40 protein-coding genes and 2 pseudogenes (1 of these 42 only partly in view) are annotated in these 45,524 nt (G+C 62.8%); 20 read left to right on the forward strand and 22 right to left on the reverse strand.

Features of this window, described 5'->3' with window-relative positions; all coding sequences use genetic code 11:
* The 3 genes from AC5ZG5_RS21550 to AC5ZG5_RS21560 all read left to right on the forward strand — a co-directional run.
* Positions 1 to 122: the 3' portion of a S24 family peptidase gene (locus AC5ZG5_RS21550; RefSeq protein WP_456643156.1), read on the forward strand. 511 nt of this gene lie to the left of the window's left edge; the window shows 122 of its 633 coding nt (coding positions 512–633); the start codon falls outside the window, past its left edge; its stop codon occupies positions 120 to 122.
* Positions 123 to 227: 105 nt separating this feature from the next.
* Positions 228 to 503, forward strand: coding sequence for a hypothetical protein (locus AC5ZG5_RS21555; protein ID WP_208824887.1), 276 nt, complete (start codon positions 228 to 230; stop codon positions 501 to 503).
* Positions 504 to 679: 176 nt separating this feature from the next.
* Positions 680 to 1,834, forward strand: a complete 1,155-nt coding sequence (locus AC5ZG5_RS21560) for an OpgC domain-containing protein (RefSeq protein ID WP_456643157.1) — start codon at positions 680 to 682, stop codon at positions 1,832 to 1,834.
* A gap of 25 nt (positions 1,835 to 1,859) precedes the next feature.
* Here the strand turns inward: AC5ZG5_RS21560 and cyoD are convergent, their stop codons facing one another.
* The 5 genes from cyoD to AC5ZG5_RS21585 form a co-directional block, all read right to left on the reverse strand.
* Positions 1,860 to 2,249 carry a cytochrome o ubiquinol oxidase subunit IV gene (gene cyoD, locus AC5ZG5_RS21565; protein ID WP_456643158.1) on the reverse strand — a complete coding sequence of 130 codons (390 nt, stop codon included), beginning with the start codon at positions 2,247 to 2,249 and terminating at the stop codon, positions 1,860 to 1,862.
* Positions 2,246 to 2,896 carry a cytochrome (ubi)quinol oxidase subunit III gene (locus AC5ZG5_RS21570; protein WP_208824491.1) on the reverse strand — a complete coding sequence of 217 codons (651 nt, stop codon included), beginning with the start codon at positions 2,894 to 2,896 and terminating at the stop codon, positions 2,246 to 2,248. The genes cyoD and AC5ZG5_RS21570 overlap by 4 nt, the downstream gene beginning before the upstream one ends.
* Before the next feature lie 3 nt (positions 2,897 to 2,899).
* Positions 2,900 to 4,897 carry a cytochrome o ubiquinol oxidase subunit I gene (cyoB, locus tag AC5ZG5_RS21575; protein ID WP_456643159.1) on the reverse strand — a complete coding sequence of 666 codons (1,998 nt, stop codon included), beginning with the start codon at positions 4,895 to 4,897 and terminating at the stop codon, positions 2,900 to 2,902.
* Positions 4,887 to 5,720: a cytochrome ubiquinol oxidase subunit II gene (locus tag AC5ZG5_RS21580; protein ID WP_456643160.1), complete on the reverse strand. Its 834-nt coding sequence runs from the start codon at positions 5,718 to 5,720 to the stop codon at positions 4,887 to 4,889. The genes cyoB and AC5ZG5_RS21580 overlap by 11 nt, the downstream gene beginning before the upstream one ends.
* Before the next feature lie 306 nt (positions 5,721 to 6,026).
* Positions 6,027 to 7,295 (reverse strand): glycoside hydrolase family 3 N-terminal domain-containing protein, encoded by a 1,269-nt coding sequence (locus tag AC5ZG5_RS21585; protein ID WP_456643161.1) that lies wholly within the window; start codon positions 7,293 to 7,295, stop codon positions 6,027 to 6,029.
* Between the two features lie 186 nt (positions 7,296 to 7,481).
* Between AC5ZG5_RS21585 and AC5ZG5_RS21590 the strand changes: the two genes are divergently transcribed.
* Genes AC5ZG5_RS21590 through AC5ZG5_RS21600 form a run of 3 tightly spaced genes read left to right on the forward strand, consistent with a single transcriptional unit; the run spans position 7,482 to position 11,285 of the window.
* Entirely contained in the window at positions 7,482 to 9,134 is a 1,653-nt protein-coding gene (locus tag AC5ZG5_RS21590) for a DUF4153 domain-containing protein (protein ID WP_456643162.1), read from the forward strand.
* The gene (locus tag AC5ZG5_RS21595; RefSeq protein WP_456643190.1) at positions 9,025 to 9,696 is read left to right on the forward strand and encodes a response regulator; all 672 of its coding nucleotides are present in this window, start codon (positions 9,025 to 9,027) and stop codon (positions 9,694 to 9,696) included. Before AC5ZG5_RS21590 ends, AC5ZG5_RS21595 begins: the two co-directional genes overlap by 110 nt.
* On the forward strand, positions 9,693 to 11,285 hold the full coding sequence (locus AC5ZG5_RS21600; protein ID WP_456643163.1) for a sensor histidine kinase: 1,593 nt from the start codon (positions 9,693 to 9,695) through the stop codon (positions 11,283 to 11,285). Before AC5ZG5_RS21595 ends, AC5ZG5_RS21600 begins: the two co-directional genes overlap by 4 nt.
* Before the next feature lie 3 nt (positions 11,286 to 11,288).
* On the opposite strand, the gene AC5ZG5_RS21605 is transcribed toward AC5ZG5_RS21600, so the two are convergent.
* From AC5ZG5_RS21605 to AC5ZG5_RS21650, 10 genes and pseudogenes are all read right to left on the reverse strand, one after another.
* The gene (locus tag AC5ZG5_RS21605; protein WP_456643164.1) at positions 11,289 to 12,521 is read right to left on the reverse strand and encodes an acetyl-CoA C-acetyltransferase; all 1,233 of its coding nucleotides are present in this window, start codon (positions 12,519 to 12,521) and stop codon (positions 11,289 to 11,291) included.
* A gap of 152 nt (positions 12,522 to 12,673) precedes the next feature.
* Positions 12,674 to 13,526, reverse strand: a pseudogene (locus AC5ZG5_RS21610) (HpcH/HpaI aldolase/citrate lyase family protein).
* Positions 13,527 to 13,530: 4 nt separating this feature from the next.
* Positions 13,531 to 13,986, reverse strand: coding sequence for a MaoC family dehydratase (locus AC5ZG5_RS21615; protein WP_028164873.1), 456 nt, complete (start codon positions 13,984 to 13,986; stop codon positions 13,531 to 13,533).
* Positions 13,986 to 14,762: an enoyl-CoA hydratase/isomerase family protein gene (locus AC5ZG5_RS21620; RefSeq protein ID WP_456643165.1), complete on the reverse strand. Its 777-nt coding sequence runs from the start codon at positions 14,760 to 14,762 to the stop codon at positions 13,986 to 13,988. Before AC5ZG5_RS21620 ends, AC5ZG5_RS21615 begins: the two co-directional genes overlap by 1 nt.
* The gene (locus AC5ZG5_RS21625; protein WP_456643166.1) at positions 14,759 to 15,982 is read right to left on the reverse strand and encodes a CaiB/BaiF CoA transferase family protein; all 1,224 of its coding nucleotides are present in this window, start codon (positions 15,980 to 15,982) and stop codon (positions 14,759 to 14,761) included. The genes AC5ZG5_RS21620 and AC5ZG5_RS21625 overlap by 4 nt, the downstream gene beginning before the upstream one ends.
* Before the next feature lie 24 nt (positions 15,983 to 16,006).
* Positions 16,007 to 16,723, reverse strand: coding sequence for an ABC transporter ATP-binding protein (locus AC5ZG5_RS21630; RefSeq protein WP_456643167.1), 717 nt, complete (start codon positions 16,721 to 16,723; stop codon positions 16,007 to 16,009).
* Positions 16,720 to 17,478: an ABC transporter ATP-binding protein gene (locus tag AC5ZG5_RS21635; RefSeq protein WP_456643168.1), complete on the reverse strand. Its 759-nt coding sequence runs from the start codon at positions 17,476 to 17,478 to the stop codon at positions 16,720 to 16,722. Before AC5ZG5_RS21635 ends, AC5ZG5_RS21630 begins: the two co-directional genes overlap by 4 nt.
* A gap of 2 nt (positions 17,479 to 17,480) precedes the next feature.
* Positions 17,481 to 18,512 carry a branched-chain amino acid ABC transporter permease gene (locus tag AC5ZG5_RS21640; RefSeq protein ID WP_456643169.1) on the reverse strand — a complete coding sequence of 344 codons (1,032 nt, stop codon included), beginning with the start codon at positions 18,510 to 18,512 and terminating at the stop codon, positions 17,481 to 17,483.
* On the reverse strand, positions 18,509 to 19,411 hold the full coding sequence (locus AC5ZG5_RS21645) for a branched-chain amino acid ABC transporter permease (RefSeq protein WP_456643170.1): 903 nt from the start codon (positions 19,409 to 19,411) through the stop codon (positions 18,509 to 18,511). Before AC5ZG5_RS21645 ends, AC5ZG5_RS21640 begins: the two co-directional genes overlap by 4 nt.
* Before the next feature lie 98 nt (positions 19,412 to 19,509).
* Positions 19,510 to 20,769, reverse strand: a complete 1,260-nt coding sequence (locus AC5ZG5_RS21650; protein ID WP_456643171.1) for an ABC transporter substrate-binding protein — start codon at positions 20,767 to 20,769, stop codon at positions 19,510 to 19,512.
* 169 nt (positions 20,770 to 20,938) lie between these two features.
* Here AC5ZG5_RS21650 and AC5ZG5_RS21655 point away from each other — a divergent pair, with 169 nt between their 5' ends.
* From AC5ZG5_RS21655 to AC5ZG5_RS21680, 6 genes are all read left to right on the forward strand, one after another.
* A complete protein-coding gene (locus AC5ZG5_RS21655) occupies positions 20,939 to 22,435 on the forward strand; it encodes an AMP-binding protein (RefSeq protein WP_456643172.1) in 1,497 nt (498 codons plus the stop codon).
* The gene (locus tag AC5ZG5_RS21660; protein ID WP_456643173.1) at positions 22,432 to 23,091 is read left to right on the forward strand and encodes a TetR/AcrR family transcriptional regulator; all 660 of its coding nucleotides are present in this window, start codon (positions 22,432 to 22,434) and stop codon (positions 23,089 to 23,091) included. The genes AC5ZG5_RS21655 and AC5ZG5_RS21660 overlap by 4 nt, the downstream gene beginning before the upstream one ends.
* The gene (locus AC5ZG5_RS21665; protein ID WP_456643174.1) at positions 23,081 to 23,854 is read left to right on the forward strand and encodes an SDR family NAD(P)-dependent oxidoreductase; all 774 of its coding nucleotides are present in this window, start codon (positions 23,081 to 23,083) and stop codon (positions 23,852 to 23,854) included. The genes AC5ZG5_RS21660 and AC5ZG5_RS21665 overlap by 11 nt, the downstream gene beginning before the upstream one ends.
* A 10-nt stretch (positions 23,855 to 23,864) precedes the next feature.
* A complete protein-coding gene (locus tag AC5ZG5_RS21670) occupies positions 23,865 to 25,784 on the forward strand; it encodes a flavin-containing monooxygenase (protein ID WP_456643175.1) in 1,920 nt (639 codons plus the stop codon).
* 28 nt (positions 25,785 to 25,812) lie between these two features.
* Positions 25,813 to 26,442, forward strand: coding sequence for a 2-hydroxychromene-2-carboxylate isomerase (locus tag AC5ZG5_RS21675; protein WP_456643176.1), 630 nt, complete (start codon positions 25,813 to 25,815; stop codon positions 26,440 to 26,442).
* Positions 26,443 to 26,971: 529 nt separating this feature from the next.
* Entirely contained in the window at positions 26,972 to 27,220 is a 249-nt protein-coding gene (locus AC5ZG5_RS21680) for a hypothetical protein (RefSeq protein WP_130223693.1), read from the forward strand.
* A 106-nt stretch (positions 27,221 to 27,326) separates the two neighbouring features.
* Here the strand turns inward: AC5ZG5_RS21680 and AC5ZG5_RS21685 are convergent, their stop codons facing one another.
* From AC5ZG5_RS21685 to AC5ZG5_RS21715, 7 genes are all read right to left on the reverse strand, one after another.
* Positions 27,327 to 28,487 carry an epoxide hydrolase family protein gene (locus AC5ZG5_RS21685; protein ID WP_130223695.1) on the reverse strand — a complete coding sequence of 387 codons (1,161 nt, stop codon included), beginning with the start codon at positions 28,485 to 28,487 and terminating at the stop codon, positions 27,327 to 27,329.
* 91 nt (positions 28,488 to 28,578) lie between these two features.
* The gene (locus tag AC5ZG5_RS21690) at positions 28,579 to 29,976 is read right to left on the reverse strand and encodes a sensor histidine kinase (protein WP_456643177.1); all 1,398 of its coding nucleotides are present in this window, start codon (positions 29,974 to 29,976) and stop codon (positions 28,579 to 28,581) included.
* Between the two features lie 20 nt (positions 29,977 to 29,996).
* Positions 29,997 to 30,674, reverse strand: a complete 678-nt coding sequence (locus tag AC5ZG5_RS21695; protein ID WP_028164860.1) for a response regulator transcription factor — start codon at positions 30,672 to 30,674, stop codon at positions 29,997 to 29,999.
* Positions 30,675 to 30,836: 162 nt separating this feature from the next.
* On the reverse strand, positions 30,837 to 31,985 hold the full coding sequence (locus AC5ZG5_RS21700; RefSeq protein ID WP_456643178.1) for an efflux RND transporter periplasmic adaptor subunit: 1,149 nt from the start codon (positions 31,983 to 31,985) through the stop codon (positions 30,837 to 30,839).
* A gap of 107 nt (positions 31,986 to 32,092) precedes the next feature.
* Positions 32,093 to 35,281, reverse strand: a complete 3,189-nt coding sequence (locus tag AC5ZG5_RS21705) for an efflux RND transporter permease subunit (RefSeq protein ID WP_456643179.1) — start codon at positions 35,279 to 35,281, stop codon at positions 32,093 to 32,095.
* A gap of 200 nt (positions 35,282 to 35,481) precedes the next feature.
* Positions 35,482 to 36,018: a DUF305 domain-containing protein gene (locus AC5ZG5_RS21710; protein WP_456643180.1), complete on the reverse strand. Its 537-nt coding sequence runs from the start codon at positions 36,016 to 36,018 to the stop codon at positions 35,482 to 35,484.
* Positions 36,019 to 36,539: 521 nt separating this feature from the next.
* Positions 36,540 to 37,928 carry an aminotransferase-like domain-containing protein gene (locus tag AC5ZG5_RS21715; protein ID WP_130223701.1) on the reverse strand — a complete coding sequence of 463 codons (1,389 nt, stop codon included), beginning with the start codon at positions 37,926 to 37,928 and terminating at the stop codon, positions 36,540 to 36,542.
* A gap of 329 nt (positions 37,929 to 38,257) precedes the next feature.
* Here AC5ZG5_RS21715 and AC5ZG5_RS21720 point away from each other — a divergent pair.
* The 8 genes and pseudogenes from AC5ZG5_RS21720 (at position 38,258) to AC5ZG5_RS21755 (ending at position 45,169) form a co-directional block, all read left to right on the forward strand.
* A pseudogene (locus AC5ZG5_RS21720) lies at positions 38,258 to 38,739 on the forward strand (MSMEG_0572/Sll0783 family nitrogen starvation response protein).
* A 29-nt stretch (positions 38,740 to 38,768) separates the two neighbouring features.
* Complete coding sequence (locus tag AC5ZG5_RS21725) at positions 38,769 to 39,830, forward strand: Nit6803 family nitrilase (protein ID WP_456643181.1); 1,062 nt, start codon at positions 38,769 to 38,771, stop codon at positions 39,828 to 39,830.
* On the forward strand, positions 39,739 to 40,875 hold the full coding sequence (locus tag AC5ZG5_RS21730; RefSeq protein ID WP_456643182.1) for an MSMEG_0568 family radical SAM protein: 1,137 nt from the start codon (positions 39,739 to 39,741) through the stop codon (positions 40,873 to 40,875). The genes AC5ZG5_RS21725 and AC5ZG5_RS21730 overlap by 92 nt, the downstream gene beginning before the upstream one ends.
* Positions 40,872 to 41,420: an MSMEG_0567/Sll0786 family nitrogen starvation N-acetyltransferase gene (locus AC5ZG5_RS21735; RefSeq protein WP_456643183.1), complete on the forward strand. Its 549-nt coding sequence runs from the start codon at positions 40,872 to 40,874 to the stop codon at positions 41,418 to 41,420. Before AC5ZG5_RS21730 ends, AC5ZG5_RS21735 begins: the two co-directional genes overlap by 4 nt.
* Before the next feature lie 2 nt (positions 41,421 to 41,422).
* A complete protein-coding gene (locus AC5ZG5_RS21740; protein ID WP_456643184.1) occupies positions 41,423 to 42,418 on the forward strand; it encodes a sll0787 family AIR synthase-like protein in 996 nt (331 codons plus the stop codon).
* Complete coding sequence (locus AC5ZG5_RS21745) at positions 42,415 to 43,581, forward strand: MSMEG_0565 family glycosyltransferase (RefSeq protein ID WP_456643185.1); 1,167 nt, start codon at positions 42,415 to 42,417, stop codon at positions 43,579 to 43,581. Before AC5ZG5_RS21740 ends, AC5ZG5_RS21745 begins: the two co-directional genes overlap by 4 nt.
* Positions 43,574 to 43,861, forward strand: a complete 288-nt coding sequence (locus AC5ZG5_RS21750) for an MSMEG_0570 family nitrogen starvation response protein (protein ID WP_130223711.1) — start codon at positions 43,574 to 43,576, stop codon at positions 43,859 to 43,861. Before AC5ZG5_RS21745 ends, AC5ZG5_RS21750 begins: the two co-directional genes overlap by 8 nt.
* Before the next feature lie 12 nt (positions 43,862 to 43,873).
* Positions 43,874 to 45,169: an MSMEG_0569 family flavin-dependent oxidoreductase gene (locus AC5ZG5_RS21755; protein ID WP_456643186.1), complete on the forward strand. Its 1,296-nt coding sequence runs from the start codon at positions 43,874 to 43,876 to the stop codon at positions 45,167 to 45,169.
* Positions 45,170 to 45,524: the final 355 nt, after the last annotated feature.

Genomic DNA, 45,524 nt, shown 5'->3' on the forward strand with positions numbered 1-45,524 from the left:
AGCTCGAATGGATCGGCGAAATCTGCGTGACCCTGCCGCGAGGCCAGATCGAGCGACTGCGCAGCAAGGCGGCCGCACGGTCCCGCAAAGCCGCCAAGGGGCCTCGGACGCCGGAGAAATAAACGGCCCAATTTCTGATTTTCAGAAATTACACTTGAAAAATTTCCGATTTTCGGAAATTATGTCGCCATCGACTCCTGTCGAGAGAGGTGGCCGATTTGGCCGACATGCAGTATTTCGTCGTGATGATCGATTACGGCCGGCGCGGCCGCGAGGCCGTCGTTGATCCCGAAATCACAAGGCGCGAGGTCATCGCGCGGGTTGTATCGGGCGAATACAGGAATATCAGCTTCATCCACGAAATCTCCGATTCGGTTGTCGAGGACGTGACGGCCGATATCCTCGCCGAGGCCGCCCTCCCCGACATCAGCGCGGCCGAAGCCGACCTGCAGGCGAGCACCTTCGACCATCGCCGCGATCTGCGCAAGCACGAGCAAGCATGATTGGCCCTTCACATGAATCGCGATGAATCACATTCCAATTTCGAAAACGTGATCGTCCGCGGCTTTAATTCGTCAGCTGCAGATCAAATATCTTCGGCCAAACGGCTATTCGGAGTAGCGGCGGGGTGCGATGGATTCGCGATTCGCTGCTCCGAATTTGTGAAGTCTTGCTCTCAATGAATCCATATGTGAAGGCTGAGATCGCGGCGCGCGACGGCGATCTACGCATATTCCTTCTGCTCGGCATCGCGACCTGGTCCCTGTTCCTGGATCATATTCCGCACAACGCCGTCAGCGCGTTGACCTTGCGGAACTTTGGATTCAGCGGGGCGACCGAGCTGTTTGTATTTGTGATCGGCTATGCCGCTGCGATCATGTACGGGAAGATCGTTGTGGAACGTGGCTTCGTCGTGGGAGCGACCCGTGTGCTCAAGCGGGTATGGCAGCTCTACGCAGCCTATGTGGTGCTGTTCGTCGTCTACGTCGACCTGATCGGATATGTCGCGGCCCAATCCGCCGCGCCCGATCTCTTCGCCGAATTCAACATCACCGACTTCATCGAGCACCCGATTCGCGTAATCGTCCGCGGCTTGCTGCTGCAGGCCAAGCCGCTCAACCTGGACGTATTGCAGCTCTTCATCGTCCTCATGGCGTTCCTTCCCGCCGTACTGTTTGGCATGATGCGCTGGCCGCGCCTGACGATGCTTGGATCCTTTGCACTCTATCTGTCGGCGCGGCACTTCGACTGGAATCTGACCGCCTTTCCGGAGGGGGGCTGGTATCTCAATCCGTTCTGCTGGCAATTGCTGTTCGTGCTGGGCGCTTGGTTCGCGGTCGGTGGCGCAGGAGATGCACACCTGGTTCGCGCGATGCAGAAGCTTCCGGCCTTGCGCGTCACCGCGTTGATCTACCTGCTCGTCGCCCTGACGATCATGTCGGCCGGGAAATCACCTGCGCTGGCGGAAATGATACCCAGTTCGGTGCTCGATGCCTTTCCGTCCAACGACAAGGCGAACCTCGCCCCCTATCGGGTGCTGCACCTGCTCGCAATGGCGTTCTTTTTCACCATGCTGATACCTCGCGACTGGTACGGACTTCAATTGCAAGCCATGCAGCCCCTCATCAAATGCGGCGAGGAATGGCTGGCGGTGTTCTGCTCCGGCATCTTCCTTTCATTTGCCGGGCACCTGGTTCTGATCACAGGCCCCAAGTCGCTGGCGATGCAGGTGCTGGTCAGCGCCGCCGGCATTCTCGGCATGACCTGCGTCGCCTATTACGCGTCCTGGTCCAAGCGGCAGGACCACAAATCCGCGGTCGGCGTACGATCCTGATGCAGCTTCATGGAGGCGTGCGGCGCTAGCGCTGCATCTGCATGATCTGGTCCATCGGCATCATGTTCTGATTGAGGTTCGCCATGATCCATAGCGAGCCGCCGATCACCAGAAAAACGATGAGTACGCCGAAGGCAAGCGCCATCACGTTGTTGGTGTTGTCGGGCCCGGTCGTGAGGTGGAGAAAGAAGACGAGATGCACGCCCATCTGGGCGATCGCCAGCACGATGATGGCAACGGGAATGCTCGGCTGCCAGACGAGGTCAGTGCCGGCAATAAAGAACGAGGTCGCCGTCAGCAGGAGCGCAAGGCCGAGGCCGGTGACATAGCCGAGTACGCGCAGGCCAACGCCGCCTTCGCGTTCGTCGCCCGGCGCCAGATCGATGCGGTGCTGTTCCGAGGCTTGATCGCTCATGGCTTGCTCCCGAGCAGATAGACCACCGAAAATACCGCGACCCAGATGATATCGAGGGCGTGCCAGAACAGCGCAAAGCACATGATGCGTCGCCCAATGTCGGCCCGAAAGCCCTTGGCGACCACTTGCGCCATCATCGTCAGCAGCCAGAGGATGCCGGCAGAGACATGCAGGCCATGGCAACCGACCAGGCTGAAGAAGGCGGTCAGAAACGCGCTGCGCGTCGGCCCCGCCCCGCGCGCGACCAGGTCCGCAAACTCCCGTCCCTCAAGATAGAGAAAGGCGAGCCCGAGGACGCAGGTTGCCGCCATGCCCACCTGGAACCAGAGCTTGTTTCGGACGTCAGCCGCGATGTTCGCGAGCCCGCAGGTGAAACTCGACAGCAACAGCAAGACGGTCTCGATCGCGACTCTCCTGAGATCGAACAGTTCGGCTCCCTTCGGCCCCCCTGCGGTCTGGTCAACCAGGACCGCATAGGTCGCGAAGAAGCACGAGAACATGACGATGTCGCTGAGCAGGAATATCCAGAAGCCGAACCCCGTGACGATCCGCTTCGGCACCGGTCCCGTGTGCGCGACCGCGGCATGCGCGATCCCGCGCAGACGGTGCGGATCGGCTTGAGCATATGCCAGCGTCGTGTCGGCCATGGCTCAGGCTCCCGCCAGGCTGGTCAGGGCGCGCCGCTCTTCGATATTGGCGCGGTCGATGCGCGCCACCTCCTTCGCGGGGATGACGTATTCGTCATGGTCCCGCCATGCGAATGCGACGAAGGTGGCGAAGGCACCGATCGCGCCGGCCGCGACCATCCACCAGATGTGCCAGATCAACGCAAAGCCCATGATGGTCGCGAAGAAGGCGCACACGAAGCCGGTCGGGGAATTGCGCGGCATCTCGATGTCTTTGTAGTCGAGCTCGCGCTTCTCGAGGCCCTGCTGCTTGGCATGCGCCTTCAATGACCAGTAGGCATCTTCGCCGGTCACATCAGGTGAAATCGCGAAATTGAACACCGGTGGTGGCGAAGCCGTTGCCCATTCCAGCGATCGTCCATCCCAGGGATCGCCGGTGCGGTCGCGCAGCTCTTCGCGATGCCGAATGCTGACGGTGAGCTGCATGATCTGGAAGATGATCCCGATCAGGATAATCACGGCACCAGCCGCCGCGATCAGAAGCCACGGCCGCCATTCCGCGACGTCGTAGTGCTGCATTCGCCGCGTCATGCCGAGAAAACCGAGCGCATAGAGCGGCATGAACGCGACGTAAAACCCGATCAGCCAGCACCAGAACGCCGCCTTGCCGAGCCCCTCATGCAGGCGGAAGCCGAACGCCTTTGGAAACCAGTAGGCATAGCCCGCGAAGGCGCCGAACAGCACGCCGCCGATGATCACGTTGTGAAAGTGAGCGACCAGGAACAGGCTGTTGTGAAGCAGGAAATCGGCTGGCGGCACGGCGACCAGCACGCCGGTGAGGCCACCGAGGATGAACGTCACCATGAAGCCGATCGCCCACAGCATCGGCGTGTCGAACCGCACCCGTCCACCATACATCGTGAACAGCCAGTTGTAGATCTTCACGCCGGTCGGCACCGCGATGATCATACTGGCGATCCCGAAGATCGCATTGACATAGGGACCGGCACCCATGGTGAAGAAATGGTGCAGCCACACCATGAAGGAGATGACGCAGATCGCCATGGTTGCGAGCACCATGGACCGATAGCCGAACAGCGGCTTGCCCGAAAACGTCGAGACCACCTCGGAGAAGATTCCGAACGCGGGCAGTACAAGGATGTAGACCTCGGGGTGACCCCACGCCCAGATCAGGTTCATGAACATCATCACGTTGCCGCCGGCCTCATTGGTGAAGAAATGGAAGCCGAAATAACGGTCGAGAATCAGCATCGCCAGCGTTGCTGTCAGGATCGGAAACGCCGCCACGATCAACAAACTCGAGGCGAGCGTGGTCCAGCAGAACATTGGCATCCGCAAATAGGTCATGCCCCTGGTGCGCAGCTTCAGCACCGTGGTAACGAGATTGATGCCGGCAACCAGCGTGCCGACGCCGGAGATCTGAAGCGCCCAGAGATAATAGTCGACGCCGACACCCGGCGAATAAGTGAGTCCGGACAGCGGCGGATAAGGCAGCCATCCGGTGCGCGCGAACTCGCCCACCACGAGCGAGATGTTGACCAGCAGCGCGCCTGTTGCGGTGAGCCAGAAGCCGACGGAATTCAAGGTCGGAAACGCCACGTCCCGCACGCCGAGCTGCAGCGGCACCACCAAATTCATCAGCCCGATCACGAACGGCATCGCCACGAAGAAGATCATGATGGTGCCGTGCGCGGAGAATATCTGGTTGTAGTGCTCTGGCGGCAGATAGCCTTGCGACTGGAAGGCAACTGCCTGCTGCGATCGCATCATGATAGCGTCGGAGAAGCCGCGCAGCAGCATGACCATGGCGAGCAAGGTATACATCACACCGATCCGCTTGTGATCGACGCTGGTGATCCATTCACGCCAGAGAGATGGCAGGTGGCCGGCAAGGACGACCCAGACCAGGACCCCGAGGATGACGAGCGCGACCACGCCCGAGGCGATCATCGGAATCGGCTGATCGATCGGAATCGCGGACCAGTTCAGCTTACCGAACATCTCGGCCTCCGATATGCGACTGCGCGCTTTCTGACGTCAGCTTCGGTCCCGGCCCCGGGGGTATCTCCTGGGTCACGATGGCGTTGAACAGCCGCGGATCCTCGAGCCGATAGGTCGATGTCACGGTCTCGACTGACTGCTGGGCGAGCTTTCCATAGCTCTCCGCATTCAAGACACGATTGGTCTGGGCGGTGCGTGCCACCCAATCAGGAAACTCGAGTTGCGGTACGACCTGAACGTCGAACATCATATTGGGAAAGCCATCCCCGCTGAAATGAGACGACAGGCCCTGAAGGGTACCCTGATTGTCGGCGCGCAGCTTCAACCGCGTCACCATCCCGTTCATCGTATAGATCATGCTGCCAAGCTGCGGGATGAAGAACGCGTTCATCACGCTGCCGGAGGTCAGTTCAAGATCAAGGGGAGAGCCAACCGGTACCGTCAGCGTGTTGACCGTTGCGATCCCCTGGTCCGGATAGATGAAGAGCCACTTCCAATCGAGCGACACGACCTGGATGCGGACCGGCGCGCCGGTCCCATCAATGGGCCGGGCGGGATCGAGCTGATGCGATCCAATCCACGCCACCCCGCCAAGCAGGATGATCGTCAGCGTCGGGATCGACCACACCACGAGCTCGAGGCGGCCGGAATAAGCCCAATGGGGCTGATAGGTCGCCCGTGGATTGGACTCGCGAAACCAGAATGCAAAGGCAAAGATTGCCGCGATCGTCGGCAGGACGATCGCCAGCATGATCCCGACCGAGTCGATCAGAATTGTCTTCTGGGCAGCGGCGATCGGACCTTGCGGATCGAAGATGTTCATCGCGAAGCCGTGACCGTGTTGTTGCTACAGCGGGGTCTTGGAACGACACTTCGGCGGACGAGATCGGCTTGGTCGGAAACAAGGCAACGGCGCCGGGGTCCCGACAGGAAGACTGATACACTGACTTTAGAGGTTCATCCCGGGATTGTCCGATCAAATTTCAACCGCCCCGCGGCGATCAGCGGGCTCGATCGTTCATTTTTGAAAAAAGGCGGCGCAGTTTGCTCTCGCAGCATCTGGGCTTGTTCCGACGATCCGCGTCGCCTACGCCCCACGAACGTCCTCAATCTCCTGGAAATGCGCGTCTCAAGCGCCTCGCTTTGGCGCAGCATGGCCGGGTCCAGCTTTCCCTGTCGGGACGCGTCCAGCGCGCAGGCAAAGATGCGATAGAACTGCGCGCCGTCGAATGCGACCAGGAGCATGTCGACGCCAGCATTCGACGACGGCATCGCAGACACTGTACTGGTAGATCGCTCCCATCACCAGGTCATCCGTCATCACGATGCCCCGATAATTCCAATTGTTTCGAATGATCCCGTCGACGACCAGCTTTGAGTGCGAGGCCGCATGATCCGGGTCGATCGCGGTGAGAGTCACATGGCCGACCATGAGCTGCGCTTTTGAATTCGCCAGCACCTCCCGGAACGGACGCCAGTCGGACGCTTCCAATTCGTCCGCTGATGTTCCGAGTTCCGCGCTGAAGTGATGGGTATCGGCGCGGACGCGGCCCAGCCCGGAAAAATGCTTGACGGTTGCCCCGACGCCGAACGCCTCGAGGCCGTGAACATACGCCTGCGCGATCTCGCCGACGATGGCGGGATCGGCTGAGATCGCGCGACGGCCGATCAGCGTATTGAAATCAAATCGATTACGCCCAGCCTCGGGCCGCAGGTCGAGCACCGGGGCAAAATTGAGATTGACCCCGAGCGCCGCCAATTCCTGTCCGTGAATGCGGCCGAATTCTTCGGCCTTCGCCTTCCGTAGGTCCGGCGTCATTTCCACCAACGTAGCCAGCGCCGGCAGCTTGGTCAGTGGCGGCGACAGATGAGAAACGATGCCACCTTCCTGGTCGGCTGCGACGATCAAGGGCGGCAGCCCAGCGGCGCGCCGCTTGTCCTGAAGGGCTGCGATCTCGGCTTTCAACGCCTCCGCCGACTTTCGCCGCAGATTGTGCTTGCTGACATAGATGCCGCCGATCAAGCCCTTCTCCGCCAGCACTGTCACCGCTGAGACCGACGAATAGCCGACCATGAAGTGCGGCCCAAGGCTGCGCACCTGCGCAGCATCGACCTGCAACACCTCGCGCTTGCGCAGCTCGAACGTAAGATGCGCGCCCAGCATCAGAAGCGGCGGCAGGCACCACAACAGGACCAGCAATCTTCGCGAAAACCCTCGCCGCCAGGAGCCGCGAAGCAGCAGGACAAGGACCACCACGCTGCTCGTGACCACGAGCACGATGTTTCCCGTTCCGCGCAGCACGGCGAGATAGGGCTCGTTCTTGTTGGCGGCGACAAGGGCGAGCACCAACCCGGCGAACCAGAGCCCGATGATAACGACACGATTTCGAAATTTCATGGTTGGCGACGCCGCGTGTGAAACAACAGACCCCGCCCCTATCAAATGCACACATGCCGCGCGAGCACTTAACCACGTCTGCACGGAAACTGCACAAAACTCCTGAAGTCGTGCAGACGACCATTTCGAGATTTGCACAACGTCAGTTCAAGGTCCGCCGCGTTCGACATCCGCAAAGGAATTGACATGACAAGTCTCCCTTCGCCCGCCGCCGATATCCGACCCGTCCAAAGCTTATCGCTGCCAGCCAAGCTCGCGATCGCGGTCGCGCTGGCTGCGCTTGCCGACTTGCTGTTCTACGGCGAGCGAATCGGAATATCGGTTGCTGTCTTCGCTGTTGCGCTGGCCTGCGGTTCGCTGCTTGCCAACATCGCCAAACTGGAGGGGCGTCGAGCGATGCTCGGCGGCCTCCTCATGATCGCCGGCCTCGTCCCGACCGTGGAGGAAGTCAATGCGGCATCACTTGCGATCATCTTGCTCGCGCTCGGAGCGGCCCTCTTGCTCACGACCAACCCTGGTCTCACCGGCCTTGGCGAACGAGCGGCGGCGCTTTGCGACCTCTTCCTGGTCAGTCCTTTTAGGTTCTTTGTGGACGCGCTCGGGATGTTCAATCTGCCGGCGCTGACCAGCGGCCTCATCCTGTGGTTCGTGCCCGCATTGCTTGGAACAGTTTTCGTCGCCTTGTTTGTCGCCGCCAACCCTGTGCTCGAAATATCGATCGGCCTGATCAACCCCAGCAACGCTGCTTCGCATCTAAACGTCGGACGGGCGCTGTTCTGGATCGTGGCGATATCCCTCGTCTGGCCGTTCATCCATGTCAGGTGGCGCCGCAAATCTGGCTCGGTCGCTGCCGCGGCCGAATCCCCCACGCCGGCCGCGGATACATCTTCCGATGTCGTCGATTTCCTCGGCGCACCGACCATCCTGCGCTCGCTCATCCTGTTCAATCTGCTGTTCGCGGTTCAGACGATCCTGGACGCGGTCTATCTCTGGGGCAATGCGGCGCTCCCGGCCGGCGTCACCTATGCCTCATATGCCCATCGCGGCGCCTATCCCCTGATCGTCACGGCCCTGCTGGCAGCGGGCTTCGTTCTCGTCGCAATTCGGCCTGGTGGTCCCGCCGAAGGGTCCAAGGTCATACGAGCCCTGGTCTATTTATGGGTGGCGCAGAACGTCCTGCTGGTCGCTTCCGCCATCTACCGGCTCGACCTCTATGTGCAGATCTATCTTCTGACCTATTGGCGCGTGGCTGCTTTCATCTGGATGTTGCTGGTCGCCGCCGGGCTTCTATTGATCGTCGCCCGCATCATGCTGGACCGTTCCAACGCCTGGCTGATAGCGGCAAACCTGGTCACGTTGACGGCCGTGCTCTATGTCTGCTCGCTCGTCGACCTCGCCGCGATCATCGCCGACTACAATGTCACCCACAGCCGCGACGTGTCCGGCAAGGGCCTGCAGGTCGACACAAACTACCTGGCTCAGCTCGGGCCGCAGGCGCTGCCCGCGATCGAGAAGGTCCTGCAGCTTCGCACCAGCGATCCGTGCCTTGTTTCCCGCCGAGATTCGCTTGTAGAACAGCAGCGGCGGGACATGGCGTCCTGGCGTTCCTGGGGTTTTCGAAGCTGGCGCCTGCAACGCTATCTCGACGGCGAACAGAAGAACAAGGTCACGGGTGACGAGCGGGCTGGAGGGACGTTTGACGCACCGTATTCTTATCGTCGACGACGACCTGCACATCCGCGAAGTCATCCGCGTCGCCCTCAAGAAAGCCGGCATGAACGTGGTCGAGGCGCGCGACGGCAAGGAGGCGCTCGCCCGATTTGCAAGCGACCGGCCTGACCTCATCGTGCTCGACATCGGGATGCCAGAGCTGGACGGGCTCGACGTCTGCCGGGAGGTGCGAAAGAATTCCGATGTACCGATCCTGTTCCTGTCGGCGCGCGACGATGAGATCGACCGCGTGCTGGGCCTCGAGATTGGCGGCGACGACTACGTGACAAAACCGTTCAGCCCGCGCGAGCTCGTCGCCCGCGTCAACGTCATCCTGCGGCGCATGAACCCTCGCGGCGGCGACGCCAAAGCCGGCAACACGGTTCTCACGCAAGGCAGACTGTCCGTCGATCCCGAGCAGCACGTCGCGTTGTTTGCCGGGATACCGCTCCGGCTGACGGCAATCGAGTTCGGAATCCTGCGTGCCTTCCTGACGCGGCCGACGGCTGTCTTCAACCGCGAGCAGCTCATGCGCGCATCCTACCAGCTCAACATCCAGGTGTCCGACCGCACCATCGACAGCCACATCCGCAACATCCGCGCCAAGCTCGCCGCGCTGAACTGCGACAACGTCATCGAGACCATTCACGGCGTCGGCTTCAAGCTCGGGCGATGCGAGCCGCAGGCATGAGCGGTCCGAATGCGCCCGCCAAATGGCGGCCATCGCTCAGCCTGGTCATCTTCACCGTGCTGGCGACCGTCGCCATACTGCCTCTGGTCGGCTTGTTCTTCTTCCGCCTCTATGACAACCAGCTGATTCGCCAGACCCAGGCCGAGCTGATCGCCCAGAGCCGCGTGCTGGCGGCGATCTTCGCGCAGGAGGTACAGGCGCAGCTCACCAACGGGATTCCGCTCGGCGCCGAGATCCCGCCCGGCGTCTTGCCCGATCCTGGCGATCAGGTTACGCCGATCCGGCCCGCGCTCGATCTCACCGGCAATGATCTGTTGCGGCGGCGGCCCGCCGCCCTGCCCGCGGGCGCACCGGCCGACCAGGCCTATGTCGAGATCGGCGCGCGACTGCTGCCGATCGTCCGCGAGACGCAGAAGGTAACGCTAGCCGGATTCAGGATCCTCGATCCGCACGGCGTCGTGATCGCGGGACGTCAGGAAGTCGGACAATCGCTCGCCCATATCGAGGAAATCGCCGCGGCGCTCCATGGCGAATATCGCGCTGCGCTGCGAATCCGCGTGCCGGACAAGCCCCCGCCGCCGATCTATTCCATCAGCCGCGGCGTCGGCGTGCACGTGTTTTCCGCGATGCCGGTGATCGTCAACAACCGCGTGGCCGGCGTGATCTATACGACCCGGACCCCGAGCAACATTTTCGACCATCTCTATCAGGAACGCGTCAAGTTCCTGCTCGCCGCGCTCGCCGTGATCCTTGCGACGATGGCGATCGGGCTGTTTTTCTCCCGCACCATTACCCAGCCCATGCACGAACTGATCGGCCGCGCCGCGCGCATCGGCAAAGGCGATCGCACCGCATTCCGCCCGTTGCGGCACTACGGAACGCGCGAATTCGCACAGCTCTCGCATAGCTTCTTCGGCATGGCCGAAGAGTTGGCGCGCCGTTCGGACTACATCGCAACGTTCTCGGCGCATCTCACGCATGAGTTGAAGTCGCCGCTCACCTCGATCAAGGGCGCGGCGGAGCTGCTTCTGGATTCCCTGGACGACAAATCGGACGTCCTGACCCGTTCCGAGCAGAAGACTTTCGTGTCGAACATTCTCGGCGATACCGAGCGCCTCGAAGCGATGGCCCAGCGCTTGCGCGAACTGGCGCGCGCCGAAACCGTGCCGCAGAACGAGCGCACCGAACTGGCGTCCGTGATCGGCGATCTCAAAAGCCGGTTCCCAGCTTGCGTTATCACGGCGGCCGGCAGTCTCGACCGGCCGATCGTGATGTCCGCCGAAAAGGCGCTGATCGTCCTCTCACACCTTGCCGACAACGCCGTGCGGCACAACGCCAGGAATATACGGCTCGACGCCGTGGACGAGCATACTGTCGTCAAGCTGGTCGTGGACAATGATGGCGATCCGATCTCGGAAGCCAACCGCGAACGGATCTTCGACGCCTTCTTCACCACCCGCCGCGATGCCGGCGGCACGGGGATGGGGCTTGCGATCGTGCGCGCGGTGATGACAAGTCACGGCGGCTCGATCCGACTGCTGGCGACCAGTGAAGGCGTGACCTTCGAGCTTAGGTTTCCCGCCGCTTGAACCTCACACCCGCTCGATGATGATCGCAGGCGCCATGCCGCCGGCGGCACACATCGTCACCAGACCACGCTTGAGGTCACGCCGCTCCAATTCATCCAGCACCGTGCCGATCAGGATCGAGCCGGTGGCGCCGATGGGATGACCGAGCGCGATGGCGCCGCCATTGACGTTGACCTTCTCGCGATCCAGCTTGAGATCGCGGATGAACTTCTCCGCGACCACGGCAAATGCTTCGTTGATCTCGAACAGGTCGATATCGTCAAGCGTCAGCCCGGCCTTGGCCAGCACCTTGCGCGCCGCCGGCACTGGCGCGTTCAGCATCAGGGTCGGCGAATCCCCCATATTGGCCATCGCGACCACGCGCGCCCGCGGCTTCAAGCCGTGCTTCCTGGCGTAGTCAGGCGAAGCCAGCAGGATCGCGGCAGAGCCATCGACCACGCCGGACGAATTTCCCGCGTGATGGACAAAGTCGATATCGAGATCGGGATATTTTTCCAGGATCAGCTTGCGATAGGTCGTCCCCTTGTCGTCGAGCGCGTAGTCGGCGACCGCCGGGAAGGCAGGTTTCAGCGCCGCGAGCCCTTCGAGCGTGGTCTGCGGCCGCGGATATTCCTCCTTGTCGAGCGCGAGCGTGCCATCCTCGCGATAGACAGGAACCAGGCTCTTGTCGAAATGGCCGCCCTTGATCGCGGCCGCTGCCCGCTTCTGGCTTTCCAGTCCGAGCGCATCGACGTCCTGCCGCCTGATGCCCTCGAGCGTCGCCACGGCGTCGGCGCAGACGCCCTGATGCGATTGCGGATGCCTTGCGCGCAGGCGGAGATTGCCGGCGTCCATCATGAACGGCCCCTCGCCGCGCCGTCCCTCCATCGACATCACCTCGGTGCCGCCGGCGATCACGAGATCTTCGGAGCCGGACATGATCGAAGCAGCTGCCATGTTGACGCTGGTGATGCCGGAACCGCAGAAGCGATCGAGCGTGACGCCGCTCGCCTTCACGTCATAACCGGCATCGAGCGCCGACATGCGGCCGAGATCGCCGCTCTGCGCGCCGCGCTGGGAACTCGTGCCCCAGATGATGTCGTCGACATCAGCGGTATCGATGCCGGTGCGATCGGCCAGCGCGCGCAGCACGGCGGCGCCGAGCTGCTGCGGATGGATGCCTGACAGCGCGCCCTTGCCCGCCTTGCCAATGCCTCGCGGCGTCCTGCATGCATCGATGATCAGCGCGTCAACCATGGTGTGTTCCTCAGACAGTCTTACATCGGCGCATTTGCAGCCGATCACCCGGCAAAGTCAATTCGCTGTCGCAGGGTGGGTAAAGCGAAGCGTGCCCACCACTTACGGTCGATGCCAGAAAGGTGGGCACGCTTCGCTTTGCCCACCCTACGCTACCCCCGCCGCAGCGCTAGTATCTTCTCCGCGGCGCGCAGATGCGGCTTGTCGACCATCTTGCCATCCATCTTCACCACACCGGACGGATTTTCCGCGAACGCAGCGACGACGCGCTCCGACCACGCGATCTCCTCGTCCGTCGGCATGAAGGCAGCATTGACGACGTCGACATGCTTTGGATGGATCACCGCCTTTGCCAGGAAACCATCCTGCCGCGCCGTGATGCATTCCTCCCGGAGCGCATCCAGATTGTTGATGTCGGTCGCGATCGTATCGATGGCGACGACGCCGGCGGCAGCCGCGCTGATCAGGCAGAGATCGCGCGCCAGCCAGAACGGGCTGTGAAAACGACTACCGGTGCGGTTGCGCGAGGCCCCGAGCGAGGCGGCGAGATCTTCGGCGCCCCACATCATGCCCCATAGCCGTGGGCTCATATTCTCGAAGTCGAGCAGTTTGAGCACCGCCCGCGCCGTCTCGGTCGCAACCGGCACGATGCGTGTCGTGCCCTGGGCAATGCCGGATGCCGCCTCGAACGCGTCGAGGTAAAGCGCGAGCTTGTTGACGTCGGCGGCCCCTGCACATTTCGGCAGGACGATGCCGTCTGGCTTCCCCGGCATGACGGCTGCGAGATCGCCCAGCGTCATGTCGGTGTCGAGCGCGTTGACGCGGACACATCTTCTGATCCGGATTGCGCGAATTCAACATCTCGCGCGTGATGCCGCGCGCCGCCACCTTCTGCTCCGGCGCAATGGAATCCTCGAGATCGAGGATCAGGGCATCTGCGGCCGTCTTCTTCGCGCTTTCGAATTTCCGGACGCTGTCGCCGGGAACAAACAGGAACGAACGCATCGCCTCACGCCTTCGGTTTGCAGAGCATCAGCCCAGTACGGCGGCAGCTCGCCACCACCTCGCCGCGCTGGTTGGTCATTGTGTGCTCGAATTCCACGAGCCCCTGGGTCGGCCGCGACTTGCTCGGGCGCTTCGAGACGATCTTGGTGTGCGCCCGCAGCGTATCGCCATGAAACACCGGCTTCGGAAACTTCACGTCCGTCATGCCCAGATTGCCGACGGTGGTGCCGAGCGTCGTATCATAGACGCTCATGCCGATCATGATGCCGAGCGTATAAAGGCTGTTGAACAGCCGCTGGCCATATTCGGTCTTCTCGGCGAAATGGGCATCGAGGTGCAACGGCTGCGGGTTCATGGTCAACAGACTGAACATCGTATTGTCCATCTCGGTCACGGTGCGGCTGAATTCATGATGGAATTCCCGCCCGACCTCGAACTCCTCGAAATATAGTCCTGCCATCAGCGTCCCCGATAGTTTGGCGTCCGCTTCTCGACGAACGCGTTCAACCCTTCCTGACAATCTTCCGTCGTCGCGACAAGCGCAAAACTCTCGGCCGCGTTCTCGATCGCGCGTCGGTAGTCCGCATCCACCGCGCGCATGAAGGCATCGCGCCCGATCTTCATCACGATCGGCGACTTGGCGGCGAGCTTTCGGGCGACCTCGCGGGCGCGATCGAGCGCGGTCCCCTTCTTCACAACTTCGCTCAAAAGGCCCATGCGAAACGCGGTTGCCGCATCGAAGGGCTCGCCGAGAAACAACGGCCCGAAGGCCTGGTGCTTTCCCACCAGCCGCGGCAAATGCACGAAGTGAAGCGCCGGTATCAGCCCGACATCGATCTCCGGATAGCCGAAGGTCGAGGCGTCGCCCGCAATGATCATGTCGCAGGATATGGCAATGGTCATGCCGCCAGCCCGCGCGGCACCATCGATCGCTGCAATCGTCGGCTTGCCCATTCGGTACTGGACATCGTTGAGGGCGAAGTAGAGCCGTTCGAGAAAGCCCTTGATCTCGATCGCCGGCTTGCCGCGCGCGATGTCGAGATCGAGCCCGGCACAAAACACCTTGTGGGCACTGCCGATGATCACGGCGCGCACGGCCTCATCGTCCTTGGCCGTCTGCAATGCAGCCAGCAGCGCATCGATCAAGGACAGGCTCAGCGCGTTGACCGGCGGGCGATCCAGCATGATCTCGGCGATACCGTCGGCAACCGAGTAGCGGACGAGTTTGTGGCTCATGATGCACCGCCTCCATTTGGCCGCGACTGACGCACGGCACCGGCCGCGATCAACGCATCGATGACGGCACCGTCGAAGCCAGCCTCTGTCAGAACCTCGACGCTGTCCTGTCCGATATCCGGCGCGGGACGCAGATCGTCCTCTGAACGACTTGCGATCCCCGGCGTCCGCGGTGTGTAGACCGGGCCGACGGCGGGCGTATCCTGGCAGACCGCCGCCCTGGTTGCCTCGACGTGAGCATTCCTCAGCCATTCGCCGGGATTGTGGATGCGCTCCGCGATGATATCGGCCGCATGCAGCCGCGTCAGCCACGCCTCGGCCGTTTGGGTCAGGAAGACTTCCCGTAGCTGCGGGATCAGCCTATCAGCCGAATCCGCACGCCGAGCGAAATCGGCAAAACGCGGATCAGTGGCGAGATCTTCGCGCCCGATCGCCGCGCAGAGCCGCCTGTACTGCGCTTCGTTCACCAGCGTCACCATCATCCAGCCGTCCTTGGCCTGGTAGGTGCCAGCCGGCACGTTGAGCGCGCGCGGTGCACCGCCTTCCAGAATGAACTCAGCAACCTTGTGCCCCAGCAGCGCCGCCGTCGACTGGCAGAGATTGACGTCGATCCAGCGTCCAGTGCCCACGGTCGCGCGCGCGAACAGCGTGGTGGCGATGGCCTGGAAGGCATAGACGCCCGTGACGACGTCGGAGATCGTCGTGCCGACCCGGTGCGGTGTACCGTCGGCGCCGACATTGACCGAGACCAGACCCGAAAACGCCTGCGCCACGGAATCCGATCCGGGACGCTTCGCGTAAGGCCCACTTTGCCCGAAGCCGCTGACCGAGAGATAGACCAGGCCGGGATTGTCGCGTGACAGCGATTCATACCCAAGCCCGAGCCGCGCGGCCACGCCGGGCCTGAAGCCTTCGATCAGGACGTCGATGTCCCTTGCCAGCTTCTGAGCAATCGCGATCCCATCCTTGTGCTTCAGGTCGAGGCACAGGCTGCGCTTGCCGCGGTTATAGACCGCCGACAGCGTGGTGTGGTTGCCATAGCTGGTCCCGAGATAGCGCGACCAGTCACCCTCCGGCGGCTCGACCTTGATGACGTCGGCGCCATAGACCCCAAGCAGCATCGCGCAATAGGGCGACGCAATGCCCTGTCCGAAATCGAGCACGCGAAGGCCGCGATAGGGCGCCTCGTGCGTCGGCGCCAGCCTGCTTTCAACCGCCATTCATCCTCCCCGTGGGGCCGAGGGCTACAGCGCCAGATAGCGCTGCCGAATGTTGTCGTTGGCCTTCAGCTCTTCGATGGGAGATGTGTAGACGATTTGGCCCTTGTCGATAACCGTCGCGTGGCTTGCAAGGCCAAGGCAAAAATGCATGTTTTGCTCGGCGATCAACACCGTGGCGCCGGTTGCGCGAAGCTGCCGCAACAGTTCGCCGATTCGTTGCACGATGATCGGTGCCAGCCCCTCGCTCGGCTCGTCCAAGAGCAGCAGCGCTGGGTTACCCATCAGCGTCCGCGCGATGGCCAGCATCTGCTGTTCGCCGCCCGACAGCCGTCCCGCGATCCGATAGCGGAGCGGCTCGAGCAGCGGGAACACGTCATAGATCCGCCGGATCGACCATTCGTCCTCACCGTTCGGCCCCTTCTTCTGGCCGATGACGAGGTTGTCTTCCACCGTGTGCTCCGGGAAGATTTGGCGGTCCTCGGGGACAAAGCCGAGTCCGGCGCGGGCGATGCGATGCGGCCGCATCCCGGAGACGGTCTTGCCGTTCAGCGTCACCCTGCCGCGACGCGCCGGCGCGAGCCCCATGATCGCCTTCATTGTGGTGGACTTGCCGGCGCCATTGCGGCCAAGCAGCGCCATGGTCTCGCCCTGCCGCACCGACAGGCCGACGCCGAACAGGATCTGGCTGGTGCCGTAGTAGACGTCGAGGTCCTCGACCTGCACGACTGGCAAAGCGCTCATGTCACGGCCTCGGCATGGTCCTCGGTGCCGAGATAAGCCTCGATCACCGCTTCGTTGCGCCTGATGGCATCAGGTGTGCCAGTCGCAAGGATGCGGCCGTAGCAGAGCACGACGATCCTCGGCGCGATCTTGAACACGATGTCCATGTCGTGCTCGATGAAGACGACCGTGATCTTCTGCGCCTCCCAGAGCTCCCGGACCTTGTCGATCATCCGCCAGCGCTCTTCGGTGCCCATGCCGGCGGTCGGCTCGTCCAGCAGCAGTACCTTTGGCTCGAGCACCAGCGCCAGCGCGATATCGAGCAGCTTCTGATCGCCATGCGACAGTGTCGCGGCGGTGCGGTGGCGCTTGTTGGAAAGGCCGAGCAATTCCATCGCGTGCTCGGCGCGATCCCGCGTCTCGACGAGCGGGAAACGCCGGTGCAGCACGGTCGAGCGGCGCTGATCCGCGCAGACCGCTGCGAGCATGGTCTCCTGCACGGTGAGCGAAGGAAAGATGCTGGCGACCTGGAACGCCCGTCCGATGCCGTGCCGCACGATCTCGGGCGGCGACTTGCCGGCGAGATCGACGCTATCGAGCAGGACCTCGCCGGCATCCGGCCTGAGCGCGCCCGTGATCAGGTTGAAGAATGTGCTCTTGCCGGCACCATTCGGACCAATCACGGCTGTGAGCGAGCCATCGGAAAAATCCAGCGAAACATTGTCCGTCGCTTTCACCCCGCCGAACGACTTTGAGAGCCCGCGAATATCAAGCATGGCTAGCCGCGCTCCCCTGGCCCGTCGCGCCGCTGCGCATACCACTCGAGCACATAATCCATCAGGCCCTTGCGCAGGCCAATGGCGAAGAACAGGATCACGACGCCGAGCACGATGCCATGATATTCCGTGTAGCGGGTGACGGTATCGTTGAGGATCAGCAGCAGCACCGTGCCGACCATCGGCCCCAGGAACGTGGTGACGCCGCCGAGCATGTTGATGAAGATGCCCTCGCCCGAAATCGTCCAGTAGGCGAATTCGGGATAGGCGCCGGAGACGAACAGCGCCATCACCATGCCGCCGGTGGACGCAAACAGCGCCGCCAGCACGAAGATGGTCAGCTTGGCGCGCCAGACATCGATGCCGATGAAGCTGGCGCGCCGCGCATTGTCGCGGATCATGCGCAGCGTATAGCCGAACGGCGATTGCGCGATCTGGCGCATCAGAAGCAGGCCGAGCACCAGCAGCGCGCAGCTTGTGATGTAGAGATGCACATGATTGGCAAGATCGATGCCGAAAAAAACCGGCCGTGGGATGCCGCCGCGCAAGCCCTGGTCGCCGCCGGTCAGCGACGCCCAGGTCAGGATCGTCGAGTGGATCAGCATCTGGAATGCCAGCGTGACGAACGCGAAGTAGATCTCCTTCAGCCGCACGCAGATCGCACCGATAATCGCAGCGAAAACGGCGGTGATCGCGAGCGTCGCCACAAAAGCGACCGGTATCGGCACGCCGGTGCGCTGCATCAGCAGGCCGAAGCCATAGGCGCCGAGACCGAAGAACATGCCGTGCCCGAACGAGATCATGCCGGTATAGCCGACGAGCAGATTGAGCGACGTCGCGAACAGGCCGAAGGCTGAACAGCGGATCACGAAATCGAGCAGCGCCTTGCTGCCGAAGAAGAAAGGCAGCGACGCCAGCACCGCAAAGGCGACCAGCGCAATCAGAATGTCGCGATAACGCGAGCGGAACGAGCGCGTTTCGATGCGCGGCGTAGTCAAGGTCTCCGACGCGCGATCAGCCTGCAGCTCGGTCATGCGACCTCCTTGCCGAACAGGCCGGTCGGCCGTGACACCAGGACGATCACCATGAACAGGTACATCAGGCCTTCGGTGAACAGGGGAAAGCCGAGCGAGCCGAACGAGCGGATCAGGCCGATGAGCAGAGCTCCGATCAGCGCGCCCAGGATCGAACCCATGCCGCCGATCACGGTGACGATGAAGGATTCGATCAGCACTGAAAATCCCATTCCCGGCGTCAGCGAGCGCACCGGCGCCGCCAGTGCGCCGGCGAGCCCAGCGAGCATGCCGCCGAGCGCGAACACGCCGCCATAGAGCAGCCCGGTATTGATGCCGAGCGCCGACACCATGCCCGGATTGTGGGCGGCCGCGCGGATCACCTTGCCGATCCGGGTGCGGGCAAGCCCAAGGCCAAGCACCAAGGCGGCGGCCAATGCGACCCCGATCAGCAGCAGGTAATAGGGCGGCACGACGCCGCCGGCGATGAACAGCGGTGGCACCTGGAACGCCGATGGCATGCCCATCGACTTGAATTCAGGCCCCCAGATCATGCGCACGACGTCGTCGAAGATCAGCACGAAGGCGTAGCAGACCAGCAATTGCATCAGCACGTCGGCGCCATAGACGCGGCTCATGAACACGCGCTCGAAGATCAGGCCCAGGAGCGCCGTGCCCGCCGCGCCGCAAAGCATCGCGAGCGCAAAGCTGTCCGTGAGCTGGTAGGCCGTCATCGCGAAATAGGCGCCGAACATATAGAAGGCGCCGTGGCTGAAATTGACCACCTTGAGCACGCCGAAGATCAGCGTCAGCCCGACGGCGACGAGAAACAGCAGCATACCGATAATGAGGCCGCTGGTGGTTTGCGTCACCAGGCAGGCCGGACTGGCGAGGCAGCCAGCGAGCGCGTCTATATCCAATGCAGTATTTCCATCTCAGCGCGCCGAAACCGTCGGCGCGCAACTCGCCAAACGTGACGTATGTGGAAGCGGCCCGCCCGCCTCCACTCACAGGCCGGTCAGGTGTAGCCCTTGCTCTTCTTCCACTCGGCTTCGAGCTCAAAGATGGTCTTCCAGTCGCCGGCCTTCACCTCCGGCACATAAGGTTCCTGCGGGATCGTGGTGCCCCAGCCGATGGCGTAGCCGACCAGGGTGTTGTCCTCCGCGCGCATCGTCACTGTGCCGTCGGCGCCGAACGGGCATTTGATCGTTAGCCCGCGCAATGCTTCCGCGACCTTCTTGCCGTCGGTGGAGTTGGCTTTTTTCACCGCCTCGGCGAGCAGCATCACCGCAGTCGCGTTCTGCCACGACCAGTTGGTCGGGTACTCGTTGTACTTCGCCCGGTAGGCATCGCCCCACGCGGCATTCTCCGGCGTCTTCGGGAATGTCTTGATGTAGCGGTTGCCGGAGTGAATGCCCTTCGGCAGGTTCTTCACCACCGTGAGCGCGGTGTAATCAGCCATGTTGACGGCGAAGACCTCCATCTGCGTGAACAGCGCGTAGATGTTGGCCTGGTCGATATAGGACGTCAGATCGCCGCCCCACAGGCACGTATACAGCGCCTGCGGCTTTGCCTGCAGGATCTTCGTCACCACTTCGGTGTAGTCAGGCTGGAACAGCTTTGGCCATGACTCGCTGATGATCTCGACATCGGGCGCAAAGCGCTTGAGATAGAGCGCGAATTCGCCGGTAGTATCGCGTCCATAGGCATAGTCCGGCGAGCAGGTCGCCCATTTCTTCAGGCCCTTGGCCTTCGCGATTGCGGCCGCATAGCTGCCGCCGATGATCGAATCATGAATGCCCTGCCGGACGCAGCGGAACGCGTTCGGAATGTGCTGCTTCGGATCCGCGGTCAGCGAGGAGGCTTCCGAGCAGGTGTGGATGCAGAGCACGCCGAGGTCGCGCGCCACTTCGTGCACCGCGAATGATCCGGACGAGGCCTCGCCGTCGAACAGCATCTCGCAGCCGTCGGTGTTGACGAGTTCGCGCGCGACGCGGGCTGCTTCCTGCGGCTGGCCCTTGGAGTCGCGGATCACCATCTCGATCTGCCGGCCAGCCAGGCCGCCCGCGGCGTTGACCTTCTCGACCTCCAGCAGCACGGCATTGCGCGAGGACGTGCCGAGTTGCGCGACGCGGCCCGACAAAATCGTCGGCATGCCGATCTTGATGGTCTTGGCCTGCGCTCGCGCCACCCATGGCGCAGCGATCGTCACCGCACCGGCGCCCATCAGCGCCAGAGTCGCACGGCGGCTGACGCCCGGTTGACGGGTTCTCTTCATTCTCCCCTCCCAGTCGGGTTGTCGTTCCCTATTCCCTTGCCGGAGATCATCTCGTCTCCGTGGACACAAGGATTTCAGAGCAAGGGGGGTGACGTCAAGCCAAAGATGAATTACGAGTCACAGTTCATCGGGGAAGGAAACGAGGCCGAAACGACCCTTTGAGCGGCAGATGATCAACCTTTCGAGCTTCATCGCCTTTCATGCCAAGCGGACACCTGATCGGTGTGCGCTGAAATATCGCGGCGTGGACATTTCCTACGGCAACTTCGACGAGCGCATCCGCCGGGTGGCCGGGTGGCTCGCCTCTCGCGGCATCGGTCCCGACGACGTCGTGGCGGTGCTGATGAAGAACAGCGCCGCCTATCTCGAACTGGTGTTTGCCACCAGCCATATCGGCGCGGTGCTCCTGCCGATCAACTATCGCCTCTCTGCCGATGAGGTCGGCTACATCGTCGGCAATGCCGGCGCGCGCATCCTGATCGCGGATCAAGAGCTTGCCGCAACCACGGCGGGTCATGCGCCAATCGTATTGCTGGATGAAGCCGCGCAATCGACTGCCACGCAGCTCGCGCCCGATATCGCACCCGCGCCGATGCATGTCCGCCGACCGCAGGACCTGATGCGGCTGATGTACACGTCAGGCACGACCGACCGCCCCAAGGGCGTGATGCTCAGTTACGAGAACATGTACTGGAAGTCGGCCGACCAGACGCTGGTGCTCGGCCTCAATGCGGATACGCGCCTGCTTGTCGTCGGCCCGCTCTATCACGTCGGCGCCCTCGATCTGCCTGGAATCGGTGTGCTGTGGCACGGCGGCATGCTCTCGGTCCATCGCGACTTCAAGCCCGAACAGGCGCTCGCTGCGATCGCAGCGGAGAAGCTGAACGCTGCGTGGCTCGCCCCTGTGATGACGACCGCGATCCTCACTTGCCCCACCCGTGACCGTTACGATGTCTCAAGTCTCGCATGGGCGATCGGCGGCGGCGAGAAAACGCCGGAGGTGCGCATCCGCGCCTTCTCCGACTGTTTCAAGAATGCCCGCTACATCGACGCCTATGGTCTGACGGAAACCGTCGGCGGTGACACCTTCATGGAGCCGGGCCGCGAGATCGAGAAGATCGGCTCGACCGGCCGCTCTATCGCCCATGTCGAGATCGAGATCCGAGACGATCAGGGCAATCGGCTCCCCGCCGGCGAGAACGGCGAGATCTGCCTGCGCGGACCGAAGGTCACGAAAGGATATTGGCGGGATCCGGAGAAGACCGCAGCCGCCTTCTTCGGCGACTGGTTCCGCACCGGCGATGTCGGCTATCTCGACGAGGAGGGCTTCCTCTATCTCACTGACCGCAAGAAGGACCTGATCATTTCCGGCGGCGAGAACATCGCCTCCTCCGAGGTCGAGCGCGTCATCTATGAAATGCCTGAGGTTCGCGAGGTCGCCGTCATCGGCGCGCGCGATGAGCGCTGGGGCGAGAAGCCGGTCGCGATCGTCGTGCTGGCGGAAGGCGCTGCGCTCGATCTGCCCGCCCTCACCGATTACTGCCGCACCCGGCTCGCCAGCTTCAAAGTGCCGAAACAACTGATCATCCGCGACAGCCTGCCGCGCAACCCTTCCGGCAAGGTGCTCAAGCGCGTGCTGCGCGCCGAACTGGAGACCGCTACATGACCCAAGCACCGCACGCTGCTCCCATCAAGATCCCTAAGCTGAACCGGGTCGAGCGCAACGCCTGGACCAAGCAAAAGATCTTCGACGCCGCGACCAAGGTGGTCGGCAAATATGGCTACGCCGAAGCCTCCGTTGCCCGCATCACCGAGGAAGCCGGCGTCGCGCAAGGCACCTTCTACAATCATTTCGAGAGCCGGCAGGAGCTGCTGGAGCAGCTCCTGCCGAAGATTGGACTGGACATGGTGCGCTTCATCCACGCACGCACCGGCACCGCCCACACCGCGCGGCAGGAGATCGAGCGCTTCACCGCCTTCTTCGATTTCATCCTGGAAGTGCCGGAGTTCCTGCGCATCCTCAACGAAGCCGAATTCTTTGCACCGATCGGCTACCAGAAGCATTTCGACAATATCTCGATCGCCTATGTGCGCATCCTCGGCCGCGCGCGGAAGGCCGGAGAGATCATTAATTTCAGCGACGAGGAGTTCGAGGCGATCGTGCAGATGCTGATGGGCGCGCGCGGCTATCTCAGCCGCCGCTATTCCTACACCGACGGCAAGGTCACCGCCCCGCCCGATCATGTGATCTCGGCCTATCGGAAGCTTGTGACCCGCGGCCTGTTCAACAAAGCAAGTCAGGAAAATGGTCATGAGCGCTGACGGCCTCGTTCTCGTCACCGGCGGCAGCCGCGGCATTGGCGCCGCCACCGCCACGCTGCTTGCCGACCAGGGCCAGCGCGTCGTCATCGTCGACATCGCGCCGGAACCGCTGGTCGGGACCGATGCGATCCTCTGGCCCGCCCCGTTCGATGTCGCGAGCGAAGCGACCGTCACCGCCGGCGTTGCCGACATCGAGGCCGCGCATGGGCCGATCACCGGCCTTGTCAATGCCGCCGGCGTGTTCGGCAAGATGCATCGGATCGAGCGGGTGCGGATGGAGCAATGGGACCGCGAGGTCAACATCGACCTGCGCGGCACGTTTCTGGTCGCCCGCAGCGTCGGCGTGCGGATGGCCGCGCGGCGAAACGGCGCCATTGTCAATGTCGCCTCAGTCGCCGGCATGACCTCGGGCCCGATTCACGCCTATACCGCGGCGAAGGCCGGCGTCATCCAGATCACGCAGACGCTTGCCGCCGAATGGGGCCGGGTCGGCGTGCGCGTCAACGCGGTATCGCCGGGTTTCACCCGCACGGCGATGCTGGAAGCCGGCATCGCCTCGGGCGCGCTCGACAAGGAACTGCTGTCGCGGCCATCTGCCATGAACCGGCTGGTCGAGCCGTTCGAGGTGGCGCAGGCGATTGCCTGGCTGCTTTCACCAAAGAGCAGCGGCGTCACTGGCATCAACCTGCCTGTCGATGCCGGCTTTATCGCGGGGTCAACATGGGCCGCCTATGGCGGATTGCCGGAAGCACCGGAAGCGTGAGGACAACAGCATGAACATCGAGATGCCGCGCAAGAAACTCGACCTGGCTTCCGCAATCGCTGAAGGCGACATCCGCGTGCTGTTGATGGTGCTCGTGCACATGACTGGCGATGAGCGCTGGCTGGAACCACCGTACAAGCCCAAGCGCGACGTGCGCCTGATCCCCGATCCGGACGCCGGCGTGCCGAAAGAAATTCAGGACGAAATCCGCGCCGCGGTCCTGAAGCTCTATGAGAACGGCGAGCCCAAGCCTGTTATCACAGATCCCGGCAACGAATTGATGCTGAAGATGATGAGCGCGACGCTCGGCGAGCCCGTTGCGCCGGAATATGCGCCGCTGATGCGCGAGGAAATGGGTTTCATCCCGCGCGATGCGCGCTGGGCCAAACGTCCATCGGACGAGAAGCTCGCCGAACAGCACGTGCTGATCGTCGGCGCCGGCGTCTGCGCGATTGCGCTCGGCGTCGCGCTGGACCGGCTCGGCATCCCCTACACCATCGTCGAGAAAGAGGACGAGATCGGCGGCACCTGGTACGTCAACCGCTATCCCGGTTGCGGCGTCGATACCCCGAACCACTCCTATTCCTTCTCGTTCGGCGAGCGGAACCAGTGGACGCGTTATTTCGCGCCGCGCCAGGAACTGCTCGACTATCTCTTGAAGGTGGTGCGCGAACACGGCATCCGACGCCATGTCCGTCTCAACACCGAGCTGATCGCCTCACGCTGGGACGACAACAAGCGGCGCTGGATCTCGACTCTCAAGACCGAGAAAGGAGAAGAAACTTTTGAATCGACCGCTCTCGTCAGCGCGATCGGCCAGCTCAACGACCCCGCCCCGGCCCATTTCAAGGGCGAGCAAGATTTCCAGGGCCTCGCCGTGCATTCGGCGCTGTGGTCCGACGATATCAATCTCGACGGCAAGCGCGTCGCCGTGATCGGCACCGGTGCCACCGCGATGCAGCTCGTGCCTGCCATCGCCGATCGCGTATCGTCGGTCACGGTCTATCAGCGCACGGCGCAATGGGCACGCCCGGTCAAGGGTTACTCCGACCCGATCACCGAAGGCGCGCGATGGCTGCTCGCGCATTTGCCCTTCTATGTGCAGTGGTACCGCTTCAACATGTTCTGGCGCTATGGCGACGGCCTGCTGCCATTCCTGCGCAAGGATCCGAACTGGCCGCATCCGGCGCGCGCCGTCAACAAGGGCAACGACCGGCACCGGCAGGAGCTGACGGATTTCATCCTGTCCGAGCTCAAGGATCGCCCCGACCTGATCGAAAAATGCGTGCCGACCTATCCGCCCTATGGCAAGCGCATCCTGCTCGACAACAACTGGTTCAAGACGCTGACCAAGCCGAATGTCGAGCTGGTCACCGATCCGATCGATCATTTTGCGCGCGACGGCATCGTCACGGCAGACGGCGAGCAGCGTGCGCACGACATCATCGTCATCTCAACCGGCTTCAGGGTTTCGGAGATGGCGGCGCGGCTCAACATCACCGGGCGCGGCGGCAACAATCTCAGGGATGTCTGGGCCAACGATAACCCGACGGCCTATCTCGGTTTGACCGTGCCAAACTTCCCAAACTTGTTCCTGATGCTGGGCCCGAACTCAGGACCTGCGCATGGCGGCAGCGTGATTTTCCAGTCGGAATGCCAGAGCCGCTACATCTCGGCTTGCCTGGTCGAGATGATCGAGAAAGGCATTGCCGCCATCGATGTCAGTCAGGAAGCCCATGATCAATACCTCCGCAAGGTCGATGCCGAACATGAGCAGTTGATCTGGACCCATCCGGGCATGACGACCTATTACCGCAACAGCCGCGGCCGCGTGTTCTCGGCCATGCCCTGGCGCTTCGTCGATTATTGGGCGATGACTCATGATCCCGATCTGAGTCAGTATCGACAAACCAAACGTGCAGACGCCTGAGAGCCACCACGATCAGGGAGGGCCAAGGATGGAAAGGCCGCGCGTACGCATCTACACTGACTACAAAAGCCCTTACGCCTTCGTCGCCAACAAGCGCCTGTTCGAGCTCGAAGAGCAGCATGGCGTCGAGTTGGAATGGCTGCCCTATACGCTGCGGATCCCGGAATTCATGGGGACGGTGGAAGAGCGCACCCCGCATTTCTGGCGCAAGGTGCGTTACGCCTACATGGACGCGCGGCGTTTCGCTAACGCGCAGGGCCTGACGATGAAAGGGCCGCGGCGGATTTACGACGCCTTCTATTCCAGCGCCGGCATGCTGTTCGCCCAACGCCAGGGCCTGTTCCGGCCGTACCACGACACGGTCTTTCGCCGCTTTTGGAACCATGATCTGGAGATCGACGAACTATCTGATATCGCTGGCGTGATCGCGACGATCGGCGGCTCGGCGAAAGAGTTCGAGGAATATGTTCATGGGCCCGCGCGAGCGGAACATGATCGGATCGTCGAGGAAGCGGAGGCGCTCGGCGTGTTCGGCGTCCCGACCATGGTGTTCAATGGCGAGCTGTTCTGGGGTGGCGATCGCATCGACTTGCTGATCGAGCGCATCAAGGATCCGACCTCCATCGCGATAGCGCTTGGCAGCCGACATAGGAAATGATCCTGCACTTCAAGGTTCCCTCACTCGGGGAACCGCGACTTCACTTGACAGCCTCCAATATCTGCCGCAGCATTTTGCTGATGCACCTGTCGGGGTGCTGGAGCTTGGCTCCCGGCCTTGCAGGGATTGCCGGTCGATTATGTCGTCGGGCGGCAAGCAGAGGATACGGACAGATGTCCGTCGGGCCACTCTTGGAGAGGAGCATGACGCCACCGGGACAGTCCTGTGACCTTGCTCAGCGGCAAGGTCTCGGCGCAGTTGAGGCGAACAGCAGCTGCTAGCCGCATTGCGCCGTCGACAATCTGAACATATCCACCGGATGGGAGCGCAAAGGCCACGCGCTTTACGATCCAGAGTTATCCTGGTGTCTACCAGAATCCTTCGCTAAAACGAAGATGCAGGGCCCCGCGATGCTCCAATGCACCGGGGCCCATTAATTTGCAGGGTTGAGGCGTCGAGGTCTGCCATCCAGATCCGGAACCGAACTCCTCTTCGCGCGCTAATTTCGCTCGAACCGAGGGAGGTCATGATGAAACGCTATCTGCTTTGTCTCGGTTTGGTTGCGTTGCTCGCGGCTGTCTGCCCTGCCCTCGCCCAAAGCACGAGAACCGGTCCGGCATTTTATGTTGTGCTCAACTCGCTGACCAAGAGTTGCTCGGTTGTCGACAAGACGCCCAAGACGGATACCCCGAACATCACGGTCGCAAGCGACACGGTTTACAAGAGCCGGGCCGAGGCGGAGGAAGCGATCAAGACCTTGCCGTCCTGCTCGCGATAGCTGGTTCGCTAGATGAAACCGAAGGCGATCAGTTCGCAGCCAGATGCGCCGAGCACTCCGCGCGCTCCAGCAGCGGTGGATCCGATCAGGCGATAGCGTCCTTCGCTCATGACTGACTCGCTTCCTCGCGCAACGGCCGGAAGAACTCGCGCACCTCGCGCACGAACAACTCGGGCTGCTCAAAGGCGGCGAAGTGCCCGCCCTTCGGCATCTCGCTCCAATGACAGATGTTGGTGTAGCTCGCCTCCATCCACTTTCGAACCGGCGTGACAATCTCCTTGGGAAAGACGGCGACGCCGGTCGGCACGGTGACCTTGTGCGCGGTTCGCCGTTTCGATCCGAAGCTTTCCCAATAGAGCCGCGCCGAGGAAGCCGCGGTGGCGGGCACCCAATACAGCATGACGTTGTCGAGCAGTTCGTCGCGGGACAGGATGTTCTCGGGATGCCCGTCGCAGTCGGTCCAGGCCCAGAATTTCTCGAGGATCCACGCGGCCTGACCGCTCGGTGAATCCGTCAGCCCATAGCCGAGCGTTTGCGGGCGGGTCGACTGCTGCTTCGAATAACCGGAATCCCAGTCGGCGTAGTATTTGATACCGTTCAGCGCCCGCACCTCTTCCGGCGTCGGCTGTCCCTCGACATTGGGCCGCGTCGCCATCGCCAGCGTGATGTGAATGCCGGCGCAATGCACAGCGTCTTGCGCGCCCAGCGCGGTCGTGACGGCCGAACCCCAGTCACCTCCTTGCGCGCCGTATCGTGCATAGCCAAGACGTTCCATCAGCACGGCCCAGGCCGCGGCGATGCGATCGACGCCCCAGCCGGTTGCACGCGGTTTGCCGGAGAAGCCGAAGCCCGGCAATGACGGACAGACCACATGAAACGCGTCGGCCGCACGGCCACCGTGCGCGGTCGGGTCGGTTAGCGGCTCGATCACCTTGTGGAATTCGACCACCGATCCCGGCCAGCCATGGGTGATGATCAGCGGCAACGCGTTCGCATGCGGCGAGCGAACATGCAGGAAATGGATGCCAAGTCCGTCGATCTCTGTCGTGAATTGCGCGAAGCGATTGAGGCGCGCTTCGCGGCTGCGCCAGTCATATTCGTCGGCCCAGTAGCGGCAGACCTCCTGGATCCACTTCAGCGGAGCGCCTTGGCTCCAGTCTTCGACCAGCTCGGCCTCGGGCCACCGCGTCCGGCCGAGCCTTGATTTGAGATCTTCGAGCACATCGTCACCGACCGCGATCCGATAGGGTTGTATCGCTGTGCTCATGGCCCGCTCCTCCAAACGACACGCTCAATATCGGAGAAAAAGCAGGCCATGCGCAAGCCGCATGGACAGGCCGCGGCCCTCCCCTCGGCGATTACGCTTCCGGATCCGGGCAGGCGATCTCGACGCGGCATCCCGCGCCCGGGTGGATCGTCAGCCGGAAGCCGTGCAGCTTGACGATCGCAGCCACCAGATTGAGGCCGAGGCCGACGCCGGGCGTGTTGCGCATCTTGTCGGACCGATAGAACCGCCGCAGCACAGCGTCGCGCTCCTCTGCCGTGATCCCGCTACCGGTATCGACAATGCGGATCACGGTTTCATTCCCGTTGCGCAGCAGTTCGATATCGACCTTGCCGCCTTCCGGCGTGAACTTGATGGCGTTGTCGACGAGATTGGTGACCGCCTCGATCAACAGGTCCCGGTCGCCGCGCACGTTGAGCTCGTGCTCCGCGTGGACCGTCAGCACGATATTCTTGTTCTCCGCGATCGGCTCGTAGATGTCGCAGACCTCCCGCAACATCTCATGCAGCCGCACGATGCCAAAGCCGGCCGACCGCCGGCTGTTCTCGATCTCGGCAAGCCGCAACAGTGCAGTGATGATCGTCAGCGACTGATCAATGCCTGCGATCGCCTTATCCGCGACCGTCTGAAGCTGCTCCAGCGACGTAGCATGGGTGCGGCCGCGCTCAAGCGCGAGTCTTGCGCGGGTCAGCGGCGTCCTGAGATCGTGGGCGATGTCGTTGCCGACGCCAGCCAGCGCGTTGATCATCGTTTCCATCTCGTCGAGCATGCCGTTGACGATGACTGCGAGCTTGGAGAAGGGCTCGCTGCCATCGCGATAGGGCAGCCGTTCACGCAGATCGCCCGCGATAATGCGCTGGACGCGCTGGTTGACCTCCTCGACCTGCCGTTGCGCCCGCACGCTCAGCCACGCGCCGGCCAGAAGACAGATGATGAATGCCGGCAACAATCCGAACGCGAGCGCTTCGCCGACGACGTGGGAGATTTCCTTGGTCTCATCGACATTGCGTGCAATCGCCAGAACGTTGCCGTTTGGCATGCGCTTTGCGATCGCGCGAACTGAATGATTGTGATCCGGCTGGTCTACCCTCGCCGCGGTGACGCTCTGCGCCGGGGCGTCGATCTTGAGACCGGCCGGAAGACGCTGCATGTTGCCGGCCAACCTCCGCCCGTCCGAGCCAAACACCCCTGCAAACTGAACGCCGCGCGAATCCTGCCGCAGATGATCTTCAATCGCGTTGAGCTGGCGCTCCATCGGCAATGTCGCCATGAAGGCGATCTGACGGCCGAGCATGCGGTCGGTCCGCTCGATCAGATAATTGTCGATCTTCACATAGATGAAACCGAACAGCGCGATCATGAAGACGGCAAGGACGCCGGCCACCGCAAGGGCCCAGCGAAAGCTGTTCGACCGAATGAATTGCCACTGGCCCATCGTGTTCGGATGTCTCTGCATGAGATCAACGGCCATCGATCGGAGCGCGCAATATCTCAGGAGGCCGCACGGAGAATGAAGCCGGCACCGCGGACATTCTGGATCATCGGAGTCTCGTCCGGCCCGTCCACCTTGTGGCGCAGGCGGCCCATATGCACATCGACCAGGTTTGTCGCCGGGACGAACTTGTAGTTCCAGACTTCTTCAAGCAGCATGGCGCGCGTCAGCAACTGGTCGCTGCGTCGCATCATGTATTCGAGCAGGCGAAATTCGCGCGGCAACAGATCGATCACCCGATCGCCGCGCCTGGCACTGCGCTCGATCAGGTCGAGTTCGAGCTGCCCCACTCGCAGCAATGTCTCGCGCGATTCCACCGGCCGGCGCAGCAGCGCCTCTATCCGCGCGATCAGTTCCACGACGGCAAAGGGCTTAGTGAGATAATCATCGCCGCCCATGCGCAGGCCCCGCACACGGTCGTCCACCGCGCCGAGTGCACTTAGCACCAGCACCGGCGTGCGAACCTGCTCTTTCCGCAAGGTCTCGATCACGCTGAGCCCATCCATTCCCGGCAACAAGCGGTCGACAATCATGGCGTCAGGCCGCAGATTGCGAGCCTTGTCGAGGCCTTCTCGACCATTGGCCGACCATTCGACCTCGAACCCGCGTTCAGCGAGTTCGGCCGTAATCTCCTCGGCGGTCTCGCCGTCATCCTCGATCAAGAGCACCTTTGTCATCAATCCGTTCTCGACAACACCCTGCCGGAGGCCGGCCCGCGCCGCTGGCAGCGTGCGTCCGCCCTCCGCTCAACCAACATAGGCTCGGCGGCGGAACCACGCCATTAAATTGCATTTTAGGGAGGGGTTTTGCTGCCGATCCGGGCGGACCGCGGAGAGAGATCAGGAAACGGCCTGGGTCCTGAGGGTCACACGGCTGCCGTCGGCCAAGTCGACCGACGGATTGAGGATCACCTTGTCGCCCGCTTTAACACCGCTGTTGATCTCCACTTGCTGACCGAGGTCACGCACGACGTTGACCTTGTGCAGATGCGCCACCCCGCTCTCGACCACGGCGACCTGCAGGCCGCCTTGATTGAAGATGATTGCATCCGCAGACACTTTGAAGCTCGGCGTCTTGCGCGGGATGCGCAGTTCGATCGTGCAGTAGATGCCGGGCGTGAGCGCGCCGTCCGGATTCGGGATATCGACCTCGGTCAACAGCGTTCGCGAACCCGGCTGCAGCGCATCGGCGATCCGCGTCACCTTGCCGGGGAAGGTGCGGTCGGGCAGTTCCGGAACGTGCACGATGGCATCGATCCCCGCACGTACTCCGAACGCCGCATCCTGTGGAACAAACACCTGGGTGCGGATGACATTGCTCTGCATGATCGTGAACATGAACGTGCCGCTGGTCGCATCCGCCTGCACCAGGCTGCCGACGTCGATATTGCGCTGGGTGATCACGCCGTCGAAGGGTGCAACGACGTGCTGGTAGATCTTCTGCTGATGCAACACCTGCACCTGCGCTTCCTCGGCGACCACATTGGCCTGCGCGACCGAGACCGCGGCCTCTTGCGCCTTCAGCGTCTGGGAGTCGATCGTTCCCTGCTGCGCGGTGAGCCAGCCCTTCTCCACCAGCGGCTTGTCGCGGTCCCAGGTCACCTTGGCCAGTTCCCTGTTGGCCTGCGCCTGCTGCAGCGCAGACCTGAGCTGCCCGAGCGTCGCCTCAGCCTGTGCGATTTGATGGTCGAGTTCCGGCGCAACGATCTCCGCCAGCAATTGCCCTTCCTTGACATGGTCACCGATATCAACCTCGCGCTTGGCGATATAGCCGCTGGCGCGCGCGAAGATGTTGGCGGAGGCAAAAGCCGAGGTGGTTGCAGGCAGGTTCACGACGTCGATCCCATCGCTAGGCTCGACGGTCGCCACACGAACGTCCGGGACGAGATCGTGGCGCTGTTCGGCCGTGGCCATGGTCTGGCGATATTGGGCGTAGTGATTCCATCCCCCGAACGCCAGTGCGGTCCCTCCGATCAGCCCCAGGGCCACGCCCACAGTCCGGCCAATCCACCGTCTCGAACGGCCATGCCGCACCGGCGCCGGATCGCTTTTGCGATCCCCGGGCGTCGGCTCGATTTTCAAAGGCCGATTGAAATTCATTCCAGCACCTCGTCGAATACCCCGTGATGTTTTTCGCCGTCATTGCCCTTGCGCAGCACGGCAAACAGATAGGGCACCACCAGCAACGTCGTCGGCGTCGCAAACAGCAAGCCGCCGATCACCGCGCGCGCAAGCGCGGCATTCTGCTCTTCGCCGGCCGCCCCGATCGCCATCGGGATCATGCCCACGATCATTGCGGCCGCGGTCATCAGCACCGGTCGGATCCTGGTATGCCCGGCCTCGATCGCAGCCTCGAAGGCAGTCTTGCCGGCAAGCTGCTGCTCGCGGGCAAAAGTCACCAGCAGGATCGAGTTGGCCGATGCCACACCCACCGCCATGATCGCTCCCATCAGCGACGGCACGTTCAGGGTCGTGCCGGTCACGAACAGCATGGTCAGGATGCCACAGAGCGTCGCGGGCAAGGCCAGGATAACGACGAAGGGGTCGCTGAAGTTCTGATAGTTCACCACCATCAGCATGTAGACAAACACCGCGGCAAACAGCAGGCCGATGCCGAGATTGACGAACGAGCTGTTCATGCTGTCGATCTGGCCGATCACCTGGATCGAATTGCCTGGCTTCAGCTGCTTCTGCAGATCCCCGACAATATGGCTGATCTGGCTGGCGACGCTGCCGAGATCACGGCCTTGTGTGCTGGCATAGGTCTCGTAGACCGGCTGAATATTGGCCTGGTTGGCATTGGTCGGAACGCTGCCGCGCCTGAACGTGGCGACGTTGCTGAGCAGGCCAGGCACGGGTGTATCGGTCAGCGACGCCAGCGTCGTGGAAACCGGCGTGTTGCCGAGATCGCTGACGGACGAAATCCTGCTCTCGGGCGTCTGCACCGCGAAGTAGTATGGAATGCCGGATTTGGGATCGGTCCAGAAATTCGGCTGCACCTGCTCGGACGAGCTCAGGCTGACATTGAGATTGGTGGCGATCGTGTTGGCGTTCAGGCCCAGCTGGGCCGCGCGGGTGCGATCGATGTCGGCATAGAACGCTGGCCCGTTGACTTCCTGCTGCAGATGCGCATCCACCACGCCAGGGATATCAGCGATGCGCTGCCGCAGTTCCTGTGCGACCCGCAGATTATTGTCCTTGTCGTAGCCGACCGTACGGACATCGATCTGCGCCGGCAGTCCGAAATTGAGGATCTGCGTCACGATATCCGCCGCCTGGAAGTAGAACGTGTCCTCCGGAAAGGCCTTGGGCAGCTCCTCGCGCAGCTTGCGCACATAGTTCGCCGTCGGCGCGTGGCCTTCCTTGAGCGCCACAAGGATCACGCCGTCATTGACGCCGATGGTCGAGCCGTCGCTGAAGGCGAGGTTATACGGCCGTGCCGGCAGCCCGATATTGTCGACGATCAATTCGCGCTGATCGGCCGGGATGATTTCGCGGATCTTGTTCTCGACCTGCTGAAAGACGCGCTCCGTCGCCTCGATCCTGGTCCCGGCCGGCGCGCGGACGTGAAGCTGAATCTGTCCGCCATCAATCGCCGGGAAGAAGTCTCGGCCGACCATCGGAAACATCACGCCGCCCAGCAGCAGCACGAATCCCATGCCGATGGGAATGATAAAGCGGTGGTTCAAGAGTTCGGTGAGCCAACGCGAATAGGCATGGCGTATGGTCTCAAAACCGCGCTCGAACGCCGCATGGAAGCGCGCGAACAAGCCGGTCGCCGCCGCTCCTGGTGCGCCGTGATGTTCGCCCTTGAGCAGAAGTCCGATCACGATCGGCGTCAGGGTTCGAGACAGACCGTAGGAAGCCAGCATCGCGAACACGACGGCGAGCCCGAGCGGCGTGAACAGGTACTTTGCCGGCCCATCCAGGAACACCACGGAGGTGAAGACGCAGCTGATCGCGAGCGTCGAGACCAGGGTCGGGACGGCAATGCCGGCGGCGCCGTGCAGCGTCGCCTGTGGCAGCGGCATCCCCTCCTCGGTCAGCAGCCGATGGGTGTTCTCGATCGTGACCGTCGAGTCGTCGACGAGAATGCCGACCGCGAGCGCCAGACCGCCGAGCGTCATCGTGTTCAAGGTTTCGCCGAGGAAATAAAGCACGATCAGCGAAGTCAGGATCGAAAGCGGGATCGAGATCATGACCACCACGGTCGAGCGCCATGATCCCAGGAACAGCAGGATCATCAGCGCGGTCAGCGCCGCCGCAATCGCGCCCTCGCGCAGTACGCCCGTGACCGACTCTTTGACGAACACCGACTGATCGAACAGTTCCTTGATCTGCATGCCCGGAGGCGCCGCGGCGCGCGCCGTCTGCAACGCCTGGTGCACAGCATTGACAACCGAGAGCGTGGAGGCATTGCCGTTCTTGATGATGCTGAGCAGCACCGAGCGCCGGCCGTTCTGCCGCACGACGTTCTGCTGCACCAGCCAGCCGTCATGTACCTGCCCGACATCCTTGACGAACACAGTCGCGCCGTTCACCACCTTGATCGGAATATTGTTGAGGTCGTCGATGCTCGGCGGCGTTGCATTGGTGCGGATGGCATATTGCGTCTTGCCGAACTTCGCCGTGCCTGCCGGCAATGTCAGGTTCTGGGTATTGACGGCATTCACCACGTCGAGCGGCGTCAATCCCTTGGCGAGCAGCTTTTCCGGATCGATATCGACCATGATCTGGCGGTACTTGCCTCCCGCTGGCGTCGGCAGCGTAATGCCGGGGATCGGCGCCAGTTGCTGGCGGATGCGATAGATGCCGTAGTCGTAGAGCTGCTGCTCACTGAGCGTGTCGGAGCTCAGGCTGATCTGCAGCACTGGAACGCTCGAGGCGTTGAACTGCACCACCACCGGCGGCTGGATCCCCGGCGGCATCAGGGCGCGGATCGAGTTGGTGGCGGAGACGATCTGGGCGATGGCGAGATCGAGATTGACGTCGGGCTGGAAGTAGATCTTCTGCACCGACAACCCCGCCATGGTCTGGGCTTCGATGTTCCTGATGCCGTTGACGTTGGAGCTGATCGAATACTGGCTGTAGGTGGTGACGCGCTGCTCCATCTCGGGCGTGCTCAGCCCGGTGTAGCTCCAGATCACCGTCACCACGGGGATGTTGATTTCCGGAAAGATGTCCGTCGGCATCTTGTAGCTGGCGACGGCACCCAGAAAAAGGATCAGCGCAGCGACCACATAGAACGTATGTGGAAACCGCAGAGCGAAGCGAACGATACCCATAATCGGTCCTTAACCGCGCGCCGCTCTGCCGGTCCTCACACAAGCAAGCGGCGCGCCTATTTCAAATGCACCTGCACGACGTGACCGGGCTTGTCCGGAACGCCCTCTGTGATCACCAGATAACGTCGTTGAATTTTGTCTTCGCCATGCCCCGTGCGCCGGCGAGGCTCGAGAGCCGACATCCTCATTTGTTTCGTCCCCTACTGCATATGCATCGTGTGGCTAGACATCGCGTCCGGTGATTGCATGGCAGGCATCGTATCCGACTCTGGCGTAGGCGCAGTACCCGGTTGCGTCGGCGCCGCAACCGACGGCGGCAACTCCTCGCCAATCGCAAGCCGCATCGCCGCAATCTCCTGCTGCTGGGTCACGACAATCTCCTGCGCGAGATGGCGAAGCTGCTCGTTATGGCCGTAGCGAAGGACAGCCTTCGCCATGTCGATCGCGCCTTGATGGTGCGGAACCATCATCGCGACGAAATCACGGTCGACATCGCCGGTCGGCTTGATCGTCATGTCCGCCATCATCTTGTTCATGGCGGCATCATTTTCTGAAAGGAAGGGCTGCTCGTCGGCGTAGTCGGGGCGATCGGCCACATATTGAACCGGCATGGCCCCGCGAACGTGATATGCCCTGGTGGGATTCTGGGCCAACACGAACGACGTCGCCGCCACGGTGGCCGTCGTCGCGAGTGAGATCACGCGTTTGCGAACGAAAGAACGTGACAGCACGATCATACATGCCTCCAAGCAAAACCTGGCGCTGCGTGGAGCGACCCACGATCCGACCTCTTCCATTTCCGAATACCTCTAGTGGGTAGTCCGCCCGAACAAGCCCAAAGACGCCGCGTCGCCGACGCCATTCAAGTGGCGGTCGAACATCCCATTCTCAACTAAAAAACGATTTAGGGTTTCGACGGCGCCGATTGGATGTCGGATCGCATCAACAAGCTGCTACGATCAGCCAACATTCGGTGATGGCGCGGATCGCAGCACTCAATATCCGGTGAGTTGGCGAGGACTTTTCTCCTCACGCGATGAAGCCGCGTCGAAAATCGCGCGAGCCAAATCTTAATCAGCTATGCGCAGAAGGCCGATCTGTTCATTCAATTGTGATTGCGGACGCTCGCGCACTTGTGATGACCAGCACACCTGTCTTCCTATGCGCCAGAACAGGCTAGCCGGACGATCGCACATCGCAGTGCTTGTTGTTTCAGGATATGCGCGGCAACAGATTCGTTGCGCTGATTTCGACGACGTCAGAGAAACGATGATGCCAGAGCCGGGCTCTCGGCAAGCGCATGCGCGGTATACTCCAGCGCGCTCCTGACCTGCGGCCGATTGACGGGACCGCCGAGGCATATCCTGACCGCCTCGGGCGGCGATCCGTTGACGACGAATGCATCGCTTGCGACGACACCGATGCCGGTCGATCGCATATGCTCGACGAATGCTGAGCGCGTCCATGGCGCGGGCAGTGGGACCCAGATGTTGAAGCTGAGCAGATCCCCGCGATAAGAACCTTTCGGCAATATCTCCGCTGCCAGCCTCTGCCGCGCCGATGTCTCCGTGCGGATGAATCGCAGGATCGTGTCCGCGGTGCCGTCCTCGATCCAGCGCGTCACCAGCGACACTGTGAGCGGCGAAGCCATGACGGTTGCGGCACGAAGGGCCGAGGCGAACGGCCAGGCCGAACGCGTATCGGGGACCACGACATAGGCAGCGCGCAATCCAGCACCGATGCATTTCGCAAGGCCCGCAACGTGCCAGGTGAGATCGGGCGCAATCGCGGCAAACGGCGCGTGGCCGTGACCGTGTTCGGGGATGAAGCCGTAGGCGTCATCCTCGATAATCGGCAACTTGTGGCGTCGCGCGATCGCAACGATCTCGCGTCGTCGAGGGTCGGGAATCGTCAGCGTAGTCGGATTCTGTAGGGTCGGATTGAGATAGATCGCCTTCGGCTTCAGCTTCTTGCATGCGTCGGTCAAGGCCTGCGGTTCGACGCCGTCATCGTCCATCGGCAAGCCGACCAGCGTGATGCCGAGTTGCGCGGCGATAGCGCGTATGCCCGGATAGGTGATGGCCTCGCACAGCACGATCTCGCCGGGCTTTGCGAGGATCGAGAGAATGCCAAGCAGCGCCGGATGCGCGCCAGGCGACACGAAAATACGGCTCTGCGCCGGCACCAGCGCGCGCCGGCCGAGCCAACTCGACGCCGCATCCTTGTCGGCCTGGGTGCCGCCGAATCCCTGGTAGCGCAAAAGCGAGACGACATCGCGCATGACGTAGTCCGCCGCCGCCTGCATCCGCGCGATCAAGTCGGGATCATCAGGCTCGGGCGGCAGATTCATCGAGAGGTCGACCGGCCGCGGCGGAAAGGCCTGCACTGAGCGTCGCGGGCGCGGCTTGTCGCGGACGAAAGTTCCCTGCCCGACCTTCGATTCGATCAGCCCGCGCTTCTGCGCCTCGACATAACCGCGCGCTACCGTCGTGAAGTCGATGTCGAGCCGCTTGGCCAATTTGCGCTGCGGCGGCAATCGGTCGCCGATGACAAGCTTTCCGGCGGCGATATCATCGGCGATGGCGTCGGCAATCGCGAGATAGCGCGGCTTGTCACTGTTGGAGAGGTCGGGTCGCCAGTCGGTCATTTGCGAGATCTAGCCAGATGAGCTCAAAATTGACCGTATGTTGTTGCATACTTTTTCGCAATTGGGTTCGTAGTACTGCCATTCTTCCTGCGGGACTCGACGAGGGCGCCTGCATAGCAATCGAGCGCGTTGCACACTGCTGCTAGGCAGCTTTTTCTAACGGCAGAGAAACAATCCCTACAGTCCCGTCAGATATCCAGTCAACATTGACTGGATATTTGACAGCATATTGACTGCGTTGATGATTAATCGTGCAAACAGGCGCTTGGCACATTGATTGCAAATCCTGAAATCGATCCGGGAGGCCGGACGAGAGCAGGAGGTGCGCAATGCCCGCAGTAACGATGCCCGCTCGCCAGAAAGGCGATTTTCTTGTCGATTATGAGGAGAAGGTTTTCGAGGACGTCAAAGCCAAGCCCGGCGAGAAGGCGCTGGTGACGTTCCACACTGTCGCGTTCGAGGGCTCGATCGGTCTCGTCAACATCCTTCAGGCACTTCGGCTGAAGCGAAAGGGTTTTGACACCTCGATCCTGCTTTATGGCCCGGGCGTCACGCTCGGCGTGCAGCGCGGTTTTCCGAAGATCGGCGACGAGGCGTTTCCGGGCGCCCAGAACTTTACAACCAGCTCGCAAAATTCATGGACGAAGGCGGCAACGTCTACGCCTGCCGCTTCGCCTTGCAGGCGCTGTACGGCCATGGCGAGCCGTCGCTGATCCCGGGCATCCGGCCGATCAATCCGCTCGACGTGCTGGATCTGATCCTGATCCACCGCAACGACAACGCCTTCATGCTCCACACCTGGACGCTCTGACGCGGGGCGAGCGGACGAGGGAGGAGACCGTGACAGCGAAGCGCATCGTCAAGGCTGCAGCGATCCAGATCGCGCCCGATCTGGAGACGCCGAGTGGAACCGTCGATCGGATCCTGGCAGCCGTTGCAGAAGCGGCCGGCAAGGGCGTCCAGTTCGCCGTGTTCCCGGAGACGCTGGTTCCCTGGTATCCGTATTTTTCCTTCGTCCGCCCGCCGGTCCTGAGCGGCGCCGAGCATATCCAACTCTACGACCACGCCGTCCTGGTGCCGGGCCCAGTGACCGACGCCGTCGCCCAAGCGGCCAAGCGCCATGCCATGGTGATCGTGCTCGGCGTCAACGAGCGCGATCACGGCTCGCTCTATAATGCGCAGCTCGTATTCGATGCCACCGGCGCGATCGTGCTGAAGCGCCGCAAGATCACACCCACCTTCCACGAACGCATGATCTGGGGCCAGGGCGATGGCGCCGGACTGAAGGTGGCCGATACGGCCGTCGGCCGCGTCGGCGCGCTCGCCTGCTGGGAGCACTACAATCCCCTCGCCCGCTACGCGCTGATGGCGCAGCACGAGGAAATTCACGCGGCGCAATTTCCGGGATCGCTGGTCGGACAGATCTTCGCCGACCAGATCGAGGTGACGATCCGCCACCATGCACTCGAAAGCGGTTGCTTCGTCGTCAACGCCACCGGCTGGCTCTCCGAGGAGCAGATCGCGAAGATCTCGCCGGACGAAGGCCTGCGCAAGGGCCTGCGCGGCGGCTGCATGACCGCGATCGTCTCGCCGGAAGGCAATCACCTCGTCCCGCCGCTCACCAGCGGCGAGGGAATTCTGATCGCCGATCTCGACATGGCTCTGATCACCAAGCGCAAGCGGATGATGGACTCGGTCGGCCATTATGCCCGCCCGGAGCTTTTGTCGCTCGTGCTCAACGACCAGCCGGCGCGTCCGATGCACGGCCTTCACCCCAATCGCCTCATGCCCAATCCGGGAGACGTATCCGATGACACAGCAGATGCCGCACGAGCGACTCAAGGCGATGCCGACCGAGCAGTTGATCAACGAGTTGCAGTCCTTCGGAGTACGCCTCGCTGATCCCAGGAACGGCGGCATCAGCCGCCGCGGTGGCGCCGGCCCCTCGGACCACACGCCATTCACCATCGATGGTTCCACAGTGATGGTGCCGGTCCATAATGCACCGGCGTTCGAGAGCCCATACCTCGTCGAGCGGCCCGACGCCGCGGGCCGCAGCCGCATCTCGCGCGACGGCATCGTTCTGGCTGACGTCTCGTTCCCGCTGGGGCCGAAATTCTACGAGCTCTCTACCGCCGACGGCATTCCCTATTCCAAGATCGCGACGCTGCATGGGCGTGACGTGCTCGCAACCACGGTGCTGCAGACATGCATCCGCTACCAGAGCCGCACCAAGACCTGCCAGTTCTGCGCGATCGGCCAGTCGCTCGCGGCCGGACGCACGGTCGAGCGCAAGACGCCGGCGCAGCTTGCCGAAGTCGCCAAGGCCGCGGTCGAACTCGACGGCGTGCGTCACATGGTGATGACCACGGGCACGCCGCGCACCTCCGATCGCGGTGCGGCGATCCTTGCCGAGAGCGCCGCGGCCGTCAAAGCCGCCGTCGACCTGCCGATCCAGGCGCAATGCGAGCCGCCGGATGATTTCGCCTGGTTCGGCCGCATGAAGGATGCCGGCGTCGATGCGCTCGGCATGCATCTGGAAGTCATCGGCGCCGACGTGCGGCAACGGATCATGCCGGGCAAGGCGCAGGTTTCCATCGACGACTATTTCGAGGCCTTCGCGGCGGCGGTGCCGGTGTTCGGCCGCGGTCAGGTCTCGACGTATATCCTCGCCGGTCTCGGCGACAGCCCGGCAGAGATTCTGGCCACCTCGCAGCGCCTTATCGACATCGGTGTCTATCCATTCGTTGTTCCCTTCGTACCGATCGCCGGCACGCCGCTGGAGAGTCATCCGACGCCTCCCCCATCTTTCATGCACGACATCCTGCGTCCGCTCGCGGACATGCTGCGGGCCGGGGACTTGCGCGCTTCCGACATCAAGGCGGGCTGCGGCAAATGCGGCGCCTGCTCGGCGCTGTCGACCTATGAGCGGAGGGCCATCGCATGATCTTCGAATCCTTCAAGCCGTTCATCGCGCCTGAATTCCAGGTGAAGTTCGCGACCGAAGCCTGGGAGAAGGCTGCGGCCGCTGCGCTCCGCCGCCGGGTGTTCTGCGAGGAGCAGCACGTCTTCGCCGATGATGATCGCGATGCCACCGACGACTGCGCCATTCCGCTGGTGGCCGTGTCGTTGCTCGGCGTCGTCGAGGACGACGTTGTCGGCACCGTACGTATTCACCGCGATGACCATGAACCCGATGTCTGGTGGGGATCGCGGCTGGCGGTTGCGAGGAACTACCGCCGGCTGAGCGCGGTCGGCGCCGGCCTGATCCGGCTCGCGGTGTCGTCCGCGCACGCGCGCGGCTGCCGGCGTTTCCTGGCCAATGTCCAGAGCCAGAATGCGCTGCTGTTCCAGCACATGCACTGGCGCTCGCTCGGCGAGTTCGAGCTGCACGGCCGCCCGCATCACCGCATGGAGGCCGACCTCGATCACTATCCGCCATTCCGCACTCCTGAGACCGGCTTCCTCTCGCTGGCGAAACTGGCGGCCTGATCATGCTCTCCGGTGCCGCCATCGATGCTCTTGCGGAACGGCTGCGGCAGAGCCGCGGCATCGCCGCCAAGGCCGACATCGCCGCGGTGGCCGCCGCGCTCGAGCTGTCGGGCGATCAGGCAATCCCGGTGGGCGACGACTGTGCGGCAATTCCGGATGGTGACGGCCACCTCCTGTTTGCCATCGAAGGCTTCATGAACGAGTTCGTCGCCGCGGATCCCTGGTTCGCCGGCTGGTGCGGCGCGATGGTCAACATCTCCGATGTCGCGGCGATGGGCGGCCGGCCCACCGCGATCGTCAATGCGATCTGGTCAGATGGCGCGGATAACGCATCGCCGATCCTCGCCGGCCTGAAGGCGGCGGCGAAGGCGTTCGGGGTCCCCATCATCGGCGGCCACACCAATATTCGCAGCAGCCAGAGCCAATTCGCGGTCGCGATCCTCGGCCGTGCCAAGCGGCTGCTGACCAGCTTCGATGCGAAGCCAGGCGACAAGCTCGTTGCCGCGATCGATCTTCGCGGCCGCTACCGCGAGCCGTTCGCGAACTGGGAAGCGGCAACCGATGCGCCGCCGGAACGGCTGCGCGGCGACATCGAGATCCTGCCGTCGGTTGCCGAGTCCGGGCTCGCGCGCGCCGCCAAGGACATCAGCCAGGGCGGCATCGTCGGCACCGCCGCGATGCTCGCCGAGTGCTCGCAGGTGGCGCTCGCCATCGATCTCGACGCGATCCCGATTCCGGACGGCGTTCCGCTGGAACGCTGGCTGCAGACCTTTCCGAGCTTCGGCTATCTCTTGTCGGTCAAGCCGGAACATCTCGACGAAGCGCTCGTCCGTTTCCGCGAGCGCGGCATCGCCGCCGCGTCGGTCGGCGACGTGATGGCGGGGACCACGGTCGACATTCGCGCCGGCTCCGACCGCGCGACGGTGTGGGATTTCGCGCAGCAGTCGTTGATCGGCTGCGGCCCCGCCAGGCGTCGGATCCAGCGGAGCGTCGCATGAGCGCTTCGTCCGCGCGGCTCCGCATCGCGATCCTGACCCACTCGACCAACCCGCGTGGCGGCGTGGTGCACGCGCTCGAGCTCGCGGACGCCTTGACGAGGCTCGGCCATGCCGCCATCGTGCATGCGCCCGATCGCACCGGCAAGAGCTTCTTCCGTTCCAGTCTCGCGCCGACCATATCAGTGCCGGCGTCGGCGGTGTCTGATGACGTCACGTCGATGGTGGAAACGCGCATCGCGGATTATGTGCGGCATTTCGAGAATCCCGCGCATCGGCAATTCGATGTCTACCATGCCCAGGACGGCATCTCCGGCAATGCGCTGGCGACGCTGAAGCAACGCCGGCTGATCCAGAGTTACGTCCGCACCGTGCACCACGTCGACGATTTCAGCGATGCGCGGCTGCGCCAGCTCGACCAGCGCTCGATCGTTCTCGCCGATCACCTCTTTGTCGTCAGCCGGATGTGGCAGGAGCGACTGAGGATCGAATTGGCCTGCACCTCTACGCTGGTCGGCAACGGCGTCGATACCAATCGCTATTCGCCTGTCGCCAATGCCGGCGACCACGCACTCCGCGCCCGTCTCGGGCTTCGCGAGGGACCAGTGCTGCTGGCGATTGGCGGCATCGAGCAGCGCAAGAACACCCATGCCATCCTCGATGCCTTCAGCCAGGTGCATGCCATCCACCGCTCCGCGCAGCTCGTGATCGCCGGCGGCGCTTCGCTGCTCGATCATGGCGCCTACCAGCGGCAATTCCGGCTGCGGCTGCAGGATGCCGGCGTGCCGACAGGTGCGGTGATCGAGACCGGGCCGCTTGCCGATACTGAGATGCCATCGCTCTATCGGCTTTCGGACGCCCTGGTCTTCCCGTCGCTGCGCGAGGGCTTTGGCCTCGTCGTACTCGAAGCGACGGCGAGCGGCGTCCCCGTGATCGTCTCGCACATCCCGCCCTTCACCGAATATCTCGGCGCGGACGACGTTGCCTGGTGCGATCCGCATCAGGCGGGCTCGATTGCGAATGCCATCATCAGCGCGCTGTCCGAACCGCTTCGCTCCCGCCTCGCCGCGAACGGACGTAACGTCGCCGAACGTCACGATTGGAGCCGCACCGCTGAGGCGCACCTTCCAGCCTATCGCCGCATGAGCGAGGTGCATTATGCCTGAAATGCGTTTCCATGTGCGCTGGCCGGATGAAAGCATCGAGGTCTGCTATTCGCCTTCGCTGGTGATCAAGGACCATCTCGCCGTCGGCGCGACCTACTCGCTCGCCGACTTCCGGGAGCGCAGCCGCATCGCGCTGACGATCGCAGCAGAGCGCGTCCGCGAGAAATACGGCTTCTTCTGCACGCGCGCGCTCGGTCAACTCGCCCGGATCGAGGAAACGGCCGGCCGATTCGAGGCCATGCCAGAGGCCTCCGTCACCATCGTTTCGTTCGAAGAATAACAGGAGGTCATGATGCCTGATCTGGACTCTCACTACCCGGTCGTCGTGATCGGCGGCGGACAGGCTGGCCTTGCGATGAGCGCGCAGCTCAGCCGGCACGAGATCAACCATGTGGTGCTGGAGAAGAACAGCATCGCCCATTCCTGGAAGACGCAGCGCTGGGACGCGTTCTGCCTGGTGACGCCGAACTGGCAGTGCCAGCTCCCCGGCTTTCCCTATGCCGGCAACGATCCGCACGGCTTCATGCTGCGCGACGAGATCGTCGGCTATATCGAGGACTATGCCAGGCACATCGCGGCTCCGGTCCGTGAAGGCGTTGCGGTCATCAGGCTGAGGCAGGTAGACGGAAGATTCCTGCTCGAGACGACCGCGGGCGGGATCACTGCTGATAGCGTCGTGCTCGCGGTGAGTGGATATCATGTTCCCAAAGTGCCTGAGTTCGCCGAGCGGCTGGACCCGGCCATCACGCAGATCCATTCGTCCGCCTATCGCAATCCGGACCAGTTGCCGCCGGGCGAGATCTTCGTGGTCGGCAGCGGCCAGTCCGGCTGCCAGATCGCCGAGGACCTGCATCTGGCCGGCCGCAAGGTTCATCTCGCGGTGGGCAGCGCGCCGCGCTGTCCCCGCTTCTACCGCGGCCGCGACGCCGTCGACTGGCTCGATGATCTCGGCCAATACGATCTGCCGGTGGATCAGCATCCGCTGCGTGAAAAGGTTCGCAGGAATGCCAACCACTATCTCACCGGCGGCGATGGCGGCCGCGACATCGATCTGCGCAGGTTTGCACTCGAAGGCATGAAGCTCTACGGGCGCCTGCAGGACGCGCGCAGCACCACGTTGCGGCTCGGCGATGATCTAAAGACCAACCTCGACAATGCCGATCGGGTCTACAACGGCATCTGCAGCCTGATCGACGACCACATTGCGAGAGGCGGGATCGATGCGCCGCTGACGCCGCACTATGCGCCGGTGTGGTCGCCCGCGGAGACCCCGACGGAGCTCGATCTTGCGGCGGCCGGCATCACCAGCATCATCTGGACCACCGGCTTTCGTTCGGACTGGTCGTGGGTCGATTTACCGATGTTCGACGGCGCGGGTTACCCCACGCACAAGCGCGGTGTCACCTCGGTCGATGGTGCCTATGTGATCGGATTGCCCTGGCTTTACACCTGGGGTTCGGGCCGGTTCGTCGGCATCGGACGCGACACGGAATTCGTGGCGGATCATATCGTGGGCCGGCGGAGCGCGGTACAGGAGAATGCAACTCGCGCAGATGGGCGCGTGCTCGCGCTCGATACGGCGGGTTAAGCTCTGTCGTTGGTATTGCTTTGGCGCTTCTCGCACCGGCGTCGTCCCCGCGAAGGCGGGGGACCCATAACCACAGGCCGATGTGACCTGCTCCGCTGTGACCGGCTGCCCGCGCCATAACATCTCCCGGTGGTTATGGGTCCCGGGTCAAGCCCGGGACGACGTGGGGAGAGATCACGATTCAAATGTCAAACAGCGAGGGGATGTAAGTTCGCGTTCTCGCGGCGCGTTGCGTCCGAGCTTTTCGTCTCGTTTCACCCTCCTCGATAGCAGAGGGTGCAGGGAAAGCCGGGTGCCGGTTGCACCCATGGGCCCCGTGCAACAAAAAGCACGGGGGTAGGACCACAGGTTCAAC

The sequence above is a fragment of the Bradyrhizobium sp. Ses1 genome (genome assembly GCF_059512365.1).

What these genes read in the sequence shown, in the direction of transcription:
- AC5ZG5_RS21555 (WP_208824887.1), top strand. Translation starts at nt 228, where the DNA reads ATGCAGTATTTCGTCGTGATGATCGATTACGGCCGGCGCGGCCGCGAG.
- AC5ZG5_RS21560 (WP_456643157.1), top strand. Translation starts at nt 680, where the DNA reads ATGAATCCATATGTGAAGGCTGAGATCGCGGCGCGCGACGGCGATCTA.
- cyoD (WP_456643158.1), bottom strand. Translation starts at nt 2,249, where the DNA reads ATGAGCGATCAAGCCTCGGAACAGCACCGCATCGATCTGGCGCCGGGC.
- AC5ZG5_RS21570 (WP_208824491.1), bottom strand. Translation starts at nt 2,896, where the DNA reads ATGGCCGACACGACGCTGGCATATGCTCAAGCCGATCCGCACCGTCTG.
- cyoB (WP_456643159.1), bottom strand. Translation starts at nt 4,897, where the DNA reads ATGTTCGGTAAGCTGAACTGGTCCGCGATTCCGATCGATCAGCCGATT.
- AC5ZG5_RS21580 (WP_456643160.1), bottom strand. Translation starts at nt 5,720, where the DNA reads ATGAACATCTTCGATCCGCAAGGTCCGATCGCCGCTGCCCAGAAGACA.
- AC5ZG5_RS21585 (WP_456643161.1), bottom strand. Translation starts at nt 7,295, where the DNA reads ATGAAATTTCGAAATCGTGTCGTTATCATCGGGCTCTGGTTCGCCGGG.
- AC5ZG5_RS21590 (WP_456643162.1), top strand. Translation starts at nt 7,482, where the DNA reads ATGACAAGTCTCCCTTCGCCCGCCGCCGATATCCGACCCGTCCAAAGC.
- AC5ZG5_RS21600 (WP_456643163.1), top strand. Translation starts at nt 9,693, where the DNA reads ATGAGCGGTCCGAATGCGCCCGCCAAATGGCGGCCATCGCTCAGCCTG.
- AC5ZG5_RS21605 (WP_456643164.1), bottom strand. Translation starts at nt 12,521, where the DNA reads ATGGTTGACGCGCTGATCATCGATGCATGCAGGACGCCGCGAGGCATT.
- AC5ZG5_RS21615 (WP_028164873.1), bottom strand. Translation starts at nt 13,986, where the DNA reads ATGGCAGGACTATATTTCGAGGAGTTCGAGGTCGGGCGGGAATTCCAT.
- AC5ZG5_RS21620 (WP_456643165.1), bottom strand. Translation starts at nt 14,762, where the DNA reads ATGAGCCACAAACTCGTCCGCTACTCGGTTGCCGACGGTATCGCCGAG.
- AC5ZG5_RS21625 (WP_456643166.1), bottom strand. Translation starts at nt 15,982, where the DNA reads ATGGCGGTTGAAAGCAGGCTGGCGCCGACGCACGAGGCGCCCTATCGC.
- AC5ZG5_RS21630 (WP_456643167.1), bottom strand. Translation starts at nt 16,723, where the DNA reads ATGAGCGCTTTGCCAGTCGTGCAGGTCGAGGACCTCGACGTCTACTAC.
- AC5ZG5_RS21635 (WP_456643168.1), bottom strand. Translation starts at nt 17,478, where the DNA reads ATGCTTGATATTCGCGGGCTCTCAAAGTCGTTCGGCGGGGTGAAAGCG.
- AC5ZG5_RS21640 (WP_456643169.1), bottom strand. Translation starts at nt 18,512, where the DNA reads ATGACCGAGCTGCAGGCTGATCGCGCGTCGGAGACCTTGACTACGCCG.
- AC5ZG5_RS21650 (WP_456643171.1), bottom strand. Translation starts at nt 20,769, where the DNA reads ATGAAGAGAACCCGTCAACCGGGCGTCAGCCGCCGTGCGACTCTGGCG.
- AC5ZG5_RS21655 (WP_456643172.1), top strand. Translation starts at nt 20,939, where the DNA reads ATGATCAACCTTTCGAGCTTCATCGCCTTTCATGCCAAGCGGACACCT.
- AC5ZG5_RS21660 (WP_456643173.1), top strand. Translation starts at nt 22,432, where the DNA reads ATGACCCAAGCACCGCACGCTGCTCCCATCAAGATCCCTAAGCTGAAC.
- AC5ZG5_RS21665 (WP_456643174.1), top strand. Translation starts at nt 23,081, where the DNA reads ATGAGCGCTGACGGCCTCGTTCTCGTCACCGGCGGCAGCCGCGGCATT.
- AC5ZG5_RS21670 (WP_456643175.1), top strand. Translation starts at nt 23,865, where the DNA reads ATGAACATCGAGATGCCGCGCAAGAAACTCGACCTGGCTTCCGCAATC.
- AC5ZG5_RS21675 (WP_456643176.1), top strand. Translation starts at nt 25,813, where the DNA reads ATGGAAAGGCCGCGCGTACGCATCTACACTGACTACAAAAGCCCTTAC.
- AC5ZG5_RS21680 (WP_130223693.1), top strand. Translation starts at nt 26,972, where the DNA reads ATGAAACGCTATCTGCTTTGTCTCGGTTTGGTTGCGTTGCTCGCGGCT.
- AC5ZG5_RS21685 (WP_130223695.1), bottom strand. Translation starts at nt 28,487, where the DNA reads ATGAGCACAGCGATACAACCCTATCGGATCGCGGTCGGTGACGATGTG.
- AC5ZG5_RS21690 (WP_456643177.1), bottom strand. Translation starts at nt 29,976, where the DNA reads ATGGCCGTTGATCTCATGCAGAGACATCCGAACACGATGGGCCAGTGG.
- AC5ZG5_RS21695 (WP_028164860.1), bottom strand. Translation starts at nt 30,674, where the DNA reads ATGACAAAGGTGCTCTTGATCGAGGATGACGGCGAGACCGCCGAGGAG.
- AC5ZG5_RS21705 (WP_456643179.1), bottom strand. Translation starts at nt 35,281, where the DNA reads ATGGGTATCGTTCGCTTCGCTCTGCGGTTTCCACATACGTTCTATGTG.
- AC5ZG5_RS21710 (WP_456643180.1), bottom strand. Translation starts at nt 36,018, where the DNA reads ATGATCGTGCTGTCACGTTCTTTCGTTCGCAAACGCGTGATCTCACTC.
- AC5ZG5_RS21715 (WP_130223701.1), bottom strand. Translation starts at nt 37,928, where the DNA reads ATGACCGACTGGCGACCCGACCTCTCCAACAGTGACAAGCCGCGCTAT.
- AC5ZG5_RS21730 (WP_456643182.1), top strand. Translation starts at nt 39,739, where the DNA reads ATGACACAGCAGATGCCGCACGAGCGACTCAAGGCGATGCCGACCGAG.
- AC5ZG5_RS21735 (WP_456643183.1), top strand. Translation starts at nt 40,872, where the DNA reads ATGATCTTCGAATCCTTCAAGCCGTTCATCGCGCCTGAATTCCAGGTG.
- AC5ZG5_RS21740 (WP_456643184.1), top strand. Translation starts at nt 41,423, where the DNA reads ATGCTCTCCGGTGCCGCCATCGATGCTCTTGCGGAACGGCTGCGGCAG.
- AC5ZG5_RS21745 (WP_456643185.1), top strand. Translation starts at nt 42,415, where the DNA reads ATGAGCGCTTCGTCCGCGCGGCTCCGCATCGCGATCCTGACCCACTCG.
- AC5ZG5_RS21750 (WP_130223711.1), top strand. Translation starts at nt 43,574, where the DNA reads ATGCCTGAAATGCGTTTCCATGTGCGCTGGCCGGATGAAAGCATCGAG.
- AC5ZG5_RS21755 (WP_456643186.1), top strand. Translation starts at nt 43,874, where the DNA reads ATGCCTGATCTGGACTCTCACTACCCGGTCGTCGTGATCGGCGGCGGA.